The 53,109-nt window shown below is 61.7% G+C and carries 67 protein-coding genes, 1 tRNA gene and 2 pseudogenes (2 of these 70 cut by a window edge); 37 read left to right on the forward strand and 33 right to left on the reverse strand.

Going from position 1 to position 53,109, the window contains the following annotated elements:
* The 5 genes and pseudogenes from QNO18_RS10190 to QNO18_RS10210 all read left to right on the forward strand — a co-directional run.
* Nucleotides 1-1,493: pseudogene (locus QNO18_RS10190) on the forward strand (glycoside hydrolase TIM-barrel-like domain-containing protein); it begins 2,406 nt to the left of the window's first position.
* A gap of 106 nt (nt 1,494-1,599) precedes the next feature.
* Entirely contained in the window at nt 1,600-2,406 is an 807-nt protein-coding gene (gene cysE, locus QNO18_RS10195) for a serine O-acetyltransferase (RefSeq protein WP_283177575.1), read from the forward strand.
* A 45-nt stretch (nt 2,407-2,451) separates the two neighbouring features.
* On the forward strand, nt 2,452-3,087 hold the full coding sequence (locus QNO18_RS10200; RefSeq protein ID WP_283177576.1) for a lysophospholipid acyltransferase family protein: 636 nt from the start codon (nt 2,452-2,454) through the stop codon (nt 3,085-3,087).
* Entirely contained in the window at nt 3,084-4,025 is a 942-nt protein-coding gene (locus QNO18_RS10205) for a phosphatidate cytidylyltransferase (protein WP_283177577.1), read from the forward strand. Before QNO18_RS10200 ends, QNO18_RS10205 begins: the two co-directional genes overlap by 4 nt.
* Before the next feature lie 3 nt (nt 4,026-4,028).
* Nucleotides 4,029-4,730 (forward strand): CDP-alcohol phosphatidyltransferase family protein, encoded by a 702-nt coding sequence (locus tag QNO18_RS10210; RefSeq protein WP_283177578.1) that lies wholly within the window; start codon nt 4,029-4,031, stop codon nt 4,728-4,730.
* Nucleotides 4,731-4,831: 101 nt separating this feature from the next.
* Here the strand turns inward: QNO18_RS10210 and QNO18_RS10215 are convergent, their stop codons facing one another.
* The 7 genes and pseudogenes from QNO18_RS10215 to QNO18_RS10245 form a co-directional block, all read right to left on the reverse strand.
* A complete protein-coding gene (locus QNO18_RS10215) occupies nt 4,832-6,157 on the reverse strand; it encodes a pyruvate dehydrogenase complex dihydrolipoamide acetyltransferase (RefSeq protein WP_283177579.1) in 1,326 nt (441 codons plus the stop codon).
* A 13-nt stretch (nt 6,158-6,170) separates the two neighbouring features.
* Nucleotides 6,171-7,568: a pyruvate dehydrogenase complex E1 component subunit beta gene (locus QNO18_RS10220; protein WP_283177580.1), complete on the reverse strand. Its 1,398-nt coding sequence runs from the start codon at nt 7,566-7,568 to the stop codon at nt 6,171-6,173.
* Nucleotides 7,569-7,582: 14 nt separating this feature from the next.
* Nucleotides 7,583-8,569, reverse strand: coding sequence for a pyruvate dehydrogenase (acetyl-transferring) E1 component subunit alpha (pdhA, locus tag QNO18_RS10225; protein ID WP_198836512.1), 987 nt, complete (start codon nt 8,567-8,569; stop codon nt 7,583-7,585).
* Nucleotides 8,570-8,700: 131 nt separating this feature from the next.
* Nucleotides 8,701-9,108, reverse strand: coding sequence for an NUDIX domain-containing protein (locus QNO18_RS10230; RefSeq protein WP_283177581.1), 408 nt, complete (start codon nt 9,106-9,108; stop codon nt 8,701-8,703).
* Between the two features lie 13 nt (nt 9,109-9,121).
* Nucleotides 9,122-9,424: a septum formation initiator family protein gene (locus QNO18_RS10235; RefSeq protein WP_283177582.1), complete on the reverse strand. Its 303-nt coding sequence runs from the start codon at nt 9,422-9,424 to the stop codon at nt 9,122-9,124.
* Between the two features lie 123 nt (nt 9,425-9,547).
* On the reverse strand, nt 9,548-10,441 hold the full coding sequence (locus tag QNO18_RS10240; protein ID WP_283177583.1) for a fructose bisphosphate aldolase: 894 nt from the start codon (nt 10,439-10,441) through the stop codon (nt 9,548-9,550).
* Nucleotides 10,442-10,536: 95 nt separating this feature from the next.
* Nucleotides 10,537-11,738, reverse strand: a pseudogene (locus QNO18_RS10245) (phosphoglycerate kinase).
* Nucleotides 11,739-11,900: 162 nt separating this feature from the next.
* Here QNO18_RS10245 and QNO18_RS10250 point away from each other — a divergent pair.
* From QNO18_RS10250 to QNO18_RS10275, 6 genes are all read left to right on the forward strand, one after another.
* Nucleotides 11,901-12,410 carry a peptidylprolyl isomerase gene (locus QNO18_RS10250; protein WP_092896672.1) on the forward strand — a complete coding sequence of 170 codons (510 nt, stop codon included), beginning with the start codon at nt 11,901-11,903 and terminating at the stop codon, nt 12,408-12,410.
* Nucleotides 12,400-13,140 (forward strand): peptidylprolyl isomerase, encoded by a 741-nt coding sequence (locus tag QNO18_RS10255; protein WP_283177584.1) that lies wholly within the window; start codon nt 12,400-12,402, stop codon nt 13,138-13,140. The genes QNO18_RS10250 and QNO18_RS10255 overlap by 11 nt, the downstream gene beginning before the upstream one ends.
* A 201-nt stretch (nt 13,141-13,341) precedes the next feature.
* Entirely contained in the window at nt 13,342-14,646 is a 1,305-nt protein-coding gene (hisD, locus tag QNO18_RS10260) for a histidinol dehydrogenase (protein WP_283177585.1), read from the forward strand.
* A 158-nt stretch (nt 14,647-14,804) separates the two neighbouring features.
* Nucleotides 14,805-15,284 (forward strand): UPF0262 family protein, encoded by a 480-nt coding sequence (locus QNO18_RS10265; RefSeq protein ID WP_283177586.1) that lies wholly within the window; start codon nt 14,805-14,807, stop codon nt 15,282-15,284.
* 62 nt (nt 15,285-15,346) lie between these two features.
* Nucleotides 15,347-15,748 carry a low molecular weight phosphatase family protein gene (locus QNO18_RS10270; protein ID WP_198836543.1) on the forward strand — a complete coding sequence of 134 codons (402 nt, stop codon included), beginning with the start codon at nt 15,347-15,349 and terminating at the stop codon, nt 15,746-15,748.
* A 203-nt stretch (nt 15,749-15,951) separates the two neighbouring features.
* Nucleotides 15,952-16,500, forward strand: coding sequence for a hypothetical protein (locus QNO18_RS10275; RefSeq protein ID WP_283177587.1), 549 nt, complete (start codon nt 15,952-15,954; stop codon nt 16,498-16,500).
* Nucleotides 16,501-16,548: 48 nt separating this feature from the next.
* Here the strand turns inward: QNO18_RS10275 and QNO18_RS10280 are convergent, their stop codons facing one another.
* Nucleotides 16,549-16,971: a helix-turn-helix domain-containing protein gene (locus QNO18_RS10280; RefSeq protein WP_283177588.1), complete on the reverse strand. Its 423-nt coding sequence runs from the start codon at nt 16,969-16,971 to the stop codon at nt 16,549-16,551.
* 105 nt (nt 16,972-17,076) lie between these two features.
* Between QNO18_RS10280 and QNO18_RS10285 the strand changes: the two genes are divergently transcribed.
* The 8 genes from QNO18_RS10285 to QNO18_RS10320 all read left to right on the forward strand — a co-directional run bounded on the left by QNO18_RS10285 (nt 17,077) and on the right by QNO18_RS10320 (nt 22,057).
* Nucleotides 17,077-17,910, forward strand: a complete 834-nt coding sequence (locus QNO18_RS10285; RefSeq protein WP_283177589.1) for an SDR family oxidoreductase — start codon at nt 17,077-17,079, stop codon at nt 17,908-17,910.
* 114 nt (nt 17,911-18,024) lie between these two features.
* Complete coding sequence (locus tag QNO18_RS10290; protein ID WP_283177590.1) at nt 18,025-18,435, forward strand: ketosteroid isomerase-related protein; 411 nt, start codon at nt 18,025-18,027, stop codon at nt 18,433-18,435.
* Nucleotides 18,432-19,019, forward strand: coding sequence for a GNAT family N-acetyltransferase (locus QNO18_RS10295; RefSeq protein WP_283177591.1), 588 nt, complete (start codon nt 18,432-18,434; stop codon nt 19,017-19,019). The genes QNO18_RS10290 and QNO18_RS10295 overlap by 4 nt, the downstream gene beginning before the upstream one ends.
* Before the next feature lie 184 nt (nt 19,020-19,203).
* Nucleotides 19,204-19,422 (forward strand): translation initiation factor IF-1, encoded by a 219-nt coding sequence (infA, locus tag QNO18_RS10300; protein ID WP_045389309.1) that lies wholly within the window; start codon nt 19,204-19,206, stop codon nt 19,420-19,422.
* Nucleotides 19,423-19,431: 9 nt separating this feature from the next.
* Nucleotides 19,432-20,007 (forward strand): Maf family protein, encoded by a 576-nt coding sequence (locus tag QNO18_RS10305; RefSeq protein WP_283177592.1) that lies wholly within the window; start codon nt 19,432-19,434, stop codon nt 20,005-20,007.
* Nucleotides 20,004-21,044, forward strand: coding sequence for a ribonuclease E/G (locus QNO18_RS10310; RefSeq protein WP_283177593.1), 1,041 nt, complete (start codon nt 20,004-20,006; stop codon nt 21,042-21,044). The genes QNO18_RS10305 and QNO18_RS10310 overlap by 4 nt, the downstream gene beginning before the upstream one ends.
* Nucleotides 21,041-21,226, forward strand: coding sequence for a DNA gyrase inhibitor YacG (gene yacG, locus QNO18_RS10315; RefSeq protein ID WP_283177594.1), 186 nt, complete (start codon nt 21,041-21,043; stop codon nt 21,224-21,226). The genes QNO18_RS10310 and yacG overlap by 4 nt, the downstream gene beginning before the upstream one ends.
* 755 nt (nt 21,227-21,981) lie before the next feature.
* Nucleotides 21,982-22,057 (forward strand) — tRNA-Phe (locus QNO18_RS10320).
* Between the two features lie 73 nt (nt 22,058-22,130).
* Here the strand turns inward: QNO18_RS10320 and QNO18_RS10325 are convergent.
* From QNO18_RS10325 to QNO18_RS10350, 6 genes are read right to left on the reverse strand one after another with little or no spacing between them, the layout of a single operon-like run.
* The gene (locus QNO18_RS10325) at nt 22,131-23,132 is read right to left on the reverse strand and encodes a tyrosine-type recombinase/integrase (protein ID WP_283177595.1); all 1,002 of its coding nucleotides are present in this window, start codon (nt 23,130-23,132) and stop codon (nt 22,131-22,133) included.
* Nucleotides 23,129-23,314, reverse strand: coding sequence for a hypothetical protein (locus QNO18_RS10330; RefSeq protein ID WP_283177596.1), 186 nt, complete (start codon nt 23,312-23,314; stop codon nt 23,129-23,131). The genes QNO18_RS10325 and QNO18_RS10330 overlap by 4 nt, the downstream gene beginning before the upstream one ends.
* Nucleotides 23,314-23,529, reverse strand: coding sequence for a hypothetical protein (locus tag QNO18_RS10335; RefSeq protein WP_283177597.1), 216 nt, complete (start codon nt 23,527-23,529; stop codon nt 23,314-23,316). The genes QNO18_RS10330 and QNO18_RS10335 overlap by 1 nt, the downstream gene beginning before the upstream one ends.
* Nucleotides 23,530-23,532: 3 nt before the next feature.
* A complete protein-coding gene (locus tag QNO18_RS10340) occupies nt 23,533-23,733 on the reverse strand; it encodes a hypothetical protein (RefSeq protein ID WP_283177598.1) in 201 nt (66 codons plus the stop codon).
* Nucleotides 23,730-24,083, reverse strand: a complete 354-nt coding sequence (locus QNO18_RS10345; protein ID WP_283177599.1) for a hypothetical protein — start codon at nt 24,081-24,083, stop codon at nt 23,730-23,732. Before QNO18_RS10345 ends, QNO18_RS10340 begins: the two co-directional genes overlap by 4 nt.
* A complete protein-coding gene (locus tag QNO18_RS10350; RefSeq protein WP_283177600.1) occupies nt 24,080-24,352 on the reverse strand; it encodes a hypothetical protein in 273 nt (90 codons plus the stop codon). The genes QNO18_RS10345 and QNO18_RS10350 overlap by 4 nt, the downstream gene beginning before the upstream one ends.
* Nucleotides 24,353-24,507: 155 nt before the next feature.
* On the opposite strand from QNO18_RS10350, the gene QNO18_RS10355 reads away from it, so the two are divergent.
* Nucleotides 24,508-25,260: a hypothetical protein gene (locus QNO18_RS10355; RefSeq protein ID WP_283177601.1), complete on the forward strand. Its 753-nt coding sequence runs from the start codon at nt 24,508-24,510 to the stop codon at nt 25,258-25,260.
* Between the two features lie 66 nt (nt 25,261-25,326).
* Nucleotides 25,327-25,641 carry a hypothetical protein gene (locus QNO18_RS10360; RefSeq protein ID WP_283177602.1) on the forward strand — a complete coding sequence of 105 codons (315 nt, stop codon included), beginning with the start codon at nt 25,327-25,329 and terminating at the stop codon, nt 25,639-25,641.
* A 101-nt stretch (nt 25,642-25,742) separates the two neighbouring features.
* Here the strand turns inward: QNO18_RS10360 and QNO18_RS10365 are convergent, their stop codons facing one another.
* The 5 genes from QNO18_RS10365 to QNO18_RS10385 form a co-directional block, all read right to left on the reverse strand.
* Nucleotides 25,743-25,916 carry a hypothetical protein gene (locus QNO18_RS10365; RefSeq protein WP_283177603.1) on the reverse strand — a complete coding sequence of 58 codons (174 nt, stop codon included), beginning with the start codon at nt 25,914-25,916 and terminating at the stop codon, nt 25,743-25,745.
* Nucleotides 25,917-26,375: 459 nt separating this feature from the next.
* On the reverse strand, nt 26,376-26,546 hold the full coding sequence (locus QNO18_RS10370) for a universal stress protein (protein ID WP_283177604.1): 171 nt from the start codon (nt 26,544-26,546) through the stop codon (nt 26,376-26,378).
* 120 nt (nt 26,547-26,666) lie between these two features.
* On the reverse strand, nt 26,667-27,395 hold the full coding sequence (gene istB / locus QNO18_RS10375; protein WP_283177605.1) for an IS21-like element helper ATPase IstB: 729 nt from the start codon (nt 27,393-27,395) through the stop codon (nt 26,667-26,669).
* Nucleotides 27,395-28,894 carry an IS21 family transposase gene (gene istA / locus QNO18_RS10380; protein ID WP_283177606.1) on the reverse strand — a complete coding sequence of 500 codons (1,500 nt, stop codon included), beginning with the start codon at nt 28,892-28,894 and terminating at the stop codon, nt 27,395-27,397. The genes istB and istA overlap by 1 nt, the downstream gene beginning before the upstream one ends.
* 78 nt (nt 28,895-28,972) lie before the next feature.
* Nucleotides 28,973-29,326 (reverse strand): universal stress protein, encoded by a 354-nt coding sequence (locus tag QNO18_RS10385; protein ID WP_283177607.1) that lies wholly within the window; start codon nt 29,324-29,326, stop codon nt 28,973-28,975.
* Nucleotides 29,327-29,496: 170 nt separating this feature from the next.
* On the opposite strand from QNO18_RS10385, the gene QNO18_RS10390 reads away from it, so the two are divergent.
* The 8 genes from QNO18_RS10390 (at nt 29,497) to QNO18_RS10425 (ending at nt 33,836) form a co-directional block, all read left to right on the forward strand.
* A complete protein-coding gene (locus QNO18_RS10390) occupies nt 29,497-30,105 on the forward strand; it encodes a putative metallopeptidase (RefSeq protein ID WP_283177608.1) in 609 nt (202 codons plus the stop codon).
* A gap of 33 nt (nt 30,106-30,138) precedes the next feature.
* Nucleotides 30,139-30,666 (forward strand): NUMOD4 motif-containing HNH endonuclease, encoded by a 528-nt coding sequence (locus QNO18_RS10395; protein WP_283177609.1) that lies wholly within the window; start codon nt 30,139-30,141, stop codon nt 30,664-30,666.
* A gap of 304 nt (nt 30,667-30,970) precedes the next feature.
* Nucleotides 30,971-31,396 (forward strand): DUF2280 domain-containing protein, encoded by a 426-nt coding sequence (locus tag QNO18_RS10400; RefSeq protein ID WP_283177610.1) that lies wholly within the window; start codon nt 30,971-30,973, stop codon nt 31,394-31,396.
* Nucleotides 31,393-31,617 carry a hypothetical protein gene (locus QNO18_RS10405; RefSeq protein WP_283177611.1) on the forward strand — a complete coding sequence of 75 codons (225 nt, stop codon included), beginning with the start codon at nt 31,393-31,395 and terminating at the stop codon, nt 31,615-31,617. Before QNO18_RS10400 ends, QNO18_RS10405 begins: the two co-directional genes overlap by 4 nt.
* A 235-nt stretch (nt 31,618-31,852) precedes the next feature.
* Nucleotides 31,853-32,125, forward strand: a complete 273-nt coding sequence (locus QNO18_RS10410; protein WP_283177612.1) for a hypothetical protein — start codon at nt 31,853-31,855, stop codon at nt 32,123-32,125.
* A 64-nt stretch (nt 32,126-32,189) separates the two neighbouring features.
* Nucleotides 32,190-32,552 (forward strand): hypothetical protein, encoded by a 363-nt coding sequence (locus QNO18_RS10415; RefSeq protein ID WP_283177613.1) that lies wholly within the window; start codon nt 32,190-32,192, stop codon nt 32,550-32,552.
* Nucleotides 32,552-33,010 (forward strand): hypothetical protein, encoded by a 459-nt coding sequence (locus QNO18_RS10420; RefSeq protein ID WP_283177614.1) that lies wholly within the window; start codon nt 32,552-32,554, stop codon nt 33,008-33,010. Before QNO18_RS10415 ends, QNO18_RS10420 begins: the two co-directional genes overlap by 1 nt.
* A gap of 46 nt (nt 33,011-33,056) precedes the next feature.
* On the forward strand, nt 33,057-33,836 hold the full coding sequence (locus QNO18_RS10425; RefSeq protein WP_283177615.1) for a hypothetical protein: 780 nt from the start codon (nt 33,057-33,059) through the stop codon (nt 33,834-33,836).
* Between the two features lie 6 nt (nt 33,837-33,842).
* Here QNO18_RS10425 and QNO18_RS10430 read toward each other — a convergent pair whose 3' ends face one another.
* The 5 genes from QNO18_RS10430 to QNO18_RS10450 form a co-directional block, all read right to left on the reverse strand.
* Complete coding sequence (locus tag QNO18_RS10430) at nt 33,843-34,136, reverse strand: hypothetical protein (protein WP_283177616.1); 294 nt, start codon at nt 34,134-34,136, stop codon at nt 33,843-33,845.
* Nucleotides 34,137-34,147: 11 nt separating this feature from the next.
* Nucleotides 34,148-35,203: a type I restriction enzyme HsdR N-terminal domain-containing protein gene (locus QNO18_RS10435; protein ID WP_283177617.1), complete on the reverse strand. Its 1,056-nt coding sequence runs from the start codon at nt 35,201-35,203 to the stop codon at nt 34,148-34,150.
* 159 nt (nt 35,204-35,362) lie between these two features.
* Nucleotides 35,363-35,875 carry a hypothetical protein gene (locus QNO18_RS10440; protein WP_283177618.1) on the reverse strand — a complete coding sequence of 171 codons (513 nt, stop codon included), beginning with the start codon at nt 35,873-35,875 and terminating at the stop codon, nt 35,363-35,365.
* 187 nt (nt 35,876-36,062) lie between these two features.
* On the reverse strand, nt 36,063-36,422 hold the full coding sequence (locus tag QNO18_RS10445) for a nucleotide-binding protein (RefSeq protein ID WP_283177619.1): 360 nt from the start codon (nt 36,420-36,422) through the stop codon (nt 36,063-36,065).
* Nucleotides 36,423-36,692: 270 nt separating this feature from the next.
* Entirely contained in the window at nt 36,693-37,427 is a 735-nt protein-coding gene (locus tag QNO18_RS10450; protein WP_283177620.1) for a hypothetical protein, read from the reverse strand.
* Nucleotides 37,428-37,520: 93 nt separating this feature from the next.
* On the opposite strand from QNO18_RS10450, the gene QNO18_RS10455 reads away from it, so the two are divergent.
* Nucleotides 37,521-37,877 carry a DNA adenine methylase gene (locus QNO18_RS10455; protein WP_283177621.1) on the forward strand — a complete coding sequence of 119 codons (357 nt, stop codon included), beginning with the start codon at nt 37,521-37,523 and terminating at the stop codon, nt 37,875-37,877.
* A 473-nt stretch (nt 37,878-38,350) separates the two neighbouring features.
* Nucleotides 38,351-39,748, forward strand: a complete 1,398-nt coding sequence (locus tag QNO18_RS10460; RefSeq protein WP_283178777.1) for an IS1182 family transposase — start codon at nt 38,351-38,353, stop codon at nt 39,746-39,748.
* 130 nt (nt 39,749-39,878) lie between these two features.
* Here the strand turns inward: QNO18_RS10460 and QNO18_RS10465 are convergent, their stop codons facing one another.
* Complete coding sequence (locus tag QNO18_RS10465; RefSeq protein WP_283177622.1) at nt 39,879-40,532, reverse strand: RNA methyltransferase; 654 nt, start codon at nt 40,530-40,532, stop codon at nt 39,879-39,881.
* Nucleotides 40,533-40,925: 393 nt separating this feature from the next.
* On the opposite strand from QNO18_RS10465, the gene QNO18_RS10470 reads away from it, so the two are divergent.
* Together QNO18_RS10470 and QNO18_RS10475 are read left to right on the forward strand one after the other, a co-directional pair.
* Complete coding sequence (locus QNO18_RS10470) at nt 40,926-41,048, forward strand: hypothetical protein (RefSeq protein WP_283177623.1); 123 nt, start codon at nt 40,926-40,928, stop codon at nt 41,046-41,048.
* Nucleotides 41,045-41,215 (forward strand): hemin uptake protein HemP, encoded by a 171-nt coding sequence (locus tag QNO18_RS10475; protein WP_283177624.1) that lies wholly within the window; start codon nt 41,045-41,047, stop codon nt 41,213-41,215. The genes QNO18_RS10470 and QNO18_RS10475 overlap by 4 nt, the downstream gene beginning before the upstream one ends.
* A 189-nt stretch (nt 41,216-41,404) precedes the next feature.
* Here the strand turns inward: QNO18_RS10475 and moaA are convergent, their stop codons facing one another.
* Nucleotides 41,405-42,481, reverse strand: coding sequence for a GTP 3',8-cyclase MoaA (moaA, locus tag QNO18_RS10480; RefSeq protein WP_283178778.1), 1,077 nt, complete (start codon nt 42,479-42,481; stop codon nt 41,405-41,407).
* Nucleotides 42,482-42,591: 110 nt separating this feature from the next.
* Here moaA and QNO18_RS10485 point away from each other — a divergent pair, with 110 nt between their 5' ends.
* Nucleotides 42,592-43,062: a hypothetical protein gene (locus QNO18_RS10485; protein ID WP_283177625.1), complete on the forward strand. Its 471-nt coding sequence runs from the start codon at nt 42,592-42,594 to the stop codon at nt 43,060-43,062.
* 29 nt (nt 43,063-43,091) lie between these two features.
* Here the strand turns inward: QNO18_RS10485 and QNO18_RS10490 are convergent, their stop codons facing one another.
* Nucleotides 43,092-44,489 carry an XRE family transcriptional regulator gene (locus tag QNO18_RS10490; RefSeq protein ID WP_283177626.1) on the reverse strand — a complete coding sequence of 466 codons (1,398 nt, stop codon included), beginning with the start codon at nt 44,487-44,489 and terminating at the stop codon, nt 43,092-43,094.
* Between the two features lie 161 nt (nt 44,490-44,650).
* Here QNO18_RS10490 and QNO18_RS10495 point away from each other — a divergent pair, with 161 nt between their 5' ends.
* Nucleotides 44,651-45,094, forward strand: coding sequence for a GNAT family N-acetyltransferase (locus QNO18_RS10495; protein WP_283177627.1), 444 nt, complete (start codon nt 44,651-44,653; stop codon nt 45,092-45,094).
* Between the two features lie 89 nt (nt 45,095-45,183).
* Here QNO18_RS10495 and trpE read toward each other — a convergent pair whose 3' ends face one another.
* From trpE to fabI, 6 genes are all read right to left on the reverse strand, one after another.
* A complete protein-coding gene (trpE, locus tag QNO18_RS10500) occupies nt 45,184-46,692 on the reverse strand; it encodes an anthranilate synthase component I (RefSeq protein ID WP_283177628.1) in 1,509 nt (502 codons plus the stop codon).
* Entirely contained in the window at nt 46,689-48,569 is a 1,881-nt protein-coding gene (locus QNO18_RS10505) for a peptidylprolyl isomerase (RefSeq protein WP_283177629.1), read from the reverse strand. Before QNO18_RS10505 ends, trpE begins: the two co-directional genes overlap by 4 nt.
* A 103-nt stretch (nt 48,570-48,672) precedes the next feature.
* Complete coding sequence (locus tag QNO18_RS10510) at nt 48,673-49,866, reverse strand: aminotransferase (RefSeq protein WP_283177630.1); 1,194 nt, start codon at nt 49,864-49,866, stop codon at nt 48,673-48,675.
* Nucleotides 49,867-50,054: 188 nt separating this feature from the next.
* Entirely contained in the window at nt 50,055-50,564 is a 510-nt protein-coding gene (gpt, locus tag QNO18_RS10515) for a xanthine phosphoribosyltransferase (protein ID WP_283177631.1), read from the reverse strand.
* 13 nt (nt 50,565-50,577) lie between these two features.
* Nucleotides 50,578-51,189: a LysE family translocator gene (locus QNO18_RS10520; protein ID WP_283177632.1), complete on the reverse strand. Its 612-nt coding sequence runs from the start codon at nt 51,187-51,189 to the stop codon at nt 50,578-50,580.
* A 1-nt stretch (nt 51,190) separates the two neighbouring features.
* The gene (fabI, locus tag QNO18_RS10525; RefSeq protein ID WP_092896745.1) at nt 51,191-52,012 is read right to left on the reverse strand and encodes an enoyl-ACP reductase FabI; all 822 of its coding nucleotides are present in this window, start codon (nt 52,010-52,012) and stop codon (nt 51,191-51,193) included.
* A gap of 115 nt (nt 52,013-52,127) precedes the next feature.
* On the opposite strand from fabI, the gene pdxH reads away from it, so the two are divergent.
* Both pdxH and QNO18_RS10535 read left to right on the forward strand, forming a co-directional pair.
* Nucleotides 52,128-52,766, forward strand: coding sequence for a pyridoxamine 5'-phosphate oxidase (gene pdxH / locus QNO18_RS10530; protein WP_283177633.1), 639 nt, complete (start codon nt 52,128-52,130; stop codon nt 52,764-52,766).
* A gap of 113 nt (nt 52,767-52,879) precedes the next feature.
* Nucleotides 52,880-53,109, forward strand: the 5' portion of a protein-coding gene (locus QNO18_RS10535; protein ID WP_283177634.1) for a cold shock domain-containing protein. Its footprint extends 316 nt past the window's final position; only the first 230 of its 546 coding nucleotides appear in the window; it begins with the start codon at nt 52,880-52,882; the stop codon falls past the right edge of the window.

Raw genomic sequence — 53,109 nt, forward strand, 5'->3', positions numbered from 1 at the left:
TGCAACCCCTGCTGCAGACATTCGGCGTCGATGCTTTCGACCGTGATGGTAAACTGGTCTTCCAGCGCCGTTTGCCGGGCCTTGATCACCGGCTCGCCTCCGACCTCTATGCGGTGGACGAGCTGGAAGGCCATGCCGAAATGACGCGCGCGCCTGAGGTTGAGACCGGCGAGTCGATCCGTCTTGGCTATATTGACGCAGAGGCTGGTTACGAGGCGCGGATGGCCGAGACCCGGCACCCAGGGGACAGGTTGCACCGCGTCGCGGGGACCGAGGTTGCGCTTGCGATGACATCGGCAGAAGGGCTTGGCGTCACCAGGCGCTGGCTGGCAGAATCGCGGATCGCGCGGGATAGCTTGCGCCTCAGTCTGCCGCTTTCCCGCATGGATGTTGGGCCTGGGGATCGTATCGCAACGCAAGACGGCTCGGTCTGGCGGGTGGAGCGCGTAGAGCAGACCGAACAGCGCCGCATCGAGGCGGTGCGAATTGAGGGTGGGATCTATGAAGTCCGCGATGAAGGCAGCGTGCCGCCCGCCCTGGCACCCTTTGTCTCGCCGGTTCCGGTCTGGCCGGTGTTTCTCGACCTGCCGCTGCTCAGGGGGGATGAAGAACCGCACCGGCCCTATATCGCGGTGGGGGCACGCCCCTGGCCGGGCTCAGTCGCACTCTGGTCGCAGACTGCGGTGGGCGGGTTTACCCTGAACCGCCTTGTCACAGCACCTTCGGTCATCGGGCGTACCGAAACCGAACTTCTCGCGGCGCGGCCGGGCGTCTGGGACAGGGGCGAGCCGCTGCGGATCCGGCTGAGCGCAGGCGTGCTGAGTGCGGCCAATCCGGTTGCGGTGCTCAATGGCGCCAATGTGATGGCGATTGGCGATGGCACTGCCGGCAATTGGGAGGTGCTCCAGTTTGCCGGGGCCGAGCTGGTCGCGCCCCGGACCTGAGAGGTTTCTCTCCGGTTGCGCGGCCAGGCGGGGACGGATGGGGTCATGCCTGCGGCCTGGCCCGTGGGCAGTACGGTCGTGCTGCTGGACGGGGTGCCGTCGCAAATGGAGCTCTCGATGGATGCGCGGGGCCTCTCGCGCCGCTACCGGATCGGTGCATCGGGGCGCGGCTATGATGATCCGAATGTGGTCGAGATCGCGACGGCATTCGACGGGATCGGCTTGCGGCCAATGCCTGTAAGCCATTTGCGCAGCGCTGCACGGGCCGGCAAGGAGCTGAGCCTCAGCTGGATCCGGCGGACGCGGATCGGGGGCGACAGCTGGCAACAGACCGAAGTACCGCTTTCCGAAGAAAGTGAGGGTTATATGGTGCGAATCCTCGTCGCGGATGTCATCAGGCGAGAGGTGACAACATCAGCGCCGCACTATGCCTATCCGATGGCACAACAGGTTCAGGATGGCGCCCAGGCCGGCTTTACGGCGATGGTCGCCCAGCTGTCGCCATCCTTCGGAGCGGGTCCGTTTCGGTCACTGGCAGTGGCCCCCTGAGCATGGCCGGAACATCTTCCTTTCCGGATTGCCGATTCTGCCCGCATCGGAGATAATCCTTGCTGTTTCCGCCCGCTGATTGCGGCGGCTCGTTACGGGGATTGCCATGGCCGAAACCAGACAACGTGTCACGACGCTCGATCCGGTCTGGACGAGGATTTGCAGCGAAGCGGTGGAGGCTGTCCGCGCCGAGCCGCTGCTGGGTGCCCTGATCCATTCGGGCCTGCTGCACCACGCCACTTTTGAGCGCGCACTGGCTTACCGCTTTTCGCTAAAACTCGCCTCGGGTGAGATGAGCGAACAGATCCTGCGCGAAATCGCCGATGAGGCCTATGGCGCCGCGCCCGAACTTGGCGCGGCGGCGCGTGCCGATCTTATGGCGGTCTATGAGCGCGACCCGGCCTGCCATCGCTACCTGCAGCCCGTCCTGTTCTTCAAGGGCTACCAGGCGGTGCAGGCCTACCGGATCGGCCATTGGCTTTGGCAGAAGGGTCGTGTCGATCTGGCCTATTTCGTGCAGATGCGGGTGTCCGAGGCTTTTGGCGTCGACATTCACCCGGCTGCCCGGATCGGCAAGGGCATCATGATCGACCATGCGCATTCCATCGTGATCGGTGAAACTGCGGTCGTTGGCGACAATGTCTCGATGCTGCATTCGGTGACACTCGGCGGCACCGGCAAGGAAGACGGCGACCGGCATCCCAAAATTGGCAATGGTGTGCTGATCGGGGCGGGCGCCAAGGTTCTCGGCAATATCCGGGTCGGCAATTGCTCGCGGATCGCGGCCGGTTCAGTCGTGCTCGAGGAGGTACCGCCGGAAACCACCGTCGCCGGGGTACCCGCGCGTGTGGTGGGAAAGGCCGGCTGCGCCCAGCCTGCTCTGAGCATGGATCAGCAATTCAGGGCGGAGTGAGCAGGGCATTTGACGGCAGGTATTGGTTCCGGGGGTAAGGCCTTTTTGCGCAGAGCGGCAGCCGCTTTTGCCGGCAGCGCAATCACCCTATTCGCGCGGATCGTTACCGCTCCGCGCGCCATCTGGTCAGGGATCGAGCCGCTGCCAAAGCAGCGGGTCTATTTCGCCAACCACACTTCCAATGCCGATTTCGTGCTGCTCTGGACGGTGCTGCCGCCGATGCTTCGGTCGCGAACCCGGCCTGTCGCGGCGCTGGAATACTGGCTGAAAACCCCGCTTCGCGCCTTTATTGGCCGCGACGTCTTCAACGCCGTGCTGATTGACCGCCGCCCGGAAGAGCGGGTCGAGGATCCGGTCGCCCTGATGGGCAAGGCCCTGGCCGAGGGATCATCGCTGATCCTCTTCCCCGAAGGCGTGCGCAATATGACGGAAGAGCCGCTTTTGCCCTTCCGCACCGGCCTCTACCATCTTGCGAAACAAAATCCCGGAATTGATCTGGTGCCGGTCTGGATTTCGAACCTCAACCGGGTGATGCCCAAGGGGGAGATCATTCCGCTGCCGCTGATTTGCACCCTGACCTTCGGCGCCCCGCTGCATCTGGGCGAAACCGAGGAGAAGGCGGATTTTCTTGCCCGCAGCCATGCTGCGCTGATCGCGCTGAAAGAGACGGTGCCGGCATGAGCGCGACCCCGCATCTCATCTGGCTCTTGCTTGGCGTGGGGGTGATCCTGGTGATCGCCACCCTGATCGGCGAAATTCTGCGCGCAAGGATCGCACCGGATGGCGACAATCCGGTGATCGAAAACCTGAACGCCCGGATCTCGGCCTGGTGGGGGATGGTGATCCTTTTGTCGCTGGCCTTCCTGGCTGGCAGGCCGGGAGTGGTGATCCTTTTCGCGGTGCTCTCCTTCTCGGCGCTCCGGGAGTTTCTGACCCTGACGGCCAAGGCCCGCGCCGATCACTGGTCGCTGGCCGGGGCGTTTTTCATTGTGCTGCCGGTGCAATACTGGCTGGTAGGTCTCGACTGGTACGGTCTCTATGCGATCTTCATCCCGGTCTATGCCTTCCTTCTGATGCCGGTAGTCTCGGCGCTCAGGGGCGAGACGAAGAGCTTCCTGACCCGCGTCGCTGAAACCCAATGGGCGCTGATGATCTGCGTCTATTGCGTGAGCCATGTGCCCGCACTTCTGACGCTGCATATCGCAGGGTATGAGGGCCGCTCCGTCATCCTGATCGCCTGGCTTATCTTTACGGTACAGCTGTCAGATGTGATGCAATATGTCTGGGGCAAGCTGTTTGGCAGCCGCCTTGTGGCGCCGCAGCTCTCGCCCTCGAAGACCTGGGAGGGACTGATCGGTGGCGTGATGACGGCGACCACCGCCGGGGCTGCACTTTGGTGGATGACGCCTTTCACCATGCTCCAGGCGGCCGGCATGGCGCTTGCGGTGACGCTGATGGGCTTCTTTGGCGGATTGGTGATGTCTGCGATCAAACGCGACAAGGGCGTGAAGGATTGGGGGCACCTGATCGCCGGCCATGGCGGGTTCCTCGACCGGCTTGATTCGGTTGTCTTTGCCGCGCCGATTTTCTTCCATCTCACCCGCTGGTTCTGGACCTGACCCATGACAGATGACGACATGCAAGATCCTCGTGCCATCTTTCGGGCCGAACCGCAGGCGGAAGCAGGGGACGCGAACCGTCGCCCGATCCGTGCCCGCCGCAACCGGCTGATGGTCCGCCTCGCGCAATCCCTGGTGCAGCGCCAGATTACCCCGAACCAGATTTCCCAGGCTTCGATGGTCTTTGCCGCACTTGGGCTGCTCTTTTTCTGGGCAGCCTCGGCTTCGGGGCCGATCGGGCAGAGCCTCTTGCTGGTGCTTGCCGCCCTGACGATCCAGCTGCGGCTTTTGTGCAATCTGCTCGATGGCATGGTTGCGGTTGAGGGCGGCACGGCGACCCCTTCTGGCGCCTTCTGGAACGAAGCCCCGGACCGCGCCGCAGATCTGTTGCTTTTCTGGGGCGCAGGGCTGTTTGCTGCGGCGCCGGCACTCGGCCTCGGGGTCGGGGCGCTCGCGCTGATCACCGCCTGGCTGCGGGAGCTTGGCCGCGCCGAAGGCTTTGCGCCCGATTTCCGCGGCCCGATGGCGAAGCCGCACCGGATGGCCGCGCTGACCTTTGCCGCTTTGCTTGCCGCGTTCTTGCCGGTCAGCACCGATGGCGCGACCCTGATGACCTGGGCGCTCTGGCTGATCGGGGCGGGCGTCATCGCAACTGTCGCGCGCCGCAGCATCACTTTGTTGCATCGCCTCGAAGCACGTGGCTGAGTTCATCTGTCCGTAAATATCCCGGGGGAGCCTTCGCATTGAAAATGCGAAGGCGGGGGCAGAGCCCCCGCCTTGTGCGGTTTTCCAGATATTCTGCGGGCTCAGGCCAGCATGGTGACGGGGTTTTCAAGCGCCTCGACCACCGCCTTGAGGAACTGAGCCCCCAATGCGCCATCGATGACGCGGTGATCGACGGAGAGCGTCATCGACATCATCGTCGCCACGCCAATCGAGCCATCCTCCGCCACCACCGGCTTTTTCAGCCCGGCCCCGACGGCAAGGATCGCGCCATGCGGCGGGTTGATCACGGCGTCGAAATTCTCAACCCCGAACATGCCGAGATTGGAGATGGCGAAGCTTCCGCCCTGATATTCATGAGGTGCAAGCTTTTTCGACTTTGCCCGATGCGCGAGATCTTTCATCTCGGCAGACAGGGCTGAGAGCGATTTCTTATCCGCATCGCGCAGCACCGGCGTGAAGAGCCCGCCTTCAATCGCTACGGCAACCGCAACATCGGAAGGTTTCAGCCTGAGGATCCGGTCGCCGGCCCAGACCGCATTGGCATCAGGCACTTCCTGCAATGCGATGGCGCAGGCCTTGATGATGAAGTCATTGACCGAAAGCTTCACGCCGCGCCCGGTGAGGGCATGGTTCAGCTCGGCCCGGAAGGCCATCAGTGCGTCGAGATTCACGTCGCGCCGCAGATAGAAATGCGGGATCGTCTGTTTGGCTTCGGTCAGGCGGGCGGCGATCGTGCGGCGCATGCCGTCAAGCGCGATCTCTTCGAAAGCGCGGTCCTGATACATTTTCAGAACCGTTTCGGGTGAGAGCCCGGCCGGTACCGCCTTGGTCGGGGCCGGGGTCGCCGTCGCTGCGGGCGTCGAGCCCGCAGCGACGCCCGCTGCCGCAGACGCTTTGGCCGGCGCCGTCCCCGATTTCGCCTGTTCCACATCGGCTTTGACGATGCGGCCATGCGGGCCAGTGCCCTTCACCGCCGTCAGATCGACGCCTTTGTCTTTGGCAATCCGCCGCGCGAGCGGCGAGGCAAAGACGCGCGCGCCGCTGGCCACCGGTGCCGCCGCTGGCGCCGGTGCTGCGGTCGGAGCCGTTTCGGCCGGGCTTGCCACCGCCGCTGCCGCGGGTTGCGGGGCTGCAACGGGGGCAGAGGCTGCCGAAGCATCCTCGCCCTCTTCCAGCAGAACAGCAATCGGGTCATTGACCTTTACACCGGCACTGCCTTCCGCGATCAGGATCTTGCCGATCACACCCTCATCGACCGCTTCGAACTCCATCGTCGCCTTATCGGTCTCGATTTCGGCGATGACCTGGCCCGACTTGACCAGATCGCCCTCTTTAACCAGCCATTTCGCCAGCGTGCCTTCCTCCATGGTCGGAGAAAGCGCGGGCATCAGGATCTGGATTGCCATCTTTTTTCCTCCCTCAGCGGTAGCAGACCGATTTCACGGCGGTGACGATTTCAGCAGGCGTGATCAGCGCCAGCTTTTCCAGATTGGCCGCATAGGGCATCGGCACATCCTTGCCGGTGCAGGTCACGACCGGCGCGTCCAGATAGTCAAACGCGCGCTGCATGATCGTCGAAGCGAGGTGATCGCCGATGGAGCCCACCGGGAAGCCCTCCTCGACCGTCACGCAACGATTGGTCTTCTGCACCGAGGCCAGCACCGTGTCATAGTCAATCGGTCGCAGGGTGCGCAGGTTGATCACCTCGGCCTCGATCCCCTCTTTGGCCAACAGCTCCGCTGCGGCCAGCGAATGAGCAACGCCGATTCCGAACGAAACCAGCGTTACATCTGACCCCGCCCGCATCACCGAAGCCTTGCCAAAGGGGATGGCGAAATCATCGCCCACCGGCACTTCGAAACTCCGGCCATACATGATCTCGTTTTCGAGGAAGATTACCGGGTTGTTGTCGCGGATCGCCGTCTTCAGCAGGCCCTTCGCATCCGCCGCCGAATAGGGCATGGCGACTTTCAGCCCTGGGATCGCCGCATACCAGGCCGCATAGTCCTGGCTGTGCTGGGCGCCAACCCGGGCTGCCGCCCCGTTCGGGCCACGGAACACGATGGGAGATCCCATCTGACCGCCCGACATATAAAGCGTCTTCGCGGCCGAGTTGATGATATGGTCAATCGCCTGCATGGCGAAGTTGAACGTCATGAACTCGACGATCGGGCGCAGCCCCCCCCAAGAGGCGCCGACCGCGATTCCGGCGAAACCATGCTCGGTGATCGGGGTGTCGACCACGCGCTTCGGGCCGAATTCGTCCAGCAGTCCCTGGCTGATCTTATAAGCGCCCTGGTATTCACCAACCTCTTCCCCCATAAGGAAGACATTGCCATCCCCGCGCATCTCTTCCGCCATGGCCTCGCGCAGCGCTTCCCGCACGGTCATGGTCTTCGTCGCCACACCTTCGGGCAGGTCGCTGTGCGGCCAGCCTTTGGGGGCTTCCACCACCGCCGGGCGCGCGGCAGCTGCTGCCGGGACGGCCTCGATGGCCGGCGCGGCGGCGGCCCCCGGAGACGCAGTTGGAACCGCGACCGGGGCAGGGGCGGCAGCCACGGCATCCGCGCTTTCGCCCTCTTCTACCAGAACCGCAATCGGCGTGTTCACTTTCACGCCTGCGGTGCCCTCGGTCACCAGCAACCGGCCGACAATCCCCTCATCCACCGCCTCGAATTCCATCGTTGCCTTATCGGTCTCGATCTCGGCAATGACCTGGCCCGATTTGACCACGTCACCCTCTTTCACCAGCCATTTCGCCAGCGTGCCTTCCTCCATCGTCGGAGACAAAGCCGGCATCAGAACTTCAACTGCCATGATCTCTCTCCCCCTCAGACGGTAATATCGGTCCAGAGATCGCTCAGCGGCGGCTCCGGGCTTTCTTTCGAGAACTCAGCCGCCTCATTCACCAGCGCCTTGATCTCTTTGTCGATGTTCTTCAGATCGTCTTCCGAGGCCAGACCGCCCTGCAACAGCAGATCGCGGACATGCTCGATGCAATCCTTCTCGGTCTTGATCTTCTCGACCTCTTCACGCGTCCGGTATTTCGCCGGATCCGACATCGAGTGGCCGCGATAGCGATAGGTCATCATTTCGAGGATATAGGGGCCCTTGCCCGCACGGCAGTGGGCCACGGCCTTCTCGCCTGCCGCCCTGACCGCGAGCACATCCATCCCGTCTACCTGCTCACCGGGGATGCCATACGCCACGCCGCGCTCGAACAGGGTCGTCGATTTGGTCGAGCGCTTCACGCTCGTTCCCATGGCATACTGGTTGTTTTCAATGACGAAAATCACCGGAAGATCCCAGAGTTCCGCCATGTTATAGGTCTCATAGACCTGGCCCTGGTTGGCCGCGCCATCGCCGAAATAGGTGAAAGTCACATTGTCATTGCCGAGATACTTATCGGCAAAGGCCAGCCCCGCGCCCAGCGGCACCTGTGCGCCAACGATCCCGTGGCCGCCATAGAAATGCTTCTCTTTCGAGAACATATGCATCGAGCCGCCCTTGCCCTTCGAGTAGCCCCCGATACGGCCGGTCAGCTCTGCCATGACGCCTTTCGGGTCCATGTCGCAGGCCAGCATATGGCCGTGATCGCGGTAAGAGGTCAGGCGCTTGTCGCCCTGCTTTGCCGCAGCCTCCAGCCCCACAACGACAGCTTCCTGGCCGATATAGAGGTGACAGAACCCCCCGATCAGCCCCATGCCGTAAAGCTGGCCCGCCTTTTCCTCAAAGCGGCGGATCAGCAGCATCTCGCGGTAATATTTCAGCAGCTCTTCTTTCGAGACATTGGGTCTCGCATCGGGCTTGCGTGCCATTGGGCTCCTCCCCGGAGTAGGTTCAGCAAATGGTTTAGCGTTAAACCATCTATACAGCATCGGAGATTATTGGGTCAAACGCGAAATAGTGCGGCCTGCAGTGCGGTGAAATGTTGCTGAAAGAGAGAAGATCAGTGCCAGATCAGCGGCAAAATCCGCTCGCGCGTCAGCGGCGCAAGGGGCAAAGCAAGGGCCTCATCCTGCGAGACCCATCGGGCTTCGGCAATCTCTGCGGCAATGCTCACTTCTGCCGCAGCGGCCATGAGGTAGAGATCGGCTTCGACGATATGGCCGGGTTCATTGGCGGCAGGGGCGGAAAAACGGCCAAGCGAATGCGGCTTTTCGGCATCGAAATCGGCGGCGATCCCCGTGCCCAGCTCTTCCTCAAGTTCGCGGCGCAGGGCGGTAAGCGCATCTTCGCCCGGCTCGTATTTGCCGCCGGGCTGCATGAAGGCGTCCGTGCCGCGCTTGCGGACAAGCAGCATCCTGCCATCGTTGCGCAGGATCACAGCGGCGGCGATGCAGATGATGGCCGTCATGTACGGGGGGCGTTCAGCGGATCACGATCTCATCGGCGCGCATGTAGCCCAGCACATCGCGGGCACGCTCATCAAGCAGATCCATATCGAGATAGTCATCCGACAGCCGATGCGTCAGGTTCCGCATGTCGGCAAGTTGCACCGCCAGTTTGTCACGCTCCACCGCCAGCCCGGCGGCCTCGGCGCGGATTTCGACCCGGCGAAATACGCCATAGTCGCCCTGAACAGCGGCGAAGGTGAAATAGGCACCCAGAGTGAACATCAGGGCGAAGTAGATGAGCCCGCCCATATTATGGCGCCGTTGTTGCCTGGTCATGTCCTGTCCGTCTCATCTGTCACCCCTCTTATCGGGGGGCCTTGCGAAAAATCATGCCATGAAACGAATCAGAAGGGAATCCCCCATGTGGCGGGATTCCCTTCAGTCTTACGCGAAAGCTGTTCAGCCCGCGATTGAGGCTGCATGGATCGAATCGACCGCCGCTTTCAGCGTGGCGTCGAATTCGGCTTCGGATTGCCCGGCATTCAGGCCTTCCGAGAGCGCGCGCGAGAAGGATGCGATCATGCCGCGGTTCTTTGCCAGAGCCGCATTGGCCTCGTCACGCGAATAGCCGCCCGAAAGCGCCACCAGCTTCAGAACAGCCGGGTGATCGACCAGGGCTGCGTAGAAATTCGCCTCCGACGGGATGGTCAGTTTCAGCATGACCTGCGTGCCCTTGGGCAGCGCGTCCAGATGCGTAAGGATCTCGCGGCGCAGGATCGCTTCGGCGGCGGCTTTATCGGTGATCGAGATCGTCACTTCCGGCTCGACGATCGGCATAAGCCCGTGGCTGATCACCTGTTTTGCGATGGCGAATTGCTGATCGACCACCGCCTTGATGCCATCTTCATTGGCGGCGGAAATCACCGAACGTTCCTTGGTGCCATAGATCCCGGCGCGCACGGCCTTTTCCAGCAGCGCATCGAGATCGGGCATCGCCTTCATCACCTGGCAGCCATTGACCTCGGTCTCGAGCCCTTTGTCGATCTTCAGAAACGGCACCACGCCGCGCTTTTCCCACAGATAGGTGGCGGTCGGGATGCCGTCGATAGCGCGGTCCATGGTCTGCTCGAACAGGATGGCACCGATGACCTTCTCGCCCGTAAAGGCGGGCGATTTGATGATGCGGGCGCGCATGGCATGGACCAGGTCGAACATGCCGGCCTCGTCGGACCAGGCATCGGCCTCAACGCCGTAAAGTTTCAGCGCCTTGGGGGTCGAGCCGCCGGACTGGTCGAGAGCTGCGATGAAGCCCTGGCCTTTGCCGATCTGCGCCGTCATCTTTTCCGTGGTCATCGTCGTCTTCCTTTGCCGGAGCCAGATTAGGTTTTGCACGCGCCATAGCCTTTCCGCCGGGCTGCGTGCAATGCTGTTAGCGCGAGCAGCCGCCCTCAGGCGAGCAGTGCCGCCACGCCCGGCAATTCCTTGCCTTCCATCCATTCGAGGAAGGCGCCGCCTGCGGTCGAGATGAAGGTGAACGCCCCCGCAGCCCCGGCCTGGTTCAGCGCGGCAACGGTATCGCCACCGCCTGCAACCGAGATCAGCCTGCCGGCCTCGGTCAGCCTTGCGGCCTCTTTCGCCGCCGCCACTGTGGCCGCGTCAAAAGGCGGGATCTCGAAGGCGCCGAGCGGGCCGTTCCAGATCAGTGTCGCAGACTGGCCCATGACCGCTTTCAGCCGCGCCACCGTTTCCGGGCCGGCATCAAGGATCATCGCATCGGCAGGGCAGCCTGAGGCATTGGTGATCTGGCTGGCCGCGCCCGCTTTGAACTCGCGCGCCACCACCACATCGACCGGCAGATGGATCTGGCAGCCGGTCTCTTCGGCCTTTTCAAAATTGCGCGGGCGGTGTCTGCCATATCGCGTTCCGCGAGCGATTTGCCGACTTCAATGCCTTGCGCCACGAGGAAGGTATTCGCCATGCCGCCGCCGATCGCCAGGTGGTCGACCTTGCTGACAAGGTTCCCCAGCAGATCAAGCTTGGTCGACACTTTCGCGCCGCCGACCACGGCGATCACCGGGCGGGCAGGGGTGCCAAGCGCTGCGTCCAGCGCTTTCAGCTCGGCCTCCATCAGCCGGCCCGCCGCATGCGGGAGCGCGCGCGCAAGGCTTCGGTCGAGGCATGTGCCCGATGCGCGGCCGAAAACGCATCATTCACATAGACATCACCAAGTGCTGCAAATTCCGCCGCAAATCGTTCTTTTCTTCGCCCGCATGAAACCGGGTGTTTTCCAGCAGCACGACATCGCTTTGCGCCGCCGAAGCAATCGCGGCCTTTGCCACAGCGCCCGTGCTTTCCGTCGCGAAAATCACCTTGCGGCCAAGGCTTGCCTCAAGGGCCGGGGCGATGCGGCCAAGGCTCATCTCCGGGACGACCTTGCCTTTGGGGCGGTCGAAATGCGCCAGCAACACCACTTTTCCGCCACGCGCGATGATATCCTCAACCGTCGGGCGGATCTTATCGATGCGGGTGGTATCAGAGACCCGGTCCCCTTCCATCGGCACATTGATATCGACCCGCGTCAGCACGGTTTTGCCGGCCAGTGCGATATCATCCAGCGTTTTCCAGCTCATCGGTCTCTCCCAATATGCATCATTCGGGGTGGTTTAGCGCTAACACACGGGGTGCATCCTGCGTTTCGCGCAATTCTTTCGCGCATTTTGCCGTCCGTCAACCGATCACGCCCATTTGCCCTTCCCCCTGAGGCGCTTGCGGTTAATTTCCCGCCCGACCAGAAGCCTGCAAGGGAAGCACAATGGCCGAGATCAAGGACCCCGAGAACACCATCATCCTGACGCTGAAAGACGGCGAAGTGGTGATCGAGCTTCTCCCGGATGTCGCACCAAAGCATGTCGAGCGTATGAAACAGCTCGCCCGCGACAAAGCCTATGACAATGTGGCTTTCCACCGCGTGATCGAGGGCTTCATGGCCCAGACCGGTGATGTAGAGCACGCCAATATGGAAAAAGACTACAATCCGCGCCGTTCGGGCACGGGTGGGTCGCAATATGATGATCTGCCGGCAGAATTCTCGAAACTGCCGCATGATCGCGGCACGATCGGCGCCGCGCGCTCGCAGAACCCGAATTCGGCAAACAGCCAGTTCTTCATCAATTTCAAGGATAACTCCTTCCTGAACGGCCAGTATACCGTTTACGGCCGGGTGATTTCCGGGATGGAATTTGTGGACAAGATCACCCGGGGCGAGCCGCCGGTCACCCCCGATCGCATGATCACTGTAAGGGTTGCCGCCGATGTTGCGTAAGGTTCTCGTTGCCACGCTTTTGCTGGGCGCGCCTGCTTTCGCGCAGGATGTTCCCGATCTGCCGGGCCCGAATCTGGTGCTCGACATCCAGGGCGAGGCCAATGGCCGCGTGGTCATTGACCTGCTTGACGATAAGGCGCCGAAGCATGTGGCGCAGATCGTCCAGCTCGCGACAGAGGGCGCCTATGATGGTGTGGTCTTTCACCGCGTGATCGACGGTTTCATGGCCCAGACCGGCGACGTGCAGTTCGGCAAACCGGCTACGCTGGCCGAAGAGCTTGCCAAACTGCCGAAAGGTGCGGCTGAAGGCACCTATAAGCTCCATGGGATGGAGATCCCGGCGGAATTCGTCAGCGCTGGCATGGGTGGCTCGCATCTGCCTGATATTCCGGCAGAGTTTTCGGATGTCTCGTTCCAGCGCGGCATCGTCGGCATGGCGCGCAGCCAGGATCCGAATTCGGCCAACAGCCAGTTCTTCATCATGTTTGCGCCGGGCGATTTCCTTGACGGACAATATACTGTTGTCGGTCGGGTGATTTCGGGCATGGATGTGGTCGACAAGATCAGGCGCGGCCCGGCCGAGCAAAATGGCGCGGTTGCCGAGAACCCCGATGTGATCGTCAAGGCGAGCATCGAGGCCGCGGCAGCAGTTCCGGCAACCGGCGAGCATCGAGGCCGCGGCAGCAGTTCCGGCAACCGGCACCGAGCCGGCAGAAGCCGCTCCGGTTGAAGCGCCCGCAGAAGCTCCGGCTGAAGCACCCGCAGAGGCCCCTGTGGACGCTCCGGCGCAATAAGTCAGGGCTGACAATCAGAAAGGGCGGCGCGCATGGACCATGCGCGCCGCCCTTTTCCATATGGCGCTGTTTACCTCGGCCACAGCGCGGGATATGCGCGGGCCAAGACTGGCGGCAATCACGCGCGGAGGCCCGCAATGGCGCATTTCCTTTCCACCCGGGATCCGGGCTTCGAGGCGGATTTTACCGCTTTCCTTGGCATGAAGCGCGAGGACAGTCCCGAAGTGGATGATGTCGTCGCTGCGATCATCGCGGATGTGCGGGCGCGGGGCGATCTGGCGGTGACCGAACTGACCGCACGCTTTGACCGGCTCTCGCTGACACCGGGCCAGCTGGCCTTCACGCCTGAAGAGATTGAGGCGGAATGCGCGAAAGTCTCGCCCGAGGATGCGGCAGCGCTGACGCTCGCGGCGGAACGGATCCGCGCCTATCATGTCCGCCAGATGCCCCAGGACCAGATGTGGACCGACCCGGAAGGCGCAACGCTTGGCTGGCGCTGGACGCCGGTCTCGGCGGCAGGGCTTTATGTGCCGGGGGGGCTCGCCTCATACCCGTCTTCAGTTCTGATGAATGCGATCCCGGCCCGGGTGGCCGGGGTGGAGCGTCTGGTGATCACCTGCCCGACCCCGGGCGGCGAGGTCAATCCGCTGGTGATCTTTGCGGCCCGGCTCGCCGGGGTCGATACGATCTACCGCATCGGTGGCGCGCAGGCGGTGGCGGCTTTGGCCTATGGCACCGCGACGATCCGCGCGGTCGATAAGATTACCGGGCCGGGGAATGCCTTTGTCGCGGCCGCGAAGCGGCGGGTGTTCGGCAAGGTGGGGATCGACATGATCGCAGGCCCTTCCGAGATCCTCGTGATCGCCGATGGCACGGCAGACCCGGATTTCGTGGCGCTGGATATGCTGAGCCAGGCCGAGCATGACGCCTCGGCCCAGGCGATTCTGGTCACGGCGGATGAGGCTTTTGCCCGTGCCTGTGTGGCGGCGCTGGAGAAGCGTCTTGAGACGCTGGAGCGGCGCGAGATCGCGCAGGCGAGCTGGCGCGACAATGGCGCGGTGATCCTGGTGCGCGACCTCGCCGAGGCCGCAGAGCTTTCGAACCGTGTCGCACCCGAGCATCTGGAGATCTGCACCGAAGACCCGGAGGCGGTCTCGGCGCTGATCACCCATGCCGGGGCGATTTTCCTCGGCCAATGGACCCCCGAGGCTATCGGTGACTATATCGGCGGCCCGAACCATGTGCTGCCAACGGCGCGTTCGGCGCGGTTCTCCTCGGGGCTGTCCGTCCTTGAATTCCTCAAGCGCACCACGATTGCGAAAATGACGCCGGCTGCGCTGGCGGCCATCGGGCCCGCGGCAGAGCGCCTGGCGAAGTCGGAAAGCCTGGAGGCGCATGGGCTGAGTGTGCGGGCGCGGCTCGACCGGCTGAACGCGGGGTGAGGCGGCGCAGCTGGGGGGCTTCCACCCCCAGACCCCCGGAGGATATTTAGAGACAGATGAAAAGCGCCCGCTGACTTCCGTCGGATGGGTGGGTGCTGTGCTTGCTTGTGGACGCGCGCTCGGGCATCAAGGGGCGACGCATTTTCCGGAACGCCCGCATGACCAACCGCATCTGCCATATCGAGATTGATGAGAAAGGTCTTGTGCGCCCGACGCCGGAGATCGAACAGGAGCGCAAAGTCGCGATTTTCGATCTGCTGGAAGAAAACAGCTTCGGCCTTCCTGCCCGTGAGGGCCGCGAGGTGCCGCCTGGCCCCTATCGCCTGGCGCTGGCAATCCGGGAGGGGCGGCTGGTCTTTGGGATTGCCCGCGAAGATGAGGCCCAGGTCGGTGAGTTCCATCTGAGCCTCGGCCCGTTCCGCCAGGTGGTGAAGGATTATTTCCAGATCTGCGAGAGCTATTTCGAGGCGGTGAAGCGCCTGCCGCCCAGCCAGATCGAGGCGATCGACATGGCGCGGCGCGGGATCCATAACGAGGGGGCCGCGATCCTGCAGGAACGGCTCGAGGGTAAGGCCGAGGTCGACCGTGATACCGCCCGGCGCCTCTTTACCCTCATCTGCGTGCTGCACTGGGGGTAAGCTTGGTCGATTTCCCGCAGTCCATCCTGTTCTGCTGCGACCATAATGCGGTGCGCTCCCCCATGGCCGAGGGGATGGCGAAGAAATTTTACGGCCAGCGCGCCTATGTGCAATCGGCGGGCGTGAAGAATGACATGGAGGTGGATGGCTTTTCGGTCGCGGTCTGCCAGGAGATCGGGGTGGAACTGTCGCGCCACCGCGCCAGGTCCTTCGAGGAAATGCAGGAATGGGGCGATGATCTGGGGCAGTTCGATCTGATCGTGGCGCTGTCGCCGGCAAGCCAGCGCCAGGCGCTGGAGCTGACACGCTGGCATCATCTCGAGGTCGAATACTGGCCGATACTCGATCCGACCGGCCTTGGCGAAAGCCGCGAGGCCAAACTTTCCGCCTATCGCCAGGCGCGCGATCAGATCCGTGACCGCATGATCCAGAGATTTGGCCCGCCGGTGCCGGTCGGGGGCTGAGCGCCCGGATCCCACGCGCCAGAGGACCGGGGAGGGAGTGACGCCGGGCGGGGTGCTGCGCATAACGCCGGTGTGCTTTCCGGGGGGAGTGAGGCGGATTGCGTCTTTTAGCCCCGCAAACATCAGCTTTGCGCCGAAGGCGTGCCACATTGTCCTGCCATTCAGAGGCCAGTGGTCGCATCGTTCAGGACGCGGGAAAGCTTATGTCTGGTATTCCGGGATCATCTTATACCCTTCTGGCCTTCTATCTTTTGCTGACCGCTGCCAGCTGTTTCCTGATCGGAGGGATCGCGCCGATGATGGTGCTGCTTGCCGGTCTGTGGATGACCATTCGCCGCAGCGATTTGCGCCATCTGAAAAACGCGGGCCTGCTCATCAGCTGGTTCTATGCCGTGGCAGCCATCGTCTCGCTGCTGGTCGCGGCAAGCCATGTCGCCTCGCTTTCCAGCCCGGCTCTGCGGGGGCTGACGATGGTGGAACACCAGTATTTCGTGCGGGTCTTCGGCATGGCGGCGCTGCTGAGCGCCTTTGGCTGGGCGATGACCAGACATGCGCTTTTGCCGGCCTTTCAGCCCTATGGCCGCGCGATTGCCGTTCATGGCTTCTGGGGAAACCGCAACCGTGATGGTGCTGTGGCGCGCAACCGGCTTGCGGCGGAACGGGCGAAATGGGGCGAAATGCAAAGCGAATTCAGGGTCGCCGGGGAGAAAGACGGCCCTGATTCCCCTGAGGGGGCGCGGGCTGCAGCCTGATTCGGTCTGCTGCGCTGATTTGCCGGAAAGGCAGCACGGCCCGGGCTTTCAGCCCCGGGCTGTTTCGCGTTCAGGCGGATCTGCGTCGCTGTCGGAGCCTGTTTCACCTGCAGCGAGAATAGTCTCCAGCTCTGCCTCGATCCAGCCGACCAGACCGATCAGCCGCGCCGCCGCCGCCTGACCAAGGGCTGTCAGCTCATATTCGACATGCGGCGGCACCACCGGATGCGCTGTCCGCAACACGAAGCCATCCGCCTCAAGATCCTTGAGCACCTGGGCCAGCATCCTTTCGCTGACCCCCGCCACCCTGCGCCGCAATGCGGCAAAACGATGTGGCCCGGTGGCCAGCGCCACCATCACCAGAACGCCCCAGCGGCTTGTCAGATGTTGCAGGATGCGGCGTGACGGGCATTCGGCGGCAAGGACATTGCCCTCGCGCCAGCCCTGCATCAGGCGCTGTGCATCTGTCATGATGAGGCTGTGCGTCATTGTTCTATACTTACAAAATGGTGCGTACTTATTTTTCGTAAGTATGGTGTTATTGTTTACATGTCAAATCCGGAACAGGAGAATCCAATGACCATCGCCATCACCGGAGCCACCGGCCAGCTGGGCCGCCTCGCCATTGCCGCGACGAGGGCCCGGGGCGCCAGCCCCATCGCTCTTGTCCGCAGCCCGGAAAGGGCTGCTGATCTGGGCGTCGAGCCCCGTGCTTTCGACTATGACAAGGCAGATCCCGCCGCGCTGAACGGCGTCGATACGCTGGTGCTGATCTCGGCCAATGAGGTGGGCAGGCGTTTTGCCCAGCATAAGGCGGTGATCGATGCCGCCATAGCCGCCGGCGTGAAGCGGATCATCTATACTTCGCTCCTGAAGGGCGACGCCTCGCCGATGAAGCTTGCCGCTGAACATGTCGAAACCGAATCGGCGCTGAAGGAATCGGGGATCACTTACACGATCCTCAGGAATGGCTGGTATACCGAGAACCTGACCGGCGCCCTGGCGCCCGCGATCGAACATGGCGCGATTATCGGCTCGGCCGGGGAGGGGCGCTATTCGGCGGCCGCGCGTGTGGATTATGCCGAGGCGATTGCGGTCACCGCGATTGAGGCGGGCCATGAGAACAAGGTCTATGAGCTTGCCGGAGATACCGGCTTCACCGGTGCCGATCTGGCCGCCGAAGTGGCCAGACAGGCCGGGAAGCCGGTTGGCTATGTGAACCTGCCCGAGGCTGACTATGCCAAAGCCCTTGAGGGTTTTGGTCTGCCGGCGGGATTCGCCGCAATCCTCGCCGACAGCGATGCCCAGACCGCGAAGGGGGCGTTGTTCGATGACAGCAAAACGCTCTCGCGCCTGATCGGCCATCCTACCACACCGCTGACTGCCACCGTGGCCGCCGCACTGGCCTGATCGCTTTCCGGGCGGCCTGTCCCCAGGGGCCGCCCGGAGACCCTGAAAGGGCGTTTTCAGGCTTTCCCCTGCGCGGCAACCGGCTATCCTCGCGCCCAAATGAAAGGGAGAGCCATGTCCGCATCCGACACCCGTAAGCTGATCGAATCCTATTACACCGCTTTCAACGCGCTGAATCCCGAAGGTATGACAGCGCTTGTCAGTGAGGATATCGAACACCGCGTCAATGAAGGCGGCATCCGTCGGGGCCGCGAAAAATTCGCGGAGTTTGGCTCACATATGGGGGTCTCTTACCGCGAAGAGCTCAGGGATATCGTGATCTTCGTGACCGATGACGGCAGTCGCGCGGCGGCTGAATTCGTCGTTCATGGCGAATATCTGAAGACCGATCCGGGCCTGCCCGAGGCAAAGGGCCAGAAATACATCCTGCCGGCGGGGTCGTTTTTTGACGTGAAGGGCGGCAGGATCACCCGCATCACCACCTTCTACAACCTCAATGACTGGATCGAACAGGTCTCGAAATGAGCCTGATCGTCCGCGCGCTGAAGGGGGCCGAGCTTGAGGCCGCGCTGGACGATATGGCGCGGCTTCGCATCACCGTGTTCCGCGCCTGGCCCTATCTCTATGACGGTACGCTCGATTACGAGCGCACCTATCTTCAGGCCTATCGCGACAGCCCGGGTGCGCTGTTGGTGGCGGCAATTGATGAGGGCAGGATCGTCGGCGCCTCGACCTCGGCGCCGATGGAGGATCATGCGGCTGAATTCGCCGAACCGATGCGCCAGACCGGCCTTGCGCTGGAAAAGATCCTCTATGGCGCGGAATCGGTCCTTTTGCCGGAATATCGGGGCAGGGGCGTCGGGCACCGTTTCTTTGACCTGCGCGAAGACCATGCCCGCAGCCTTGGTCGCAGCCATGTCGCATTCTGCTCGGTGATGCGCCCCGGGGATCACCCGCTGCGCCCTGACGCATATCGCAGCAATGACGCCTTCTGGACGAAACGCGGCTATGCACCGCTGCCGGGCGCCATCGCGCATTTCAGCTGGCGCGACCTCGGGGAGGACAGCGATACTGAAAAACCACTGCAGTTCTGGATCCGCCAGCTCTGAGCCGTCAGTTCTGAGGCGCCAGTACTGAACTGTCAGCGCGAAGGGCAGGCCGAAGAACCCGGCCCTTCGCGTGATCAGCCAGGCGCGCGAACCAGAAAGCCCTTGTAAACCCCTGGCACAAAGCGCATATGCCCGGGGCAGAAGGCCTGCGTTTCCCGCGGGCCCTTTCCTATTCGGAGTGAACATGGCCAAGGAAGACATTCTCGAATTCCCGGGTGTCGTGAAGGAACTCCTGCCCAATGCGACATTCAAGGTCGAACTCGATAATGGCCATGAACTGATCGCAACGATGGCAGGCAAGATGCGCAAGAACCGCATCCGTGTTCTGGCAGGCGACAAGGTCCAGGTGGAAATGACACCCTACGACCTCTCGAAGGGCCGCATCAATTACCGCTTCAAGTAAGCTGTTATCTTGCGACTGATCCTCGGATCCGCCTCGCCGCGCCGCAAAGAGCTGTTGGCGCAAATGGGGATCACACCCGATCTCATTCTGCCTCCCGATATCGACGAGGATCCCCGCAAAGGCGAGCTGCCGCGCCCCTATGCGGCGCGTCTCGCGCGGGAAAAGGCGCTGGCGGTAGAGGCCGGGCCTGAAGATATCGTGCTTTGTGCCGATACGACAGTGGCGCTTGGGCGCCGCATTCTCGGCAAGCCCGCAGACGCGGTCGAAGCGGCCTCGTTTCTGGCGCTGCTCGGCGGGCGCCGCCATGAGGTGATCACTGCCATCGCTTTGCGCAAAGGCGCGCGGATCTGGGCGCGGGAAAGCGTCTCGGCGGTCAAGATGAAGCGGCTCTCGGATGATGAAATGAATGCCTATCTCGCCAGCGGTGACTGGCAGGGCAAGGCCGGCGGTTATGGCATACAAGGCCAAGCCGGCGCGTTCATTCCATGGATTTCAGGATCTTACAGCGGAATCATGGGCCTTCCGGTCGCCGAGACCGCACAGCTTTTGACGGCGGCCGGCTACCCGGTCTGGAGGCAGGTATGAAGGGACGGGTTGTTCTTCTCGATCAGATAGACGGGCGCGAGGCGGCGGCATTGCTGGTTGACGGGATCCTGGAAGAGATCGCGATCGATCCGGTCAGCTTCGATCTGGCACCGGGCGCGATCTGCCGTGCCATTGCCGACCGGCCGGTCAAGGGGCAGGGCGGCGTTTTTGTCAAACTCCCGGATGGCGCGCGCGGGTTTCTGCGCCAGGTCTCGGGCATTGCACCAGGCCAGAGGCTGATTGTCCAGGTGTCCGGCCCGGCCGAGCCCGGCAAGGCGCTGCCGGTCTCGATCCGTGTTCTGTTCAAATCCCGTTACGCAATTCTGACGCCAGGCGCGCCGGGGCTGAATGTCTCGCGCCGGATCCGCGATGAGGATCTGCGTGCAGAGCTTGACGCCCTTGCGGGCCGCGCGATGGCAGGGGCGGCGCCTGATCTCGGGCTGATCCTCCGTTCGGTCTGCGATGCCGCGGAACCCGAAGAAATCGCCGAAGATATTGCCAGTCTGCGCGGGTTGACCGAGGCTGTTCTGGCCGATCTCAATGGCGCGCCGGAACTCCTGGTCGACGCGCCCGGGGCGCATGAGCTTGCCTGGCGCGACTGGGGCGATCCCGCACCTGATGAGGTGATCGAAGAGCCGGGCAGTTTTGCCGATTTTGGTGTGGCCGATCAGCTGGATGCGCTGACCGGGGCGCGGGTCGGTTTGCCGGGCGGTGGTCATATCTGGATCGAGCCCACCCGTGCCCTGGTGGCCGTTGATGTGAATACCGGCCCCGACACCTCGCCGGCGGCCGCGCTGAAGATCAATATCGCCGCCGCGCGGGAACTGCCGCGTCAGCTGCGGCTGCGCGGCCTTGGCGGCCAGGTGGTGATCGACTTCGCGCCGATGCCCAAACGCGACCGCAATATCCTCGACCAGGTGATCCGCGCTTCCTTCAAGGGTGGCGGCGAGACGAGCCTGGCCGGCTGGAGCGGGCTTGGCCTGTTTGAGCTGACCCGCCGCAGGGAAGGCCTCGCGCTGAGTACGCTCTGGCCATGACCTGTCCGATCTGCGGCAAAAAGACCGAAGCCGCCTCGCGTCCTTTTTGTTCAAAGCGCTGTGCCGATATCGATCTCGGGCGCTGGCTGGGCGATGGCTACCGGATCGGCGGTGCTGAGGATGATCCCGCAGCTGGCGCGTCAGAGACAGAGCCGACAACACCGCCGGATCGGGCTCACTGACCGCAGAGCCTGGCGGCCCTTTGATGCGGGCACCGCCTGGCCGGGCGAGGGTGCAGGAGCCGCAGTCCGTGACGCCAGCGCAGTCACCCCCTCGCGGTGGCGTCATCGCCAGGCTGAAACTTTTCGCCCCTCATCTGATGTCTGCCCGGCTTTATGAGCCTCATATTCGGCCAGGCAACGGGATGGGGCGGACCAGCTCAGGAAAGCCGGATTACCGGTAAAGAGGCGACTGTCCCGGGCGCTTTGCTTTCCGGCGGAAAATGTCGCAGCTGCCAATCGCGGGTGCGAAACGTAGCTGGCTCTGTGGCGCCTCGGAACGGCCCGCGCTGTGAGGCACACCTCCTGCGCGCCTGGTCCCTCCCTCCGGCGCGCCCCAGGCCAGCGTCGGACACCCATATTGCCGCACCAGGTGCATCTCCTGAGCGAACGCCCGTCCCACCTGTGCCCGGACCGTTCTTTGTTGCGCCTGATATCTGAAGCCTGCTTCACGACCCTGCCGGAGTCGCGTTTCAGATCAGCCTGTCTGTGGAGACCGGCCCTTGCCAGATCGCAGCTGCCATATCTGTCAGATTACCAGACTCGCTGAGCGCTTTGCGGCTGGCCTGCTGCGACGGCAAGGGTGGGGCTCAATGCTGGAGGCAAAATATGCCGGTCAAAACATTGTTTCAGGACAATGATTTCGCCTTCTTGGAAACTTATTCGTTTTCCCTCTGGACAGCGCCTGACACACTCGGTATCACCCCGCCACCAAGGTTGCCCGGATAGCTCAGTTGGTAGAGCAGCGGATTGAAAATCCGCGTGTCGGCGGTTCAAATCCGTCTCCGGGCACCATCTTTTCAATGACTTACACTATGTCGTTGTGTCGCCGTGTAAATCTGGCAACATGCGTGGCAACATTCGTGTTTCATTCTTGTTCCGTTCCGCGCTTGATTTGTGCAGCCTTTGCTCGCGCTTTTTGGCGCGCCGGACCCGCATACTTTGCCACCATCGCGCTGGTTTTGTGTCCGGTGATCGAAGCGATCAACTCGTCGCTGCATCCGGCCATTGCCAGTTCAGCAGCGGCGGCATAGCGCAGTCCGTGAATATCGTATTTCTCTGCGCCGATAGCCTCGCGCACCTGTCTGACAGCCTTTGCAGCTGGAAAATATGTGAGGGCGCGTCCTTGGGGCCCCCATGCGCAGATCGTAAGCCCAATGCGCGGTGTTCCGTCCAAGAGCGCCCTCAGGCGCGCGGTAAAAGGCACCCACAGGCGCGCACCGGTCTTTCCCTGTGTGACATTGATCCCGTCGCCCTCGATATCGCTCCACCGCATTTTCAGCACATCCCCGATGCGCTGACCGGTGCCAAGTGCAAGCTCGAAGATCAGCAGTGCGCGCCCGGTGGCTTTGGCGCGATAGGCGTCGATCATGTCTTGCGGCCATGCCTCTCGAGGCGGTGCACCTGATTTCAGAAGGCTCACGCCTTTGGCCGGGTTATCCTCTCGCCAGCCCTGGTCAATCGCGTGCTCGAACAGGATCCGCAGCACCTGCACGATGTAATTGGCGAATCGGACGGTTTCGGAGTTGGCATCGCGCGCCCGGATCACGTCCTTGCGCTGCATGCCGGACACGTCTAACGCTCCCAGCTTGCTTTTGATCCAGACCAGCACCTTGTCATAGTCGCGCGCCGTGCGAGGGGCGAGGCCTCTGTAGCGAGGACTGGCGTGGTAGGATTGGATCAGAGCCGCAAATGTGCGCCCTGTAGCGGTCTGCGGTGCCACCAGTGCGCCGTTGAGGATCGCAGCGTATTCCAGCGCAAATTCCTTTGTGCCGGGCTCGGAGTTTATGCGCACGGTCTTCCAGCCGCGCCGCTGGAAATACAAGCCATTCGGCTTTTGGTAGACATGGGCGGGCAGGGCGCGCTTCAACGGCTGAAATCCACCATGTCAAAGGCATCGGGTTTGCCGCCTTGCGATCCGGGCGGGATGATCTCCATGAGGCCGGTGTTGGTATCCCACTGCACCTTGCAGCCCATGGCAATCATTTCCTTCATCACGGCGAGTCTTTCGCTCGGCTTCACTGTCGGCCTGATCTGCTGATGCGCCCCCATCATCCGCCCCCTTTCTCTTGCGCGGCGGCGCGGGCGAGGCGCCAAGCGAGGACTGGCAGCCAAATCAGCAGGATCAGCGGGAAGGCGACCCAGTTCGTCGGCATCCACCAGACGATCTTGCGCCGCGAAACCCGAGTGTTGCCGAAGAAGAACGGTATGCCATTCTCTCGCCAGAACAGAGGGATATTGAAACGGCCGCGTTCGAAATAGTACATCCCCTATTCCCCCATCTTCGCGAGCGCGGCGCGGCGACGTTGCTGGCGCGTCTCATGATGGATCTGAGCCGGCTTCTTTGCCGCCCTGGCCTGCGCGCGGTGCGCTTTGCCCTGGCCGGACTCTGGGGTGTCAAATTCCCACATCGGCAAGTCGTCTATTACAATGGTGGCCAAGGGCTGCTTTTCCCGTTCCAGCCCGCTCATCCCTGCATCCCCCGATAGGCGCGGAGGATGGCGAGAAGCCAGGCGCGGGCAGGGCAAGACAGCCCGGCGTAAATCCATCTGTTCAGATACACCTCTGCCTGATAGCCGCCGGCGTCTTCGTCCTCCATCAAATTGAAGTGGCAGTCTTTGCTCAGTAGGGCCTCATGCAGTGCTTTCGCGGCGTCGAGGGAGCCATTATAGGCGAGGAACACGGAATTGCGCTGCTCAGCCGTAAGCCCTGTCTTGTAAGCCCAATGCCCGCTTACCACACTGCATCCGTGGAATATTGCCTCTGGAAGCGCTCCCGCTTCCACCGCGGCGATCAGGTCATCAAGCGCGCGGTCAGTCATTCCCCGCCTCCATGTCTTTGGCGCGGGATAGGATGGCGTCTCTGACGATCTCGCGCGCGGAGCCGATTTGCGGCTGTGACAGGGGCCGCATCCATCAGGTTAAGCGCCATCCGCATCCCCTCAGCCACCTTGGCCCGGTCGCGGGCGTCACGCTCTGCGGTCAGGCGGGCGATCTCGGCTTGGGCGTCAGAGAAGCGCACATACTCGCCATCATCGTACGTATACATCCAATATTCATCGTATTCGCCATTCTGGTCATACCGCTGCATTCCGCCCCTCCTTCCGTTTGTCGTGAGAGGCTAGGGCGTCGCGCAAATCCTCGGCGCTATCCAAGAGAATGCCCAATTCACTCTCGGTGTTTTCGAGATAGTTGAGGCCCCGCCGTCCTGCCTTCGCCAGCTCATCCTCTCCCGCCCGGGCCTCGGTGAGTTGGGCGGTCAGGATGGTCTTTTCTTCGTTCAGCGCGTCGGCCTCCAAGACAAAGCTGTCCCGTTCCGCCGTCAAGCGACTTGCCGCCGCCCTCACCGCGCAGCCCGTGGCGCAGGAGCCGGTCGCGAATGATCCGCATCGTTTTGCCGTGGTGCACTCTGACTACAGTCGCCCGTTCCTACTTGGCGCTTACCCCACGCTTGGGAATGCGGTCAAAGCGCAGTGCGGCAGTCCTGAAAAATGGCACATCTTCGAGCGGCACCTCGCCCATCCCGCCACCCCCGCGCCGGTAGAGGCGGGGCTGATCCGCGACGCGGCCCGCTATCGCTGGCTGCGTGAGCGTGATGTGGATGCCATCGATAAGGGCGGCGTGTTCGCGGGCATGACGCCTCAGAACGTGGTGCTGTCTCTCGAAGATCTCGACGCTGCTGTTGATGCAGCCCGCGCCCAATCCGCCCCTGTGGGCGAGAAGCCGGTCGCCCCTGATCAGGCCTGTGCTTGCTGCGGCTATTTCTTCAATGACATCAACCCCTGTAAATGCGGTCAACGCCTTCCGTTCCTGCATGACGCGATGCTGGGGAAGTTCGACCGCAAGGACGGACCGCCGCGCTTCAATGCGCTTTATGACCGACTGGAAAGCCTGGGCCGCTATGCGCAGCGTCTGCGCTTCAACACCGCGCTGTCGGCCGGGCGCCTTCCCGAGGAAATCGACGCCTATCTGGGCGAGCGCAGGGAGATGAGACCATGAGCGCCGTGGATCTGCTGCCGTGCCCGTTCTGCGGGGGTGATGCAATTACAACCACCTCAGTCGTAGATGATCAGGTTTTGCACGCGCATTGCACCATCACGCCATGCAGTCTGCCTGAGACTGCTGGCGCCTGTCGACGCGATGCACGCTGACGCCGCCAGCCCGGCGCCTGATGACCGTGATCCAGCGACCAAGCAGAGACATGCGGTGGCGGCATGGACCAAGCTGGAAAACTGGCTGGGGCAGGGCGACAAGATTTCCGCTGGCATGACTAAGCGCGTGGTTCTGGATGATGTGCTCTGTGCAGATCCGGCTGGACTCATCGAGAGCTTGCGCGATGTGTCGCACGGGCTCAAAGGGCGAAAGTTCCCCAGAATCTAAATGCTTGACGATGAGTCCAGAATTTGCCATTTTGGCATAATCGCGGGTCGAGTTCCGCAGGTGAGCGCCCGGAGGAGAAATCCCGCCGGGCGCTTCTCATTTTAGCCTCGGTGCCCGCTCTCGCGATTTGCCCCGCCAGCATTGGGCTCGTTCGTGCGAGGAGCCTTGTTCGGGTTGAAGGGCTGGGCAGCGTTGCCCATCTTCTGTTTCTGCGCCTCTTCCTCGACGTTGAACTTCGTATTCTCGGCTTCCTTGTCGAAATCGGGTTTTGTCATAGCGTCCTCCTATCGATGTGAGGTCAACCAGATCGCACAGCCAAGGGTTCCGAAAAGTCTGATCACGTTTTCATGGGCCCGCACCTCCCTCGGCCACTCCGTCAACCGGAACATCTCCGATGGGCCACAGTCATGGAACCGTCCAGATGCTCACCGACCACGGTCACGCTCTGTTCGGTGTTGATCGCCTTTGCGGGCCGACTATTCGTGACGGTGGCTTTGGTTGTGACCTTGATGGCGGAGGCGGCGGCGATGGAAGCCGCCTGGGCCGGTAGCGCCGGAATCTGCGAGGCATTCCGTTCATCCTTCCTGTTCGGTTGGAGCGAGTAGCGATTACCTCGAAGTCTGCCACGAGCGCTGAAGGAGTCAAACTTTGTTAAGGGCTGATGCGGGCCCGCAGGCCGCGAATGCGGGCAATCGGGCTTGCACAACATATATCAACGCAAGAAGATCTCGGGATTATTGGACTATGAGCACGGGCAGTTTGGTGCCTGCAAGAACTTCTGCTGCCTGGCTGCCCAAAAGCAGCTTTGTTAAGCCTCGCCTGCCTCGCGACCCAATGACAATCAGATCGCAGCCCAAATCCTCGGCTTTCTCGTAAATTGCTACTGCCGGGGTGTCAATCGGCATCCAAACGGGCCCCCTGATCGGCGTCCAAAAGTAACCCCTTCGGCGCGCGGGTGAGCAGGCCCGTGGCGGCGTAGCTTTTCAGCTTGCGCAGCCGACGCGGGCCTGCGTTTTGGAGGGTGTTCAGACTCGGGTTTTGATGCGCCAACTGTCGTTGCCGGTCTCGACGATGTCGCAGTGGTGGGTGAGCCGGTCGAGCAGCGCGGTGGTCATCTTTGCGTCCCCGAAGACGGTCGGCCACTCCCCGAATGCGAGGTTGGTGGTGACGATGACGGAAGTCTGCTCATAGAGCTTGCTGATCAGATGGAACAGCAACTGGCCTCCGGATTGGGCGAATGGCAGGTATCCGAGTTCATCGAGGATAACGAAGTCGAGCCGCATCAGATGTTCTGCAAGCCGGCCCGCCCGTCCAGCACGGGCCTCGGCCTCCAGCCTGTTCACCAGATCGACGACATTGAAGAACCTGCCCCGGGCACCATTGCGGATGACCGCGCGCGCGATGGCCACAGAGATATGGGTCTTGCCGGTCCCCGTGCCACCAACCAGCACGACATTGCGCTGTTGGCTGAGGAACTCCCCGCTGGCCAGATCTCGCACCAGGGTCTCGTTGATCGGGGTGTCATCGAAGGTGAACTCCTCGATCTCCCGGGCATAGGGCAGCTTGGCGGTGGTGATCTGGTATTTGACCGACCGCGCTTTCTTCTCGTTGATCTCGGCGGCCAGAAGATCTCCAACGATCTGGCGGGGTTCATGCTGGCGGCGCACAGCCACCGCCATGAGTTCATCATAAGCGGCGCGCATCCCGTAGAGCTTCAGCTCGCCCATTGCGGCCATGATGTCAGCACGATCCATCAGCTGGCCCTCCGCAGCAGGTCATAACGGGCGCAGTCCGCCACCGGTTCGTGGGTCAGGCGCAAGGCCGGGGAGGTCAGCAGGAGAGGCGGCGGTTCGGGATCGCGCCTGCGGGATATAATATTGAGGATCACATCGGCAGAATGGACACCTTGCGAGAGGGCTTCGGCGCATGCCTTTTGCACCGTAGGCATCCCTTCCGTCAGCACGGCGCCGAGGACCTTCACCATCTGGCGGTCGCCATCTGATGAGCCCTGCAGCTTACGGCGGATCTGTTCGAGAGCTCCGGGAAGAACCCAATCCTTGAACGGTGCGCCGTTACGCAGCGCTCCGGGTTTACGAAGCAAAACAGGCACATAATGCCAGGGATTGTAGACCGTTCGGTCTCGGCCGAAGTGGCGCGGGTGGTCTCCGACCAGTCGGCCCTCCTGCCGGATCTCGATCCGCTCAGCATAGGCCCTGATCTCGACCTGCCGCCCGACAGCCGTTGCCGCAACCGAGTATTTGTTATTGTCGAAGCGCACGAGGCAGGTCTTCGACACCGCCGCAGGCAGCGAATGGAACCCGTCGAAGCGCCCGGCATAGGGAACAAGGTGTGGGCGCTCTTCCTGGAAGACCTGCCAGACGGTTTTGTCCGTCAGCTCCGGATGCTTGCTGGTTCTGGCCGAGGCGATGCACTTGTCCAGCAGCCAGGCATTCAGTTCCTCGTAGCTTTTGACCCTGACGCGCGGCGCGAAGAACCGCTGGCGAACTGTGCCAACTTGGCTCTCCACCTGGCCTTTCTCCCAACCCGCAGCAGGGCTGCAGGCAACAGGTTCTACCAGATAATGGCTGACCATCTGTAGGAACCGACGATTGTAGAGACGCTCTTTGCCGGTGAAGATGGTCTCCACCGCTGTCTTCATGTTGTCGTAGATCCCGCGGGTGCAGGTGCCCTTGAAGAAGGCGAAGGCCCTGTCGTGGGCATCGAACAACATCTCCTGCGTCTCGCGAGGATAGGCCCGCACGAAGAACATCCGGCTGTGACACAGGCGAACATGAGCCACTTTGATGGTGGTCGTCGCCCCATCAATGACCACAACCTCGTGGCTCCAATCGAACTGATAGGCTTCGCCGGGCGCAAAGCTCAGAGGCACGAAAGCGGAAGAGGCACCCCAGCTCTGATTGCGCGCCCAGTTCGAGGCGTAGCGGCGCACCGCGTCATACCCACCTTCATAACCGAGACCGCTCAGCTCTTCGTAGATCTGTGTCAGAGACTGCCGTTCCCGGCTGGCCCGCGCGGCGTTGACCTCAAGCAGCCGGTTGAGTTCACCCAGCCAGGCACCCAGCTTCGGGCGCGGCTGCACCGTCCGGGTATAGGTGAACTCGGTAATCCCGGTGCGGACCACCTTCCGCACCACCTTCTTCGACAGCTTCAGGTCACGGCAGATCGTCTTGATCCCCTTGCCCTCGGTGAAATGTAGCCGCCTGATTTTTGCTATTGTCTCCACGATCAGCATCCCGTGCTCGGCCTCCGATAATCATCGAAGGCACAATGGACCCAACCCCCGGTCGGTGGGGTCCCTTTTGGACGCCGATCACCCCAGAAGCGGGGTCCTTATTGCAAGCCGTTCAACAGCCGGGGCACTGTCTGGAACATAAACAAACTCAGGGTTTACGCAGCGGGTTTCCGCAAGGGGTTTTAGATCCGCGAAAATGCTGTCGGCACGTGTTGAAAGAGCAAGCCTTGCTTCATCTTCGCGGTCACGAAAGCTGAACTCCTCGGCATAGAAATAGCTGCTGTAGGATTCTGACGCGTGAACAACGGTCAGGCGGGCCTCGAGGGCTTTAGCCATGTCAAATGCTACCGTGACCCCCCTCAGTGCCCAGTCCGATCCATCTGTCGCTGTGAGTATGTGCCTGAACATCACTTCCTCCATGGCGTTGAGCATGGGGCGCGAGATCGCCGGATCTTACCCCAGCTGCTGCAGCATATCAGAAATTACTCGCGGAGTCATGGCCAGCCTGACACCGCCGAGAGCTCAACTTAACGAGGCAGGGCGCACATCATAGGGCAAATACCATGGGAAAGCACTCGTCAGGGCCGGGCGCTGGCCGCCCCATGCCGCCGCTCGACCAAGTTGAAGGTCTGGAAGCATGGTTCGCTCCGGCGCTCGAAACGGAAACATGGGCTCGAAGCTCGTTCATAGACGACGGTGCGCCGCTCCATAACGAGGATCACGCCCACCTCCAGAACGCCAGCATCGGCTTCCTCTGGACCAACGTGGAAAACGCCAAGAAGGGGCGACTGGTCATCGGCACCGCTGAGCCGGGTACACCGCAAGGGGCCATGGGCAAGTGGGGGCGCGCAAAGGCAGTGATGCAGATCGAGCAATGGTTCGGCTCTGTGCCGGATTTCATCATCACCATCGACGCCAACTGGTGGCTGCAAGCCTCGGATGCTGAGGCCTGCGCGCTGATCGAGCATGAGCTTTCACATTGCGGGCAAGCAACCGACGAGTTCGGCGCCCCAAAGTTTAACCAAACCACAGGCCGCCCGGTGTTCACGATGAAGGCCCACGCCTTTGAGGGCTTTGTCGGTATCGCTCGCCGCTACGGTGCAATTGAGCCTGGGGTCCAAGAGTTGATGGAAGCGCTCCAGCAGGAGCCAATCCTGTCAGTGGATATGATCGGCGTGGCCTGCGGGTCCTGCCAATCCAAGATCGCTTAGAGCCCAACAAACGACAGGCCGGAGGGAATGCGGTTGGCACAACAGCCTTCTGTCGCCGAAGAATGGCGGCTTGTTCCTGATTGGCCCGAGTACAGCGTCAGCAGCTTTGGCCACATCCGCAGGAACGACACCGGCAGGATGCGGTCCGCCATCCTGATGAAATCTACCGGGTATCTCGTCATCACGCTCACACGGATCGGTCGCCGGCAGATGCTGGCCATTCACCGTCTTGTTGCGCTGGCGTTCCTCGGAGAGCCACCCGAGCCAGGGATGCAGGTCAACCATAAAGACTCGAACCGGGCGAACGCGCGCCTGGACAATCTGGAATGGGTGACGGTCTCGGAGAACATCCTCCACGGATATCGTTCTGGGCGCTGCAATGCGACGGGCGAGGCAAACGGCTATTCCAAACTGACGAATGCCGCAGTGATCGAGATCCGGTCTCTGGCACGCAGCGACCGGCAGAACTTCGAGGACCTGGCAGATCGCTTCAATGTCTCAAAGGCAACGATCTACGATGTTGCAGCGCATCGGACATGGAAGCACGTCCGAGCGGCATGATCCCACCAACGCCGGGCCAGAGATCGCGATGGCCGATATCGCGCAGTGCTGCGGGGCGTGTATGAGGCTTTAACGCCCTAGCGCTTTTGCGACCCCGCTCACGGTGTCAGCCTTGAGCGCAATCGGGTCCATCTGGACGCTAATTGCGTTGAAGCAATAAGGGCACGAATACGTGACACCCTTGTAGCTGGCTGATCCGACCTTGATGTCCATTGTGTCGCCACGAATGTAAGTCATCATCTTCTCACACTTTGGACACTTGCTGGCCATTCTGCATTCCTCCGTTGGTTGACAGGACTTTGACATGGCCGGTGATGGAGTCAAACTCTCCGACGAGGTGAAAACCTATATCGTGCAGGCGGTGGCTTGCTTCGATCCACCATCTGCAGTCACGGCCGCCGTCAAGAAAGAGTTCGGCATCGACGTCAGCCGCCAAGCGGTCGAGGGGTATGACCCAAACAAGCGCGCGGGGCGCAACCTGTCCAAGCGCTGGCGGGCCATTTTCGAGGAAACCCGCAAGACCTTCCTTGAGGACACCGCCTCTATCGGCATCAGCCACCGCGCCGTGCGGCTGCGGGCCCTCCAGCGCATGGCGGACAAGGCCGAGGGGCAAGGCAACATGGTGCTGGCATCCTCGCTGCTGGAACAGGCGGCCAGCGGGCCATCGCTGCTCAGTTCAATGACCGCTGGTTGCCTGGTGTCACCTTCGACCCGCCAACGGAGGCTGTGAAACACGCCATCTCTGAGGCTGCGCTGATCGAGGCGGTGACGCCAGGGTCATTGAATTCCGCACCGCCGGACAAGGTGCTCACCGTGGCAGGGAAACTGTCCTGGACGCTTACGGGCGGCAAGCCGGGTACCGTCGCCGGGAAGCTGCCGGAGAATATCGAGGGCCTGCTGATAGGGCTGATCGAGCCGGTTGGCGCTGAGAACGGGTGGAGCTGGGCGTAATCCAGCCCGTGGCGTTCATTGATAAGCGAAAGGTGATTTGTCCGCCTTCCGGAGCGGCAGTAACCTGTTCTGGTTGGGAGACTGAGCCTCCGTAGGGAGCAACGGTTCCGCAGGCCTGACGTGTGCGTACTTCGATGCAACCCGCTCCGGAGTGATGACATTGAAAGCTTCTCAAATCTGGCCGTCCATAGCTCTTGTGCTTGCGCTTGGCGCGCCAGCGTTCGCACAGGCTGTGATGACCGACGACGCGAAGATGACGCTTTACACCTTCGACAAGGACACGGGTGGGAAATCCTCCTGTTACGACGACTGCGCTGCGAAATGGCCGCCATACCTGGGAAAGGCGGGCGAAGATAAGGGCGAAGGCTGGACGCTTGTTGAGCGCAAAGACGGCACCCACCAGTGGGCCTATGACGGGAAACCGACCTACCTCTACGTCGAGGACACCAAGGCCGGTGATGTAATGGGCGATGGAAAGGGTGGCGTCTGGCACGTCATCAAGGACTGACCGACCCGAAAATCGACAAGGTGGCCTCGCAAGCTGCGAGGCCATTTGTTTTGTGGAGTTCGACATGGCCGAGAACTGGAGCGCCATCGACGCGGACGTGCGGGCCGGGCTTGGTGATGTCGGCAATACCCTGGCCATCACACGCACGATCCCCGGCACACCTGACCCGGAACAGCTTTGGCTCGATGTCCCAGACGATACCGCAACCGAGATAGTCCCGCAGTTCGGTGAAGGATCTGGCAAATATCGCTCTGGCGAAACGGTCGTTACAACGGATTTCGAGTTCATGATTGCGGTGCCGAAGGTGCTGATGCCTCAGGAGGGTGACCTCATCACCGCTGGCGGCGAGACTGCGATCATCGTCAAGGTTGAGCCGTTCCCGGCAGGCGGGCAGCCGGTCTATTTCACGATCTGGGCAGATCGCTGATGGCTCGCCGTGACCGCCAGTCGCAGCTGTTCCGCGACCTGATCGCGCGACTGTCGCCGGAGATGCAGCGGGCAGTAATCACGGCTTGGGAAGATATCCGGGCCAGCATCGATTGGATCGGTCTGAAGGAAGCGCTGGAGCGGCAGGACGTTGACCGGGCCATTTCCGCGCTGAACATCGAGCCCGCCGCTTTCGAGGCATATCGGGCCGCCGCAACATCTGCCTATGCTCAGGGGGGCGCGCTGGCGGCGACCACCATCAATGCGCCCGCCGGCTCGCGGGTTTCTTTCCGCTTCGACATGACCAATCCCCGCGCTGAGGCATGGATCAGCCAGAATGTCGGGGAGATGATTACCGGCCTGGCTGACACTGCAAAGGATGTGGCGCGGCAGTCGATCCTGACCGGCTATCAGGCTGGGCGGCACGGCCATCGCAAATGCGGCTTCCCTCGCCACTGAGCTTTGGGACGCGGTACGGGCAAAAGGTGCTCTGACCGCTACCGCGGTGGATGCCGCTGGCAACCCGGTTATTCCGGGGCTCGGTGGGGTCAAGCCGAATTGGCGCGAAAACACGGTGGATCTGGGCGACAACTCCAAGATTGGCGGTGGTGGCGGTGGAGGGAGTTCAGACCGCCAATCAGGCCTTGAGGCGCTGATCACGGAATTTGCGACCGAGCGGGAGCTGATTGAAGAGTGGTACGGCACCCGCCAGGCGCTGATCAACAGCTATACCGATCAGGAGCTTGATTTCCTTGGTGGGAAACATGGGGCGATTGAGCGGTTGGAGGCAGAGCATCAGGCGCGCATTTCGGAGCTGCGTCAGCAAGAGCAAAATCAGCAACTCGGCTTTTACTCCGGGTTCTTCGGAAACATGGCAGCAATAGCTCAGGCCGGCGGTGATAAGCTTTTCGCTGTCATGAAGGCGTTCAGCATCGCTCAGGGGCTGATTAACTCGTATCGTGCCTATACTGAAATCCTAGCCGATCCAGCTCTCATAGGGCGGCCATTCCTGCGTCAGGCCTTGGCATACAGCGCGCTTGGCGCGGGCCTTGCGCAAGTTGCCGCGATGCGCCGTACCTCTGTTGGGGGAGGCGGTGGTGGTGGGGCCGGCAGTGGATCAAGTTCGGGTGGCTCGGCGGCATCCTCTGCTCCTGAGGCACCCCTGCGTGTTAGCGCTGATGCGTTCGACCCGGCACAGTTTTACACGGGTGAAGCCGTACAGAAGTGGTTTGATGCCATCCAGAAAGAGGCCGGGAACCGAGGAATCACCTGGGTTCCCGTTTGAGGTCAATCACTTAACGCACTTGAAGATGGCGATGTTCTTGGCTGCCACATGGTACATTCCGTTTTGGGGCTGATGATCCATCCGACGATCAAGATACTGAACCTTGCTGCCGCACGTCGCTTGAGCTTTCACTGCGGCGGCGTCGATCTGAGCTTGCTTTTGCTCTTCCGTGCCGTAGGCAAAGGTGTCTCCATACATCTCGATCTCGGCGGTCGCGCCGTTAAATGAATGGACCGCCGTCTCGGTGCTTACGCACCCCGCGAGAAGCGCCATCGCGGCAAGAGTTAAAGTAGGGCGCATAAGAAATCCTCTCAGGGGGCAGGGTATTTGATGGCGGTTTGGCGCAAGCGTTCCGCATACTTGTAAATGTCGTCCAAATCGTCGATTGCAATGCGCTCTTCGGCTTCACCGTCGAAAACCCCAAGATACTTTATTGAACGGTTGAAATGCAGACGCGCTAAGGGACGCCGGTTGTTGTCGTCGGCTAGGATCCCGCAGTACGATTTCTGATCTCGCATAACCACGCGAGCGGGTTTCATGACCGCCGATACGATGGCTTTGACGATCAGGAAGGCTTCCGCCTCTTCCGGCGTGGTCACGATCTCGCCTTCGGGTTGGGCTGCGGACTCTTCAAGCGGCTCCGTTGGGGCTTCTGTTTTTGCGAGGGCTGACGACAGTCGATCCTGAACAGATTCCCGGATCACTTCACGGAAGGCGGATTTTACCAGTCCGCGGTACTGGTCGATGACAGCGGCGGTAAAGCGGCCTTCATGCACGCTCGAAGCCAGAAGGCGGATGAAATCCTCGCTGGGGCTGTCGATCTGCTTGTTGATCTCCGCCTTGAGGGCGGAGGTGTACTTAAGGCGCTCAGCGTTCGCGAGGATGCCATCCACATCGAAGCCGGCCTTCTCGAACTTCTTTAGTTCAGCCAGAACCTGGCTGTTTGGTTCCGATATGTCGAAGGTGAAGAAAGGGCGGGTGTCGAGCTTGTTCGGCTCTTCAAGATCGCTGTGAAAGTGGAAGAAGCGTCCATTGGTCAGAATGGCGAACTTCGCACTTGTGACGGAGAAATACCGGTAGAGCTGAGCCAAATGCACTTTGTCGAGGTTGGTGCTGATCGGCTTACACTCGATCAGGATGCGGATCTGATCATCCAGCTTGATCGCATAATCTACCTTCTCGCCCTTCTTCCCGACGGCGTCAGCGGTGAACTCGGGGATCACCTCGCCAGGGTTGAAAACGTCATATCCCAGTGACTGGAGGAACGGTAGGACAACCGCAGTTTTGACGGCTTCTTCAGTCAGCATCGTATTGGCATGCTGCTGAACTCTATCGGTCAAAACCTTAAGTGTGGCGTCGATGGACATAAATTCCTCCCTGATTCCAATCCCGCCATGGTCGGCGGGCGGGGATCGAGGAGTCAACCAGCGCGTGTGTGTTTGGCTAAGCGCCGAATAGGCAGTCTCAGCGCTTCAACCTATTGGCTTCGGGCAGCTGCTGAGCAACGGCGCCCAGCAGCCTAAGCGTTACGACTTCTTGGCTTCTTCGACAGCAGCCATGCAGCCAGCTTCGTCGCCGGCCGCGAGGGCAGCACGGGCTTTCTCTACCGCTGCCATATGTGCCTCAGATTTTTCGGCAGTTTCACCAGACGCGCCGTCGGTTTTGGCTGTTTCAGCAGCAGTGGGCTCGCCCTCTTGTTGAGCCTGCGCATCATCTCCTGAGGTTGCCAGATCGTCCGGGGTCTCGAGAGGAGCCGTTGTGCCATCCTTGGCGATGCCTTCCGTGGATCCGGTATTGCCGTCCGCTTCCGGCTGAGCCTCAGACATCGTGGAGTCGGCAGGCTGATCGCCGGATGAGGCCCCGTTTTCGCCGGTTTCAAGCGGCGCAAGCGATCCATCCTTTGAGATGCCTTGCCCAGAAGTACCGGCATCAGGGCTGTAGCCCAGTGCGGCCAATTCTGCTGTGCAGTCTGCCTGTGCCGAAGCGGCCGATAAAACGACTGCGGCGGCGCCGCACAGTATTCTCATATGAGCGTTCATTGTGTGCCATCCTGTCTGTCGGCGGAATGCCGGTGTGACACAATCGCTGAACCGCTTGCATGTTCCGAGGAAAAGACGATGTGTACTGCAAGCCACCGGGTGGCGGGAGCGCTACGATAAAGACGCGCTCCTTGCCGTGGCCCGTACACTGCGGATGGAAATCAACCGAGGCTTGCGGTGTATCCTATCAGCGAACCACAATCTGGGATGGGCTGGTTACCACGATCTGCGGCTTGCCGCGGTAATCCTTTACCGTGCCTGTGATCGAGACGGTTGCGCCTTGCAGTGAACCGACACCGGAGAAAGCGCCGGAGCTTTTGGCGAAGATGATCCCGTAAAAGGTGTGATTGGGATACCGTCCGCCCATGTTGATGAAGGTGTTGCCCGACTTCTTGTCGTAGTGAACCTGGCTGACAGTGCCGGTCACGGTCACCGATTGCCCGATATATGCGGCAGCTTCAGCAGGTCGAACGTCTTGCGCTGAAACGGCGGCTGGGGTCGCGAGGGCGAGGCACACGGCGAGCGCGATGCGCGAAAACAAGGACATGAAAACGGGCCTTTCAAATAGGTGACGGCCCGTATTCCGAAGCCATGATGGCCAATGTGTGAAGAGAACAAGGCGAATTGAGACAACCGGCGCGCGTGGCGCAGATGGGTGCACCACTCATCATGTCGTCGCGCGAGATCGCTGAGCTTTGCGGCAAGCAGCATAGCCACGTTTTGCGTGACATCGAGAAGATGCTACAAGATCTTGCTCAGTCCAATTTTGGACCCAGTGATTTTCAGGGCACCTACAAGGACGCCACGGGGCGAACCCTTATACGCCGCGCAGGTTGCCAGACAGCACCAGATAAGCAGAGACCAAAACTCCTGACGTGATCAGGTGATAGACCATTGGCTTGTCGGTATCATTTGGCAGCTGGATGGCATTGGTCGGCGTCAAAATGACGCCATCGATATCCAGCGGCAAATATGCGTTGGCGGCGGCATTGCTAAACCGGACAGACGCGCCACCTGGCCCGACGATGAGTGTCAGCGTCATCGGCACCGGTGTCGTCCCTGTACCCGGTATCGAGAAACCCTGCCCGTAGGGGCTGCCACCGCTGATCTGACGATATGGGCCGAACTCGTCGCTTGCACCGCCGGCAAGGATATAATCGTTGGCGACAGCCGCATAATTGATCACATCCGGGCAAAACCACAAAGGGGCATCGCGCTCAGAATACGGGTTGCGGCTCACGCCACCAATGATGCCGCGCGCCACCTCGCCGGTGATCAGCGGCAAGTCCCGTGCAAGTCCCGGCATCCCCACCAGCTGCGCCCCGATGGGCGACACAGAGGGATGAACCAGCGGAGTGCGTCGACGGGCAAAATGTCGGATTGCGCTGTCGGTCCGCCCACTGCGCCCATCAGGACTGACGCCCGTGATCTGGCACAGGAGGCTGTAGAGGATCGCATAGCCGAGATTGTTCGGATGGATGGCATCACCACCCGCCGGCAGGAAGGTGCCCGCTGCGGCATTGACGCTGATGATATTGTAGTAGATCGGCATCAGCCGCTCGACCGCAGCATCACCATCCGCGAGACCTGAGGCCGCATGCCAGTCCACCACGGTGATAGGATCAATCTCTCAACGCTGGAGCCCATGCTCGAAGATTTGCACAGCCGCCTTTCGGGCGTGGTGATCGAATGTCTCGACTGGTCGGCCTTCATCCCGCGCTACGATGGGCCGGACACATTATTCTATGTGGATCCGCCTTACTGGGGCTGCGAGGATGATTACGGGAAACGGATGTTCGAGCGGGCGGACTTCCAGCGTCTCGCCGACCAACTGGCCGGGATCCGGGGCCGGTTCATCCTCTCGCTTAACGATGTTCCGGAGGTCAGGGCGGTCTTCGCGGCCTTCGACATTGACGAGGTAAAAACCACCTACACGATCAAACGCTGCGACAGCGAGGGGGCGGCGGAGCTCCTGATCTCGAACTGTCAGGAAGCCGCCTGACGCTTAGCTGACGACAGTGATCCTGACATTCAAACTGTCGAATTTCCGGTCACAGTTCGAACGAAGGCCCGTTCGCAGCTCTATAGCTCGAGCGGGCCATATTTCTTTGGGAATTAACTGCGGTATGTCCCGCCTATCTGAAAGAGTGACCAGCGGTCACAGTTCGCCGCGTCGTAGGGTGATCGGCCTCAGATCATTGCCAGCGGAATCGCTCGAGATGCTTTGGTGAAAAGCCATTTTAGTTCTGTATGTTAGCCGTTGCGCGACAATGTCGACTAGATGCCGCACGTTTGTCGATCAGGTGAGCGATCACCAGCCCCATATCGCTCATTTTGCCCACTCAGATTTCATCTCTCGTCTCTAACGGTAAGGCCTCAAGCGGTCTCATTCTGTCAGGATTTCAAAGGGTTCACCAAGCCGACTGGGTTCTGTGACCGTGTCCAGATGTTACTACCCCCTACAGTCAGACGGTCCTGTTTCCGGACCGTCTCGAAGATTGGATCGATGAGGACCATCTGGTCCGTGTGGTCGATTTCTTCGTTGAGGAACTCAACCTTGTTGACCTGGGGTTCGTGCGCGCTGCCCATGCCCGCACGGGTCGCCCCGGTTACCATCCTTCTGTTCTGCTCAAGCTGTTCATCTACGGCTACCTCAACCGGATTCCGTCGAGCCGAAGGTTGGAGCGAGAGGCCGGGCGCAATGTCGAGCTGATGTGGCTGACGGGGCGCCTGGTTCCCGACCACAAGACCATCGCCGATTTCCGTCGCGACAACGGCCCCGGCATCCGCCGCACCTGCGCCCAGTTCGTGGAACTCTGCCGGCGCATCGGTGTGCTGAAGGGCGCATGCGTTGCCATCGACGGCAGCAAGTTCCGGGCGGTGAACTCCCGCGACCGGAACTTCACCAAAGGCAAGATCGCCAGCCGCATCGCCCATCTGGAGGCGGACGTAGAACGCTACATTGCGGAGATGGTCCGCGTTGATCGGCAGGAAGAAGGCGAGGTTCGGGCCGAGAAGGTCGCGCACTTGGCCAAACGTTACGGCCGCGTGCGGCAGCACATCCAGCATCTGCAGGAGTTGGATCGGGCCTTGGCCAGTGCTCCGGACGGCCAGATCTCCCTGACCGATCCTGACGCCCGCGCTATGGCAACCAGTGCCCGTAACAGTGGGAAGGTTGGCTACAATGTTCAGACCGCCGTCGATACCGAAACGCATCTGATCGTCGCGCAGGATGTCACTAACCAAGGCCATGATCGCGACCTGTTGGTGCCGATGGCAGGCGCTGCAAAAGAGGCTCTTCACCGCAACGAGATGCATGTGCTGGCTGACAAGGGCTACTTCAGCGGGCGGCAGATCCTGTCCTGCCACGAGGCGGGGATCACCACCACAATTCCGCGCCCCGAGACGTCGGGCAACCGGGCCAAAGGCCTGTATGTGAAGGCCGACTTCGCCTACGATGCCGATACGGATGTGTATCGCTGCCCTGCAGGGGAAGCATTGACTTACCGTTATACGACAGAGGAGGACGGGTTGGAGCTTCGGCGCTACTGGACCGGAGAATGCAGCAATTGCCCTGTAAAAGCGCGCTGCACGACCGGCAAGGAACGCCGGATCACACGGTGGGCGCACGAGCATCTTGTGGAAGCCGCACGCGCCCGACTGATCAGCCCTTCAGAACCCATGACGGTGCGCCGCAGCACGGTTGAGCATCCGTTCGGCACCATCAAGGCCTGGATGGGCACGTCTCACTTCCTGACCAGGAGGCTAAGGAACGTGAAGACCGAAATTGCTCTGAACGTTCTCGCCTACAACATCAAGCGCATGGTGGAGCTGATCGGGATCCAAGGCCTGATGACCGCGGTGAAGGCCTGAAAGCGGCGGGCCGAACAGCGTCCGACCAGAATCTATCGCCGTCCAGAGAAATTACCTCGATCACAGGCACCATGTGTCCTCGCGCGAGAGAGTTTCCACACAGCCTAAGCCCATTGCGGACGGTCGTTGGTTAAGGAGCGTCCCTGTCCATGACCAGAGGGAGAGGGGTCTCCCTTCGGCCCTTCCTGTCCCGTCTGCTGAAGACGCTTTGATAGGCGCGCCGCTGACGTGTCACCTCGTAGAGGACGATACCTGAACTGGTAGCAAGGTTCAGGCTTTCAATCATGCCAAACATCGGAACAGATACGCACATGTCGCTGTGTTCTACGGCTAGTGCACTGATCCCCCTGCTTTCGTTCCCGAACCATACCGCGAGCTTATGGTGTGCGGTATAATCGCCGTCGCTCAACAGGATATTTGTCCGCCCTTTGACGTGGGGCGAGGTGACAATTGATACGAAGCCGTTGCGCTCAAGATGAGCCAAGCATGCCTCAGTGCTGTCAAATCTCTTCACAAAGGTCCATTTGACACCGGAGACCGATGTGGAGGAGAGCGCTTTCTCATCCCGCATGTCACCCCAATCATTCGGCAGCTTCTTGCGTGGATCAATGATATAAACCTTCTCTGCGCCGAGAGCGTTGGCGTTTCGAATAACAGTGCCGATGTTTCTGATCTCGGAGGGGTCTTCGATAACAGCGATCAGGTTCTTGCAACGAAACGCCTTGATCTCGTCAGCACGTTGACGTGCGGCTGTTTTCGGTCGTGTTTCCGCTTCAACCTTCATGCCTAACACCACTTTGCCACATCATTATGGTCGCATTAAACGGCACAAACTGAGCTATGTCGACCGGCGGCTTTGTCCCGCGTAGCCGCCGTTCGTGTGCTCTGTAAGGCCGGGGAGTAGCAGCCGTTTAAGGCTGGCTTTAAGGGGCGCTTAACCGGGGCCGGGCAGGGCGCTCAGGCCCCGTTTTTTAGAAGTCGAATGGCGCAGGTTTGGGTGTCAAACAGTGCAGCTTTCGCTGTCACGCTACAACAACGCTACACCGAGGACTTCTGGAACAACGCCGATGACATCCTTGCTTGACATGACAAAGTAAATCAGTCAGGAATGTTCGCAGATCAGCCAGGCTCCTTGTGAGCGCAGCCATAAACTCTCTCACAGGCGATGGAGAAGACCATGACCCGACCTGCAACGGGCGACCGGCTTCCTTTGGCGGAGATGCTGCGCCAGGCAGCGGCCGGAACGGCCCCTTCGGCGGCACTGGAAGCTCTGATCGAACGGGTAGGGGCAGTGAAATGAACGCCCATACCGAGGCCACCCTGACCCCCTGGCTGCAAAATGACGCGACCCCGGTGCATGACGCGCGTGTTCTGACAGATGGTGGGTCCCTGGCAAAGATCGTGCTGGATGGCCAGGTTTATACCCTGCGCATCACGCGCCAGGGCAAGCTGATCCTGACCAAATAACATCGCCCTCCGAAGGCAACGCCTTGGCGCTTTTGCAGTTGGGATAACGATTTCACAACCGGTCCTGAATGGCGGGGGAATCCGCCTCAGACTTTCCCTCGTCCGGCAGCTCTCCCTCGTGCTGTCGAACGGGGGAATTTTATATGTGGTAAAGGGATAGCGGCGGGACCTGGTCGACGCCCAACCTGATCAGCCGCCAGTATGGCTCATATGCCGGCTCATCTGGCCCCGGATCAGACCCTTTGCACTGTTCGGGGAGGCACCGTTTGGGGGAGAGCCGTCCAGGGCGGCGCCGTCTGACTGCCGGCCGTAGTCGAAATCATGGCCCTTGGGCTTGCGGGCAATCGCCTCGCGGATTGCGGCTTCCAGCGGCGCCGGATCGTCCGGATGTAGCCGCAGCGGCGCGCGCAGATCGGCCATATCCTCCTGGCCGAGGCACATATAAAGCTCGCCGGTACAGGTCAGCCGCACCCGGTTGCAGCTTTCGCAGAAATTATGCGTGAGCGGGGTGATGAAGCCGATCTTCTGCGCGGTCTCATTGATCCGGACATAGCGCGCCGGGCCGCCGCTGCGTTCCAGCAGATCGGTCAGTGTGAAGCGTTCCGCCAGCCGGGCGCGCAACGCACGCAGGCTCCAGTACTGGTCGAGGCGGTTTTCCTCGCCCATCTCGCCCATCGGCATCACCTCGATGAAGGTGAGGTCATGGTCTTCGCGGGCGCACCAGTCCAAAAGCGGGAAAAGCTCGTCCTCGTTAAAGCCCTTCAGCGCCACGGTATTGATCTTGACCCGCATCCCGGCGGCCTTTGCGGCCGTGATGCCGTCAAGCACCTGCGCCAGCCGCCCCCAACGGGTGATGGCGGCGAATTTCTCAGGCACCAGGGTGTCGAGCGAGACGTTGATCCGCCTGACCCCCAGATCGGCCAGAGGCCGCGCGAAACGGGCAAGCTGACTGCCATTGGTGGTCAGCGTCAGCTCTTCCAGTGCGCCGGTCTGCAAATGCCGCGCCATCGCTTCGAAAAACGTCATGATGCCGCGACGGACCAGCGGCTCGCCGCCTGTCACCCGCAGCTTCGAGACGCCAAGTCTGATAAAGCCTGAACAAAGCCGGTCAAGCTCTTCCAGTGACAGAAGCTCGGCCTTGGGCAGGAAAGTCATATGTTCCGCCATGCAATAGGTGCAGCGGAAATCACAGCGATCCGTCACCGAGACCCGCAGATAGCGGATGGCGCGCGCGAAGGGGTCGATGAGCGGGGCCGGGTTGTTCATATGCTTAAAGTAGGGGCGGCGGGCCTGTGCCACAAGCTGCAATCTGGGTGCAGTCGCCTGCCAATCGGGGAGTTGCAGGCAAGGGGCGGGACGCCTATTCTGGCGTTATGATGAAACGCGCCCTTCTCCTCCTGTCGTTGTCCCTGGCTGTGCCGGGATGTTCCGTTTTCGAAGGGTTCGGCAAGGGAGGCAAGGCCCCTGCGGCGAATCCGGGCCTTGCGACCGAATTCGCGCCGGCGGTCACGACCACCGCGCTCGGGGCGAGCGGTCACAGCGCTGCGGCGCTGGACAAAACCTCGGATGCGGAAAAGGCGGCGGCCCTTGCGAAACCGGTCGCTTCGGGCGAACGCGAACTGGGCAAGGCCGTGGTGGCCCTCGGGCCGCCCGCTGAAACCGGCCTCTGGGTGCAAAGCGTGCTGGTCCAGACCAAAGGTCAGGGCCGGGTCGTGGCCCCCGGCGGCAAAACGCTCGCGGTTGAACTGCGCCCGGGCAGTGGCGGCGCGCTGATGTCGCTTTCGGCCTATCAGGCGCTTGGCCTGCCGCTGACCGGCCTGCCCGAGCTGACGCTTTACGGCAACTGAGCCGCATGGGCTTTGGTCGGCAATCTCCTTTAGTCGGCAATCTCATAGGGCAGCAGATCGCGGGTATTCGGATCGACCCTGAGCCGGCGTTCCAGCGGCGGCACCGAGCGCTGGTGGCAATTCATCCGCTCGCAGATCCGGCAGGAGATCCCGATCGGCTCGAACCGCCCGCGCGGGTCAAGACCGTCTGAATAGACCAGATCCGGTGCATGCTGGATCTCGCAGCCGAGGCCAATCGCATAGCGGCGCACCGGCGCGAGGAAGGCGCCGGCGGGTTTCGAGACTTCGCGCGCGAGGTTGAGATAGCGCACCCCATCGGGCGTCTCGACAAATTGGCGCAGGAATTTCCCCGGCGTTTCAAAGGCCTGGTGTACGTTCCACAAGGGGCAGGCGCCGCCGAACCGCGCGAATTGCAGCCGCGTCGCGGAATGGCGCTTGGTGATGGTTCCGGCCTGATCGACCCGGACAAAGAAGAAGGGGATGCCCTTGGCGCCTGGCCGCTGCAGGGTTGAGAGCCGATGCGCCACCTGCTCAATCGAGGCGCCAAAGAGATCAGCAAGCCGCTCCAGATCATGGCGTGTCTCGCGTGCGGCCTGCAAAAACGCGCGGTAGGGCAGAAGTGTGGCCCCGGCAAAGTAATTCGCAAGCCCGATCTTGGCGATATCGCGCGCCTCGGGCGTCGAGAACCGCGCCAGATCCAGCGTCGCCTCCAGCAGGTCATTCTGGGTGATCAGCGCCAGCTGGTGCAAAAGCTGAAACCGCTGCGTCGCATCCTGGGCCTGGCCCGAGATCACCAGCCGCCGCGTTGACGGGTTGTAATGGCGGACCGGCACGCCGGTCTCATAATGCAGCGAGACGCCGCGCTGGCGCAGCAGGTCCTGGGCCAGCCGCACCACATCGCGCTTTGGCTCTCCCGATCCGGCAAAGATCTCGGCCGCCCGGTCAACCGCATCGATATAATTGTCGCAATAGTGGAAGAAGTCGCGCACCTCTTCCCAGGGGCTCGGTTTCAGGCCGATATCCTCGCGCCCCAAAGCCTCATCAAGCGAGGCCAGCCGCTCATGGCTTTGCCGGTAAGCACGGTGCAGGTCGAGAAAAGCCCGCGCCAGAGCCGGCGCATTCGAGGCCGCCAGACGCAGATCCGCAAGCGGGGGATTTGACGCCGTAAAGACCGGATCGGCCAGCGCCTCGCGCATATCGGAAACCAGCCGCTCGCTCTCGCCCACCGTCAGCTCGGTGACATCAAGGCCGAATTCCTGCGCCAGCGCGAGCACCACCGCCGCCGAAACCGGGCGGTGATTGTTCTCCATCTGGTTCAGATAGGGCAGCGAAACGCCAAGTTTATCGGCAAAGGCTTTTTGCGTCAGGCTCAGCCGCCCGCGGATCTCGCGCAGCTTGACCCCGGCATAGAGTTTTTGCGTGGCCATATCGGGCTCCGTATTTGCAAATCGCAAGATCCATTTGCAAAGATAGGTGGTCAAGCGGATTCGCCGGCTGCTGGCGCTATCATCCCGCAGAATCTGGCGCTGCCCATCGCAGGGCGGGCAGGGGCAGGGTGGGCGGGTGAATTCCAGCGAGGACCCAGCCCATGGCACAGATCGAAATCCGCCCGCTCCGCGCCTCTGATGAACCCGAATGGCGCCGCCTCTGGGCCGATTACCTGAGTTTCTACGAAACCTCGGTGCCGGAAGAGGTGTACCGATCCAGCTTTGACCGCCTCATCGGCGATGATCCGCAGGATTTCTCGGGCCTGATCGCGCTGGTCGATGGCAGGCCGATGGGGCTTACGCATTTCCTCTTCCACCGCCATGGCTGGAAGATCGACAATGTCTGCTATCTGCAGGATCTCTATGTCTCCCCCGAGGCGCGCGGCACCGGCCTTGGGCGCAAGCTGATCGAAGCGGTCTACCGGATCGCCGATGAAAAAGGCGCCCCCGGCGTCTACTGGCTGACGCAGGAGTTCAATACCACCGCCCGCCAGCTCTATGACCGCATTGCAAAAGTGACGCCCTTCATCCGCTATTCGCGCTGAAGAGCCTCATTTTCTGTCCTGAAATATCCCGGGGGAGCGCGGAACGCGCGCGGGGGGCTGGCCCCCCGCATCTGCTATCAGTCAAAAGCTCAGCCGTTGCCGCGCCGCGTGAACAACCCCGCATCCTGGGCTGCACGCCGCAGGGCATTGGATTTATTGACGGTTTCCTGGTATTCCGCCTCGGGGTCGCTGTCATAGACCACGCCGCCGCCGGCCTGGATATACAGCTTCTCATCCTTCAGGACAGCCGTGCGCAGGGCGATACAGAAATCCATCTCGCCATTGGCCGCGAAATAGCCGCAGCCGCCGCCATAGACGCCGCGCTTTTCCGGCTCCAGCTCGTCGATGATCTCCATCGCCCGCACTTTCGGCGCGCCCGAGACCGTGCCTGCAGGCAGCCCCGCCAGCAAGGCCGACAAAGCATCCTCGCCCTCGCGGATCTGGCCCACCACATTCGAGACGATATGCATGACGTGGCTGTAGCGCTCGATCACGAATTTCTCGGTCGGGCGCACGGTGCCCATCTTCGCGACCCGCCCCACATCATTGCGCCCCAGATCCAGCAGCATCAGATGTTCGGCAAGCTCTTTCTGATCGGCCAGCAGATCGGCCTCCAGCGCATTATCCTCTTCCACCGTCGCGCCGCGCTTGCGGGTGCCGGCGATGGGGCGGATCGTCACCTCACCATCCCTCAGTCGCACCAGGATCTCGGGGCTGGCACCGACCACCTGATAGGGGCCGAAATTGAAGAAGAACATGAAGGGCGACGGGTTCGTGCGCCGCAACGAGCGGTAAAGTGCGAAGGGTGGCAGCGGGAAATCCATCGTCCAGCGCTGCGACGGCACGACCTGGAAAATATCACCGGCGCGGATATAATCCTTCGCTTTCGCGACCGCTGCTTTATAGCCGTCATGGCTGAAATTCGAGGTCAGCTCGCCCGAAATCGCCACACCGTCGATCTCGCGCTGTACGGCAGGCGCCCGGTCAAGATCGCGCAGCGCATCCATCACCCGCTCAGCCGCCTGGGCATAGGCCGCCCGCGCGGTGACACCCTTTTCATACCAGGCCGGCGCTACCACGATCACTTCGCCGCGCACCCCGTCCAGCACCGCCACGACCGAGGGGCGCATCAGCACCGCATCGGGCAGGCCAAGCGGATCCGGGTTCACATCCGGCAGATGTTCCACCAGCCTGATCATGTCATAGCCAAGATAGCCGAACAGCCCGGCAGATGCCGCCGGCAGATCATCGGGCATGTCGATATGGCATTCGGCGATCAGGGCGCGCAGCGTGTCGAGCGGATGGCCTTCCAGCGCGGTGAACCCATCCGGATCAAACCGCGCCGAGCGGTTGATCTCGGAGGCTTCCCCCCGGCACCGCCAGATCAGATCGGGCTTCATGCCGATGATCGAATAGCGCCCGCGCACCTCGCCGCCGGTTACCGATTCCAGCATGAACGTGTCTTTGCGCGCCTCGCCCAGCTTGAGCATCAGCGAGACCGGCGTATCCAGATCCGCAGCAAGCCGGGCCCAGATCAGCTGGTTTTTCCCCTCTCCCCAGGCTTTCTCGAAGGCGTCGAAAGAGGGTTCCAGTTTCATTGCAGGCCCGAATTCACTTGGTTGATGGCGTTTTGATTAAGGGTCATGCCCGCTTTGTCCGCCACACTGGTGGTGAAGGCGGTGAAAGCATCCTGCGCGACTGCCTGTTCCAGCTGCGACGAGATCGCGGCTTTCAGCGCTTCGGCCTCATCGCCGGTTTCCGCAGCCGCGGTCACGTGATCCAGCCGCAACAGGCCGATAAAGCTGCCTTCCTCGATCAGTCGGATATCGCCGGCCTTCATCGCGAAGGCGGCTTCCAGCACCGAGGCCGGGATGTTTTCCGTCGTGGCCCCGTCGCGCGAGGTCTCGGCCACGGTCTCGACCGTGCCCAGCGTCGCGAAATCAGTGCCGCTTTCGGCGGCGGTTTTCAGTTCCAGCCCGCGCGCATCCAGTGCGGCGCGAAGGTTGCTTTGCTGCAGCGCCGCCAGCACTTCAGACCGCGCCTCGTCAAAGGGGATCGGCGTCGGTGGCACCATCTCGACGAATTCCAGCGCCACGACACCGCCGTCATCCAGCGTCACCGCTTCGGGGAAATCGCCTTGCTTCAGGGCACCGGCAGCTGCGCGAAAGGCCTGGTAGCCTTCGAGCTTGTTGCCGGTCTGCGCGCCCGGACCGGTGGCGACATAATCGATCTGGCCGAGTTCCATCCCGGTCTGGGTGGCAAGCTCATCAAGGCTGGCACCGCCGGCAAGGAGGTCGTCGATCTCGTCGATCTTATGATTGATCTCAAGGCGTGCGGCTTCCAGCTTCACTTCCTGGGCGAGATCGTCATGCGCTTCTTCAAATGTGGTCTCTTCGCCCGGCAGCACGCCGTTGATGCGGAAGAGGGCCGGGCCAAGCGAGGTTTCTGCCGGAATAACAGCGCCTTCGGTGGCTGCAAAGACTTCGGCTCCCGCCGCACCAAGTTCAGTTTCCGAGACATCGCCCATATCGACCGCATCCATCGACAGGCCGCGCGCGGTGACGAGATCCTCGAATGTGGCTTCGCCGGACGTCAGCCGCGCCAGGGCCGCTTCGCGCGCCGCCTCATCGGGATAGACCAGCCGCTCGACAAGCCGGCGCGGCGGGATCACAAATTCCGAAATCCGCGCGTCATACATCTTGCGGATCGCAGCCTCATCGACCGGCAGGCCAGTGGCGATGGTTTCCGGGAGCAGAACCGCATAGCGCAGCCGCTTTGATTCGCCGCGGGTGAAATCCGCGATATTGGCGTCATACCAGGCCTTCAGCGCCGCTTCATCGGGTTCAGTCAAAGGCGCGGTGAGGCTGGTTTCCGTCAGCCGGATCAGCGAGAAGCCGCGCCGCTCTGCCACCCATTTATAGATCACATCGGTGGTGGCCCCGGGCGCGGCAAAGCCGCCGGTCACCGCGCCGGACAAAAGCGCGCGGGCTGCGTCACGGCGCAGGCTTTCCTCGAAATCGGCCTCGCGCCAGCCGGCACGGCTCAGCGCCTCGCGGTAGACGCTACGGTCAAAGGTGCCGGAACTGCCGATAAAGGCCCGTTCCTTCATGACTTCCTGCGCGACAGTCGCATCGCCGACCGAGAGCCCTGCCGAAAGCGCCGCATTGTCCAGAGCCGCGCGGGTCACGAGGCCCGCAAGCGCCTGGCGGTCGATGCCAAAGGTGATCGCCTGCTGCACCGGGATTTGCGTGCCGAATTGCTGCGACAGTTTCGCCGCCTCGTCGCGCACGGCCTGGGCGTAATCGCGCACCGGAATGTCGATCTTGCCGACCGAGCCTATGGAATTGATGGTGCCGCCGAAATTGCTGACACCAAAGCCGCCAAGCCCGAGGATCAGCATGCCGGTCATCAGCCAGGTCAGGGCCGAGGTGCCCTTGTTCTTCTTCTTCGGCTGATCATCAGGGCTTTTGGCCATGTCGCGGGCTCCGGTCAGAACGTTTGCGCCTGTCTAAGGGCAAGCGGGGTGTGGGGCAAGGGCAGGGGCGTCACGCTTTCGCGGGAGGCGATAATCGGGCGTGTCAGGGTCTGAAGTCGCGCAGCCGGCGGAACATTTCGGCGATGCCGTCGCAGTCGATATTGGCGAAAGCGATGCGGATCTGGCGGCGGCCGGCCTCGGACCCTTCGGGCGTAAAGAAGGTGCCGGGCAGCATCAGGATGGCGCAGTCATCCACAAGCCGGCGGCACAGATCATCCGAGGCGAGGTCGAACGGGTGTTCCACCCAGGCGAAATAGGCGCCGCATCCCATCAGCACCCAGTCGGTCAGGGCGCTGAAGCCTTCGACCATGGCTGCGCGCCGCTTCAGGATCTCCTGACGCTCGCCCTCGACCCAGGGGCCAAGGTTGCGCATCCCCCAAAGCGCGCCGGTCTGGCCCAGCTGGTTCGGGCAGATGGCGATGGTGTCGAGCACTTTCTCGATCTCCGTGAGAAGTGCTGCAGAGGCGACAATCGCACCAACCCGGTGGCCGGTCATCCGGTAGGCTTTCGAAAAGCTGTAAAGCTGGATCACCGTCTCGCCCCAGGCGGGATCTTCGAAAAGATCATGCGGGCGTCCGCCGGTCTGCGGCGAATGGCGGCTGTCGAAATCGCGATAGGTCTCGTCGATCACCAGCGCGATGCCATGCGCGCGGGCAAGATCATAAAAGGCCCTGAGCGTGGCGGACGGATATTCGACACCGCCGGGGTTGTTCGGCGTGACCAGCACGATGGCACGGGTCTTCGGCCCGATCAGCGCCGCCGCTGCTGCCGGGTCGGGGATCAGCGAGGCGCCGGTTTCCAGCACGCGCGTGGTCACGCCGCTCATATCCAGCCACATTTTATGATTGAAATACCATGGCGTGGGCAGGATGACCTCGTCGCCCGGGCCGGCAAGCGCGGCGAGGGTCGCGCAAAAAGCCTGGTTGCAGCCCTGGGTGATCGCAACCTGGTCCGGAGCTATCGTGCCGGAATAGGCGCGGGAAAACTGGCCCGCGATCTCTTCGCGCAAGGCCGTAATGCCCAGGACGGGCCCATAGAGATGCGCGTCAGGGTCATTCAGCGCGGCATCGGCGATGGCCTGGCGCAATTCCAGCGGCGGGATCTCCAGTGGCGCGGCCTGGCTTACATTGATCAGCGGGCGGTTCGCGGGAAAGCTCTTGCCCTGGATCCAGCGCCGCGCCTCCATCACCGGCGGCAGTTCGGTTGCACCCAGATTTGGATTGAGGGGAAGAGACATGGCCGGCTCCTGTGCCTGATGGCTGATGTGGAGCGGGGGGCTGCCTGCCCCCCGGGCCCGTTCCGGGCCTCCCCCCGGGAGTATTTGTGTCAAGAGGAAGAGGCTGGATTTCCTCTTGATCTAAATACTCTCAGGGGGTGAATTGCGCCTTTCTGGCGCAAGAGGGGGCGGAACGCCCCCGTTCCCGATCAGTCGGTGCCGCGATAGGGCTGCACATATTGCAGTGCCATATCCCAGGGGAAGAAGATCCAGGTGTCCTGGCTGACCTCGGTGACATAGGTGTCGACCTGCGGCTTGCCATGCGGTTTGGCATAGACGGTGGCGAAATGTGCTTTCGGGTAAAGCCTGCGCACCAGCTCCAGCGTCTTGCCGCTGTCGACGAGATCATCGACCACAAGGATGCCGGAGCCGTCTTGCATCAGCTCGGGCTGCGGTGACTTGGTCACCACCGCCGAGGCCTGCGCCTGGTGGTTGTAGCTTTTCACGCTGATCGTATCGATCACGCGGATATCGAGCTCGCGCGCCACGATCATGGCCGGCACCAGCCCGCCGCGTGTGATCGCGACCACGGCGCGCCACTGGCCGCCTTCGCCCGGGCCCTTGCCATCCAGCCGCCAGGACAAAGCCCGCGCATCGCGGTGAATCTGGTCCCAGCTGATATGGAACCCTTTCTCATGTGGCAGGCGGTCAGCGGCCATTGGCGTCCTCTGGTCAGGTAGCGGCGATTTTAAAGCTGAGAAGGGCGAGTATGCCACCGAAACACCGGTCAATCACGGTTTTCAGCCGGGCATAGGCGTGGCGGGTCCGCTCAAGCGAGAAGAGCCGCGCGATCAGAAGGTTAAAGAGCACCTCATTGAGGAAGACCGCGATCAAAAGCGCGGTCAGCCAGGGCCAGGTGGTGCCCGGCGGCACGGTGCCGACAAAGATCGCGCCGAAAAACACCGCGGCCTTGGGATTGGAGAACTGGGTGGCAAGCCCAAGCCAGAGCGCGGCCAGCGCGCCACGCGGCGGATGATCACTGTTATCGCCCAGGGGTTCGGGCGCGTGACGCCACATATTGAACGCGATCCATAGAAGGAACAGCGCGCCCACGATCTTGAAGCCCCAGAACAGCGCCGGGGCGAGTCTGAACAGCACCGCCAGCCCGAAAAGCGCTGCCAGTGCCCAGAACACCGCCCCGAAGCCGATGCCGCAGGCGAGAAAGAAGCTCGTGCGCATGCCTTCGGTCACAGCCGTTCGCGCCGTCATCAGAACCGCCGGGCCCGGAGAGGCCGCGGCGATCAGATGCAGGACATAGGCTGCGAGGAATGCGCTGAGGCCCATCTCAGTCCTTCTTGCCGGTCACAACGTCGATATCGGGTGCATCGATCGCCTTCATGCCGACGACATGATAGCCCGCATCGACATGCAGGTTCTCGCCCGTGGTGCCGCTGCCCAGATCCGACAACAGATAGAGCGCGGATTTCCCGACCTCTTCCTGCGTCACATTGCGGCGCAGGGGCGAATTCAGCTCGTTCCATTTCAGGATATAGCGGAAATCGCCAATGCCGGAAGCCGCCAGCGTCTTGATCGGCCCGGCCGAGATCGCATTGACGCGGATCCCGTCGCGGCCGAAATCTTCGGCCAGATATTTCACCGATGCCTCCAGCGCCGCTTTGGCCACGCCCATCACATTGTAATGCGGCATCACCTTTTCGGCGCCGTAATAGGTGAGGGTCAGCATGGCGCCGCCCCGTCCCATCATTGCACCCGCACGCCGGGCCACAGCGGTAAAGCTATAGACCGAAATATCCATCGACATTGCAAAATTGGCGCGGCTTGTATCGGCATAACGCCCGCGCAATTCATTCTTGTCGGAAAAGCCAATGGCATGAACCACGAAATCAATCGTGCCCCATTTTGCCTTAAGCCCGTCGAACAAAGCATCGAGCGATTCTTCGCTTGCCACATCACATTCGAACAGAAGCGGTTCGCCCAGGCTGGAAGCCAGTGGCTCAACCCGTTTTTTAAGCGCTTCACCCTGGTAAGAGAAGGCAAGTTCTGCCCCCGCTCCCGCCAGTGCCTGGGCCACGCCCCAGGCAATCGATTTGTCATTGGCAAGGCCCATGATCAGCCCGCGTTTGCCAGCCATCAGTCCGGTTGACATTCCTGGTCCCTCGCACACCTTTACGGTTTGATAGCGTTGACGTTTAGGCGGAAAGGCGGCCTGCCGCAAGGGCGGGAGACCGTTACCGTTGACGTAAGAACAGGAGCGGGCATCGATGGAACGGACCGGAATTTTCAAAGGCGACGATCCTTTTACGATCGCGCGCAGCTGGCTGGCCGAGGCCGAGGCGACAGAAGTGAATGATCCAAATGCGATTGCTCTGGCGACGGTCGACGAGGCGGGGCTCCCGGATGTACGCATGGTGCTGCTGAAGGAGATCGCGGCCGAATCCTTTGTCTTTTATACAAATTATACTTCGGTAAAGGGGCGCGAGATCGAGGCTTCGGGCAAGGCGGCTTTCGTTATGCACTGGAAAAGCCTGCGCCGGCAGATCCGCGTGCGCGGCACGGTCACGCGCGAGGAAGGCAGGGTGGCCGATGACTATTACCGGAGCCGCAGCCTGACGAGCCGGCTTGGCGCCTGGGCCAGCCGGCAATCACAGCCCTTGTCCTCGCGTGAGGCACTGATGGCCGAAGTGGCAAAGGTTACCGTGACGAAAGGGCCGATTCCGTCGCGCCCGCCATTCTGGGGCGGATTTCGCATCACGCCGCTGGAGATCGAATTCTGGGCAGATGGCGCCTTCCGCCTGCATGACCGGTTCCGCTGGAGCCGCATCGGGGGCGGCGATGTGGAGGGCGGCGAAAAGGTTGCAAGCGGTTCAGGTGATTGGACAGTCCTGAGGCTCAACCCCTGATAATCGCGGGAAAAGGTAAACAATTCTGTCTGATCATACGATTTCCTCTTGATCAGGCGGGGTTAAGCCTTCATCAACCGAAAAGGGCTTAATCTGGGGAGATAGTCCTTGTTATGACTGAAGAAGATAAGGCCACGCAGGTGTTGCAGGGCCGGGTGAAGTGGTTTGATCCGGCTAAAGGCTTTGGCTTCATCGTCAGCGATATTACCAATGCCGATATCCTGTTGCACGCGAATGTTCTGCGCAACTTTGGGCAGAGTTCAGTCGCGGATGGAGCAGGGGTCACAGTCAGGATCCAGACTACACCACGCGGTGTACAAGCGGTTGAAGTTCTTGCGATTGA

This window comes from Gemmobacter sp. 24YEA27 (assembly GCF_030052995.1).
In the GTDB taxonomy this organism is placed as follows: Bacteria; Pseudomonadota; Alphaproteobacteria; order Rhodobacterales; family Rhodobacteraceae; genus Pseudogemmobacter.

Coding starts and splice junctions, on each gene's coding strand:
- cysE (WP_283177575.1), top strand. CDS start 1,600: ATGGCCGAAACCAGACAACGTGTCACGACGCTCGATCCGGTCTGGACG.
- QNO18_RS10205 (WP_283177577.1), top strand. CDS start 3,084: ATGAGCGCGACCCCGCATCTCATCTGGCTCTTGCTTGGCGTGGGGGTG.
- QNO18_RS10210 (WP_283177578.1), top strand. CDS start 4,029: ATGACAGATGACGACATGCAAGATCCTCGTGCCATCTTTCGGGCCGAA.
- QNO18_RS10215 (WP_283177579.1), bottom strand. CDS start 6,157: ATGGCAATCCAGATCCTGATGCCCGCGCTTTCTCCGACCATGGAGGAA.
- QNO18_RS10220 (WP_283177580.1), bottom strand. CDS start 7,568: ATGGCAGTTGAAGTTCTGATGCCGGCTTTGTCTCCGACGATGGAGGAA.
- pdhA (WP_198836512.1), bottom strand. CDS start 8,569: ATGGCACGCAAGCCCGATGCGAGACCCAATGTCTCGAAAGAAGAGCTG.
- QNO18_RS10230 (WP_283177581.1), bottom strand. CDS start 9,108: ATGACGGCCATCATCTGCATCGCCGCCGCTGTGATCCTGCGCAACGAT.
- QNO18_RS10235 (WP_283177582.1), bottom strand. CDS start 9,424: ATGACCAGGCAACAACGGCGCCATAATATGGGCGGGCTCATCTACTTC.
- QNO18_RS10240 (WP_283177583.1), bottom strand. CDS start 10,441: ATGACCACGGAAAAGATGACGGCGCAGATCGGCAAAGGCCAGGGCTTC.
- QNO18_RS10250 (WP_092896672.1), top strand. CDS start 11,901: ATGGCCGAGATCAAGGACCCCGAGAACACCATCATCCTGACGCTGAAA.
- QNO18_RS10255 (WP_283177584.1), top strand. CDS start 12,400: ATGTTGCGTAAGGTTCTCGTTGCCACGCTTTTGCTGGGCGCGCCTGCT.
- hisD (WP_283177585.1), top strand. CDS start 13,342: ATGGCGCATTTCCTTTCCACCCGGGATCCGGGCTTCGAGGCGGATTTT.
- QNO18_RS10265 (WP_283177586.1), top strand. CDS start 14,805: ATGACCAACCGCATCTGCCATATCGAGATTGATGAGAAAGGTCTTGTG.
- QNO18_RS10270 (WP_198836543.1), top strand. CDS start 15,347: ATGGCCGAGGGGATGGCGAAGAAATTTTACGGCCAGCGCGCCTATGTG.
- QNO18_RS10275 (WP_283177587.1), top strand. CDS start 15,952: ATGTCTGGTATTCCGGGATCATCTTATACCCTTCTGGCCTTCTATCTT.
- QNO18_RS10280 (WP_283177588.1), bottom strand. CDS start 16,971: ATGACAGATGCACAGCGCCTGATGCAGGGCTGGCGCGAGGGCAATGTC.
- QNO18_RS10285 (WP_283177589.1), top strand. CDS start 17,077: ATGACCATCGCCATCACCGGAGCCACCGGCCAGCTGGGCCGCCTCGCC.
- QNO18_RS10290 (WP_283177590.1), top strand. CDS start 18,025: ATGTCCGCATCCGACACCCGTAAGCTGATCGAATCCTATTACACCGCT.
- QNO18_RS10295 (WP_283177591.1), top strand. CDS start 18,432: ATGAGCCTGATCGTCCGCGCGCTGAAGGGGGCCGAGCTTGAGGCCGCG.
- infA (WP_045389309.1), top strand. CDS start 19,204: ATGGCCAAGGAAGACATTCTCGAATTCCCGGGTGTCGTGAAGGAACTC.
- QNO18_RS10310 (WP_283177593.1), top strand. CDS start 20,004: ATGAAGGGACGGGTTGTTCTTCTCGATCAGATAGACGGGCGCGAGGCG.
- yacG (WP_283177594.1), top strand. CDS start 21,041: ATGACCTGTCCGATCTGCGGCAAAAAGACCGAAGCCGCCTCGCGTCCT.
- QNO18_RS10330 (WP_283177596.1), bottom strand. CDS start 23,314: ATGGGGGCGCATCAGCAGATCAGGCCGACAGTGAAGCCGAGCGAAAGA.
- QNO18_RS10335 (WP_283177597.1), bottom strand. CDS start 23,529: ATGTACTATTTCGAACGCGGCCGTTTCAATATCCCTCTGTTCTGGCGA.
- QNO18_RS10340 (WP_283177598.1), bottom strand. CDS start 23,733: ATGAGCGGGCTGGAACGGGAAAAGCAGCCCTTGGCCACCATTGTAATA.
- QNO18_RS10345 (WP_283177599.1), bottom strand. CDS start 24,083: ATGACTGACCGCGCGCTTGATGACCTGATCGCCGCGGTGGAAGCGGGA.
- QNO18_RS10350 (WP_283177600.1), bottom strand. CDS start 24,352: ATGCAGCGGTATGACCAGAATGGCGAATACGATGAATATTGGATGTAT.
- QNO18_RS10360 (WP_283177602.1), top strand. CDS start 25,327: ATGATCAGGTTTTGCACGCGCATTGCACCATCACGCCATGCAGTCTGC.
- QNO18_RS10365 (WP_283177603.1), bottom strand. CDS start 25,916: ATGACAAAACCCGATTTCGACAAGGAAGCCGAGAATACGAAGTTCAAC.
- QNO18_RS10370 (WP_283177604.1), bottom strand. CDS start 26,546: ATGCCGATTGACACCCCGGCAGTAGCAATTTACGAGAAAGCCGAGGAT.
- istB (WP_283177605.1), bottom strand. CDS start 27,395: ATGGATCGTGCTGACATCATGGCCGCAATGGGCGAGCTGAAGCTCTAC.
- istA (WP_283177606.1), bottom strand. CDS start 28,894: ATGCTGATCGTGGAGACAATAGCAAAAATCAGGCGGCTACATTTCACC.
- QNO18_RS10385 (WP_283177607.1), bottom strand. CDS start 29,326: ATGCTCAACGCCATGGAGGAAGTGATGTTCAGGCACATACTCACAGCG.
- QNO18_RS10390 (WP_283177608.1), top strand. CDS start 29,497: ATGCCGCCGCTCGACCAAGTTGAAGGTCTGGAAGCATGGTTCGCTCCG.
- QNO18_RS10400 (WP_283177610.1), top strand. CDS start 30,971: ATGGCCGGTGATGGAGTCAAACTCTCCGACGAGGTGAAAACCTATATC.
- QNO18_RS10410 (WP_283177612.1), top strand. CDS start 31,853: ATGACCGACGACGCGAAGATGACGCTTTACACCTTCGACAAGGACACG.
- QNO18_RS10415 (WP_283177613.1), top strand. CDS start 32,190: ATGGCCGAGAACTGGAGCGCCATCGACGCGGACGTGCGGGCCGGGCTT.
- QNO18_RS10420 (WP_283177614.1), top strand. CDS start 32,552: ATGGCTCGCCGTGACCGCCAGTCGCAGCTGTTCCGCGACCTGATCGCG.
- QNO18_RS10430 (WP_283177616.1), bottom strand. CDS start 34,136: ATGCGCCCTACTTTAACTCTTGCCGCGATGGCGCTTCTCGCGGGGTGC.
- QNO18_RS10435 (WP_283177617.1), bottom strand. CDS start 35,203: ATGTCCATCGACGCCACACTTAAGGTTTTGACCGATAGAGTTCAGCAG.
- QNO18_RS10440 (WP_283177618.1), bottom strand. CDS start 35,875: ATGAACGCTCATATGAGAATACTGTGCGGCGCCGCCGCAGTCGTTTTA.
- QNO18_RS10445 (WP_283177619.1), bottom strand. CDS start 36,422: ATGTCCTTGTTTTCGCGCATCGCGCTCGCCGTGTGCCTCGCCCTCGCG.
- QNO18_RS10450 (WP_283177620.1), bottom strand. CDS start 37,427: ATGCCGATCTACTACAATATCATCAGCGTCAATGCCGCAGCGGGCACC.
- QNO18_RS10455 (WP_283177621.1), top strand. CDS start 37,521: ATGCTCGAAGATTTGCACAGCCGCCTTTCGGGCGTGGTGATCGAATGT.
- QNO18_RS10465 (WP_283177622.1), bottom strand. CDS start 40,532: ATGAAGGTTGAAGCGGAAACACGACCGAAAACAGCCGCACGTCAACGT.
- QNO18_RS10470 (WP_283177623.1), top strand. CDS start 40,926: ATGACCCGACCTGCAACGGGCGACCGGCTTCCTTTGGCGGAGATGCTG.
- QNO18_RS10475 (WP_283177624.1), top strand. CDS start 41,045: ATGAACGCCCATACCGAGGCCACCCTGACCCCCTGGCTGCAAAATGAC.
- moaA (WP_283178778.1), bottom strand. CDS start 42,481: ATGAACAACCCGGCCCCGCTCATCGACCCCTTCGCGCGCGCCATCCGC.
- QNO18_RS10485 (WP_283177625.1), top strand. CDS start 42,592: ATGAAACGCGCCCTTCTCCTCCTGTCGTTGTCCCTGGCTGTGCCGGGA.
- QNO18_RS10490 (WP_283177626.1), bottom strand. CDS start 44,489: ATGGCCACGCAAAAACTCTATGCCGGGGTCAAGCTGCGCGAGATCCGC.
- QNO18_RS10495 (WP_283177627.1), top strand. CDS start 44,651: ATGGCACAGATCGAAATCCGCCCGCTCCGCGCCTCTGATGAACCCGAA.
- trpE (WP_283177628.1), bottom strand. CDS start 46,692: ATGAAACTGGAACCCTCTTTCGACGCCTTCGAGAAAGCCTGGGGAGAG.
- QNO18_RS10505 (WP_283177629.1), bottom strand. CDS start 48,569: ATGGCCAAAAGCCCTGATGATCAGCCGAAGAAGAAGAACAAGGGCACC.
- QNO18_RS10510 (WP_283177630.1), bottom strand. CDS start 49,866: ATGTCTCTTCCCCTCAATCCAAATCTGGGTGCAACCGAACTGCCGCCG.
- gpt (WP_283177631.1), bottom strand. CDS start 50,564: ATGGCCGCTGACCGCCTGCCACATGAGAAAGGGTTCCATATCAGCTGG.
- QNO18_RS10520 (WP_283177632.1), bottom strand. CDS start 51,189: ATGGGCCTCAGCGCATTCCTCGCAGCCTATGTCCTGCATCTGATCGCC.
- fabI (WP_092896745.1), bottom strand. CDS start 52,012: ATGTCAACCGGACTGATGGCTGGCAAACGCGGGCTGATCATGGGCCTT.
- pdxH (WP_283177633.1), top strand. CDS start 52,128: ATGGAACGGACCGGAATTTTCAAAGGCGACGATCCTTTTACGATCGCG.